At 68.4% G+C, this 53,548-nt stretch carries 54 protein-coding genes and 1 pseudogene (1 of these 55 cut by a window edge); 31 read left to right on the top strand and 24 right to left on the bottom strand.

All coding sequences use genetic code 11. The features are described 5' to 3' along the window. Positions 1–152 precede the first annotated feature (152 nt). The gene (locus DTS01S_RS09420; protein WP_012204699.1) at positions 153–1,655 is read left to right on the top strand and encodes an ATP-binding protein; all 1,503 of its coding nucleotides are present in this window, start codon (positions 153–155) and stop codon (positions 1,653–1,655) included. 102 nt (positions 1,656–1,757) lie between these two features. Here DTS01S_RS09420 and ispF read toward each other — a convergent pair whose 3' ends face one another. Continuing rightward, the gene (gene ispF, locus DTS01S_RS09425) at positions 1,758–2,237 is read right to left on the bottom strand and encodes a 2-C-methyl-D-erythritol 2,4-cyclodiphosphate synthase (RefSeq protein ID WP_013803157.1); all 480 of its coding nucleotides are present in this window, start codon (positions 2,235–2,237) and stop codon (positions 1,758–1,760) included. Between the two features lie 16 nt (positions 2,238–2,253). Then, complete coding sequence (gene ispD, locus DTS01S_RS09430) at positions 2,254–3,084, bottom strand: 2-C-methyl-D-erythritol 4-phosphate cytidylyltransferase (RefSeq protein ID WP_046238331.1); 831 nt, start codon at positions 3,082–3,084, stop codon at positions 2,254–2,256. A gap of 161 nt (positions 3,085–3,245) precedes the next feature. Here ispD and mfd point away from each other — a divergent pair, with 161 nt between their 5' ends. The 4 genes from mfd (at position 3,246) to DTS01S_RS09450 (ending at position 9,114) form a co-directional block, all read left to right on the top strand. Then, positions 3,246–6,740: a transcription-repair coupling factor gene (gene mfd / locus DTS01S_RS09435; RefSeq protein ID WP_016445269.1), complete on the top strand. Its 3,495-nt coding sequence runs from the start codon at positions 3,246–3,248 to the stop codon at positions 6,738–6,740. A gap of 16 nt (positions 6,741–6,756) precedes the next feature. Beyond that, entirely contained in the window at positions 6,757–7,422 is a 666-nt protein-coding gene (locus tag DTS01S_RS09440) for a hypothetical protein (protein WP_034363124.1), read from the top strand. Between the two features lie 135 nt (positions 7,423–7,557). After that, positions 7,558–8,271, top strand: a complete 714-nt coding sequence (gene serB, locus DTS01S_RS09445) for a phosphoserine phosphatase SerB (RefSeq protein ID WP_016445267.1) — start codon at positions 7,558–7,560, stop codon at positions 8,269–8,271. Between the two features lie 306 nt (positions 8,272–8,577). Next, entirely contained in the window at positions 8,578–9,114 is a 537-nt protein-coding gene (locus DTS01S_RS09450; RefSeq protein WP_017404426.1) for a hypothetical protein, read from the top strand. Positions 9,115–9,178: 64 nt separating this feature from the next. On the opposite strand, the gene DTS01S_RS09455 is transcribed toward DTS01S_RS09450, so the two are convergent. Next, positions 9,179–9,664, bottom strand: coding sequence for a PaaI family thioesterase (locus DTS01S_RS09455; RefSeq protein ID WP_026062137.1), 486 nt, complete (start codon positions 9,662–9,664; stop codon positions 9,179–9,181). 102 nt (positions 9,665–9,766) lie between these two features. On the opposite strand from DTS01S_RS09455, the gene DTS01S_RS09460 reads away from it, so the two are divergent. Continuing rightward, a complete protein-coding gene (locus tag DTS01S_RS09460) occupies positions 9,767–11,107 on the top strand; it encodes an aminotransferase-like domain-containing protein (protein ID WP_017404428.1) in 1,341 nt (446 codons plus the stop codon). A gap of 40 nt (positions 11,108–11,147) precedes the next feature. Here DTS01S_RS09460 and DTS01S_RS09465 read toward each other — a convergent pair whose 3' ends face one another. Beyond that, a complete protein-coding gene (locus DTS01S_RS09465) occupies positions 11,148–11,366 on the bottom strand; it encodes a DUF3820 family protein (protein WP_017404429.1) in 219 nt (72 codons plus the stop codon). Between the two features lie 198 nt (positions 11,367–11,564). Between DTS01S_RS09465 and DTS01S_RS09470 the strand changes: the two genes are divergently transcribed. After that, positions 11,565–12,350, top strand: a complete 786-nt coding sequence (locus DTS01S_RS09470; RefSeq protein ID WP_017404430.1) for a MetQ/NlpA family ABC transporter substrate-binding protein — start codon at positions 11,565–11,567, stop codon at positions 12,348–12,350. Between the two features lie 93 nt (positions 12,351–12,443). On the opposite strand, the gene DTS01S_RS09475 is transcribed toward DTS01S_RS09470, so the two are convergent. Then, a complete protein-coding gene (locus DTS01S_RS09475) occupies positions 12,444–13,352 on the bottom strand; it encodes an EamA family transporter (protein WP_026062138.1) in 909 nt (302 codons plus the stop codon). 97 nt (positions 13,353–13,449) lie between these two features. Between DTS01S_RS09475 and DTS01S_RS09480 the strand changes: the two genes are divergently transcribed. Together DTS01S_RS09480 and DTS01S_RS09485 are read left to right on the top strand one after the other, a co-directional pair. Next, positions 13,450–13,938: an Lrp/AsnC family transcriptional regulator gene (locus tag DTS01S_RS09480; RefSeq protein ID WP_017404432.1), complete on the top strand. Its 489-nt coding sequence runs from the start codon at positions 13,450–13,452 to the stop codon at positions 13,936–13,938. Positions 13,939–13,994: 56 nt separating this feature from the next. After that, the gene (locus DTS01S_RS09485; RefSeq protein WP_016445259.1) at positions 13,995–14,303 is read left to right on the top strand and encodes a hypothetical protein; all 309 of its coding nucleotides are present in this window, start codon (positions 13,995–13,997) and stop codon (positions 14,301–14,303) included. 44 nt (positions 14,304–14,347) lie between these two features. Here the strand turns inward: DTS01S_RS09485 and DTS01S_RS09490 are convergent. Then, positions 14,348–14,974: pseudogene (locus DTS01S_RS09490) on the bottom strand (LysE/ArgO family amino acid transporter); the annotation flags it as partial. Between the two features lie 71 nt (positions 14,975–15,045). Between DTS01S_RS09490 and DTS01S_RS09495 the strand changes: the two are divergent. Continuing rightward, on the top strand, positions 15,046–15,951 hold the full coding sequence (locus tag DTS01S_RS09495; protein ID WP_017404434.1) for an HTH-type transcriptional regulator ArgP: 906 nt from the start codon (positions 15,046–15,048) through the stop codon (positions 15,949–15,951). A 43-nt stretch (positions 15,952–15,994) separates the two neighbouring features. On the opposite strand, the gene DTS01S_RS09500 is transcribed toward DTS01S_RS09495, so the two are convergent. Further along, positions 15,995–16,543, bottom strand: coding sequence for a DUF2721 domain-containing protein (locus tag DTS01S_RS09500; RefSeq protein WP_016445256.1), 549 nt, complete (start codon positions 16,541–16,543; stop codon positions 15,995–15,997). A 109-nt stretch (positions 16,544–16,652) separates the two neighbouring features. Then, complete coding sequence (locus tag DTS01S_RS09505) at positions 16,653–17,642, bottom strand: LysR family transcriptional regulator (RefSeq protein ID WP_016453034.1); 990 nt, start codon at positions 17,640–17,642, stop codon at positions 16,653–16,655. A gap of 189 nt (positions 17,643–17,831) precedes the next feature. Between DTS01S_RS09505 and DTS01S_RS09510 the strand changes: the two genes are divergently transcribed. The 5 genes from DTS01S_RS09510 to DTS01S_RS29475 all read left to right on the top strand — a co-directional run bounded on the left by DTS01S_RS09510 (position 17,832) and on the right by DTS01S_RS29475 (position 21,415). Next, on the top strand, positions 17,832–18,860 hold the full coding sequence (locus DTS01S_RS09510) for a tripartite tricarboxylate transporter substrate binding protein BugE (protein WP_017404435.1): 1,029 nt from the start codon (positions 17,832–17,834) through the stop codon (positions 18,858–18,860). Next, positions 18,857–20,284 (top strand): M20 family metallopeptidase, encoded by a 1,428-nt coding sequence (locus DTS01S_RS09515; protein ID WP_016453036.1) that lies wholly within the window; start codon positions 18,857–18,859, stop codon positions 20,282–20,284. The genes DTS01S_RS09510 and DTS01S_RS09515 overlap by 4 nt, the downstream gene beginning before the upstream one ends. A gap of 73 nt (positions 20,285–20,357) precedes the next feature. Beyond that, a complete protein-coding gene (locus DTS01S_RS09520; protein WP_017404436.1) occupies positions 20,358–20,678 on the top strand; it encodes a type II toxin-antitoxin system PrlF family antitoxin in 321 nt (106 codons plus the stop codon). Beyond that, entirely contained in the window at positions 20,678–21,139 is a 462-nt protein-coding gene (locus tag DTS01S_RS09525; RefSeq protein WP_043789674.1) for a type II toxin-antitoxin system YhaV family toxin, read from the top strand. The genes DTS01S_RS09520 and DTS01S_RS09525 overlap by 1 nt, the downstream gene beginning before the upstream one ends. Positions 21,140–21,280: 141 nt before the next feature. Beyond that, positions 21,281–21,415 (top strand): DUF3149 domain-containing protein, encoded by a 135-nt coding sequence (locus DTS01S_RS29475; RefSeq protein WP_016445252.1) that lies wholly within the window; start codon positions 21,281–21,283, stop codon positions 21,413–21,415. A 52-nt stretch (positions 21,416–21,467) separates the two neighbouring features. Here the strand turns inward: DTS01S_RS29475 and DTS01S_RS09530 are convergent, their stop codons facing one another. From DTS01S_RS09530 to DTS01S_RS09545, 4 genes are all read right to left on the bottom strand, one after another. Then, complete coding sequence (locus DTS01S_RS09530) at positions 21,468–21,725, bottom strand: SlyX family protein (RefSeq protein ID WP_016445251.1); 258 nt, start codon at positions 21,723–21,725, stop codon at positions 21,468–21,470. After that, positions 21,722–22,918, bottom strand: a complete 1,197-nt coding sequence (locus DTS01S_RS09535) for an aminotransferase-like domain-containing protein (RefSeq protein WP_016445250.1) — start codon at positions 22,916–22,918, stop codon at positions 21,722–21,724. The genes DTS01S_RS09530 and DTS01S_RS09535 overlap by 4 nt, the downstream gene beginning before the upstream one ends. A 180-nt stretch (positions 22,919–23,098) precedes the next feature. Continuing rightward, positions 23,099–24,085 carry a Bug family tripartite tricarboxylate transporter substrate binding protein gene (locus DTS01S_RS09540; RefSeq protein ID WP_061287644.1) on the bottom strand — a complete coding sequence of 329 codons (987 nt, stop codon included), beginning with the start codon at positions 24,083–24,085 and terminating at the stop codon, positions 23,099–23,101. Between the two features lie 102 nt (positions 24,086–24,187). Next, positions 24,188–25,675 carry an amidase gene (locus tag DTS01S_RS09545; RefSeq protein ID WP_061287645.1) on the bottom strand — a complete coding sequence of 496 codons (1,488 nt, stop codon included), beginning with the start codon at positions 25,673–25,675 and terminating at the stop codon, positions 24,188–24,190. A gap of 116 nt (positions 25,676–25,791) precedes the next feature. On the opposite strand from DTS01S_RS09545, the gene DTS01S_RS09550 reads away from it, so the two are divergent. Then, positions 25,792–26,700 (top strand): LysR family transcriptional regulator, encoded by a 909-nt coding sequence (locus tag DTS01S_RS09550; RefSeq protein ID WP_016445247.1) that lies wholly within the window; start codon positions 25,792–25,794, stop codon positions 26,698–26,700. Between the two features lie 62 nt (positions 26,701–26,762). Here the strand turns inward: DTS01S_RS09550 and DTS01S_RS09555 are convergent, their stop codons facing one another. Next, positions 26,763–27,833 (bottom strand): PDDEXK nuclease domain-containing protein, encoded by a 1,071-nt coding sequence (locus tag DTS01S_RS09555; RefSeq protein WP_016445246.1) that lies wholly within the window; start codon positions 27,831–27,833, stop codon positions 26,763–26,765. Between the two features lie 210 nt (positions 27,834–28,043). Between DTS01S_RS09555 and nth the strand changes: the two genes are divergently transcribed. Next, a complete protein-coding gene (gene nth, locus DTS01S_RS09560; protein WP_016445245.1) occupies positions 28,044–28,697 on the top strand; it encodes an endonuclease III in 654 nt (217 codons plus the stop codon). 3 nt (positions 28,698–28,700) lie between these two features. Here the strand turns inward: nth and DTS01S_RS09565 are convergent, their stop codons facing one another. Both DTS01S_RS09565 and DTS01S_RS09570 read right to left on the bottom strand, forming a co-directional pair. Next, complete coding sequence (locus DTS01S_RS09565; protein ID WP_043789667.1) at positions 28,701–29,708, bottom strand: Bug family tripartite tricarboxylate transporter substrate binding protein; 1,008 nt, start codon at positions 29,706–29,708, stop codon at positions 28,701–28,703. 46 nt (positions 29,709–29,754) lie between these two features. Further along, positions 29,755–30,243, bottom strand: coding sequence for a DUF3237 domain-containing protein (locus DTS01S_RS09570; protein ID WP_016453040.1), 489 nt, complete (start codon positions 30,241–30,243; stop codon positions 29,755–29,757). A 187-nt stretch (positions 30,244–30,430) separates the two neighbouring features. Here DTS01S_RS09570 and DTS01S_RS09575 point away from each other — a divergent pair, with 187 nt between their 5' ends. After that, entirely contained in the window at positions 30,431–31,201 is a 771-nt protein-coding gene (locus DTS01S_RS09575; protein WP_061287679.1) for a helix-turn-helix transcriptional regulator, read from the top strand. A gap of 12 nt (positions 31,202–31,213) precedes the next feature. On the opposite strand, the gene DTS01S_RS09580 is transcribed toward DTS01S_RS09575, so the two are convergent. Further along, on the bottom strand, positions 31,214–32,221 hold the full coding sequence (locus tag DTS01S_RS09580) for a tripartite tricarboxylate transporter substrate binding protein (protein WP_061287680.1): 1,008 nt from the start codon (positions 32,219–32,221) through the stop codon (positions 31,214–31,216). Positions 32,222–32,364: 143 nt separating this feature from the next. Between DTS01S_RS09580 and DTS01S_RS09585 the strand changes: the two genes are divergently transcribed. After that, complete coding sequence (locus DTS01S_RS09585; protein WP_174538880.1) at positions 32,365–33,270, top strand: LysR family transcriptional regulator; 906 nt, start codon at positions 32,365–32,367, stop codon at positions 33,268–33,270. On the opposite strand, the gene DTS01S_RS09590 is transcribed toward DTS01S_RS09585, so the two are convergent. Further along, positions 33,246–33,992 (bottom strand): GNAT family N-acetyltransferase, encoded by a 747-nt coding sequence (locus DTS01S_RS09590; RefSeq protein WP_046987989.1) that lies wholly within the window; start codon positions 33,990–33,992, stop codon positions 33,246–33,248. The genes DTS01S_RS09585 and DTS01S_RS09590 overlap by 25 nt on opposite strands. A gap of 105 nt (positions 33,993–34,097) precedes the next feature. Here DTS01S_RS09590 and pdxR point away from each other — a divergent pair, with 105 nt between their 5' ends. Then, the gene (pdxR, locus tag DTS01S_RS09595) at positions 34,098–35,561 is read left to right on the top strand and encodes a MocR-like pyridoxine biosynthesis transcription factor PdxR (protein WP_061287646.1); all 1,464 of its coding nucleotides are present in this window, start codon (positions 34,098–34,100) and stop codon (positions 35,559–35,561) included. Between the two features lie 20 nt (positions 35,562–35,581). Here the strand turns inward: pdxR and cobT are convergent, their stop codons facing one another. Further along, positions 35,582–36,835 carry a nicotinate-nucleotide--dimethylbenzimidazole phosphoribosyltransferase gene (gene cobT / locus DTS01S_RS09600; protein WP_074931891.1) on the bottom strand — a complete coding sequence of 418 codons (1,254 nt, stop codon included), beginning with the start codon at positions 36,833–36,835 and terminating at the stop codon, positions 35,582–35,584. Between cobT and otnK the strand changes: the two genes are divergently transcribed. Together otnK and otnI are read left to right on the top strand one after the other, a co-directional pair. Further along, on the top strand, positions 36,805–38,148 hold the full coding sequence (otnK, locus tag DTS01S_RS09605; protein ID WP_254787982.1) for a 3-oxo-tetronate kinase: 1,344 nt from the start codon (positions 36,805–36,807) through the stop codon (positions 38,146–38,148). The two genes, cobT and otnK, sit on opposite strands and share 31 nt — an antisense overlap. Before the next feature lie 35 nt (positions 38,149–38,183). Continuing rightward, positions 38,184–38,981: a 2-oxo-tetronate isomerase gene (otnI, locus tag DTS01S_RS09610; protein ID WP_061287647.1), complete on the top strand. Its 798-nt coding sequence runs from the start codon at positions 38,184–38,186 to the stop codon at positions 38,979–38,981. 15 nt (positions 38,982–38,996) lie between these two features. Here the strand turns inward: otnI and DTS01S_RS09615 are convergent, their stop codons facing one another. Both DTS01S_RS09615 and DTS01S_RS09620 read right to left on the bottom strand, forming a co-directional pair. Further along, the gene (locus DTS01S_RS09615) at positions 38,997–40,523 is read right to left on the bottom strand and encodes a WD40/YVTN/BNR-like repeat-containing protein (protein WP_061287648.1); all 1,527 of its coding nucleotides are present in this window, start codon (positions 40,521–40,523) and stop codon (positions 38,997–38,999) included. A gap of 149 nt (positions 40,524–40,672) precedes the next feature. Further along, positions 40,673–41,575: a LysR family transcriptional regulator gene (locus DTS01S_RS09620; RefSeq protein WP_061287649.1), complete on the bottom strand. Its 903-nt coding sequence runs from the start codon at positions 41,573–41,575 to the stop codon at positions 40,673–40,675. A gap of 143 nt (positions 41,576–41,718) precedes the next feature. Between DTS01S_RS09620 and DTS01S_RS09625 the strand changes: the two genes are divergently transcribed. The 7 genes from DTS01S_RS09625 (at position 41,719) to DTS01S_RS09655 (ending at position 49,356) form a co-directional block, all read left to right on the top strand. Next, entirely contained in the window at positions 41,719–42,273 is a 555-nt protein-coding gene (locus DTS01S_RS09625; protein ID WP_016453055.1) for a PCC domain-containing protein, read from the top strand. Further along, a complete protein-coding gene (locus DTS01S_RS09630) occupies positions 42,266–42,694 on the top strand; it encodes a PPC domain-containing DNA-binding protein (protein ID WP_047327143.1) in 429 nt (142 codons plus the stop codon). The genes DTS01S_RS09625 and DTS01S_RS09630 overlap by 8 nt, the downstream gene beginning before the upstream one ends. Next, positions 42,691–43,536: an SDR family NAD(P)-dependent oxidoreductase gene (locus DTS01S_RS09635; RefSeq protein WP_061287650.1), complete on the top strand. Its 846-nt coding sequence runs from the start codon at positions 42,691–42,693 to the stop codon at positions 43,534–43,536. The genes DTS01S_RS09630 and DTS01S_RS09635 overlap by 4 nt, the downstream gene beginning before the upstream one ends. Before the next feature lie 28 nt (positions 43,537–43,564). Further along, the gene (locus DTS01S_RS09640; protein WP_016453058.1) at positions 43,565–44,731 is read left to right on the top strand and encodes an acetyl-CoA acetyltransferase; all 1,167 of its coding nucleotides are present in this window, start codon (positions 43,565–43,567) and stop codon (positions 44,729–44,731) included. Continuing rightward, the gene (locus DTS01S_RS09645; RefSeq protein WP_061287651.1) at positions 44,728–46,404 is read left to right on the top strand and encodes an acyl-CoA synthetase; all 1,677 of its coding nucleotides are present in this window, start codon (positions 44,728–44,730) and stop codon (positions 46,402–46,404) included. Before DTS01S_RS09640 ends, DTS01S_RS09645 begins: the two co-directional genes overlap by 4 nt. 61 nt (positions 46,405–46,465) lie before the next feature. Beyond that, complete coding sequence (locus DTS01S_RS09650; protein ID WP_061287652.1) at positions 46,466–47,482, top strand: TRAP transporter substrate-binding protein; 1,017 nt, start codon at positions 46,466–46,468, stop codon at positions 47,480–47,482. Then, positions 47,479–49,356, top strand: a complete 1,878-nt coding sequence (locus DTS01S_RS09655; RefSeq protein ID WP_061287653.1) for a TRAP transporter large permease — start codon at positions 47,479–47,481, stop codon at positions 49,354–49,356. Before DTS01S_RS09650 ends, DTS01S_RS09655 begins: the two co-directional genes overlap by 4 nt. An 18-nt stretch (positions 49,357–49,374) precedes the next feature. Here DTS01S_RS09655 and DTS01S_RS09660 read toward each other — a convergent pair whose 3' ends face one another. Continuing rightward, positions 49,375–49,746, bottom strand: coding sequence for an oxidoreductase (locus DTS01S_RS09660; RefSeq protein WP_017406562.1), 372 nt, complete (start codon positions 49,744–49,746; stop codon positions 49,375–49,377). A 230-nt stretch (positions 49,747–49,976) separates the two neighbouring features. Here DTS01S_RS09660 and DTS01S_RS30345 point away from each other — a divergent pair, with 230 nt between their 5' ends. Next, positions 49,977–50,246 (top strand): hypothetical protein, encoded by a 270-nt coding sequence (locus tag DTS01S_RS30345; protein WP_017406563.1) that lies wholly within the window; start codon positions 49,977–49,979, stop codon positions 50,244–50,246. Continuing rightward, positions 50,243–50,653 carry a type II toxin-antitoxin system VapC family toxin gene (locus tag DTS01S_RS09670; RefSeq protein ID WP_017406564.1) on the top strand — a complete coding sequence of 137 codons (411 nt, stop codon included), beginning with the start codon at positions 50,243–50,245 and terminating at the stop codon, positions 50,651–50,653. Before DTS01S_RS30345 ends, DTS01S_RS09670 begins: the two co-directional genes overlap by 4 nt. A gap of 94 nt (positions 50,654–50,747) precedes the next feature. On the opposite strand, the gene DTS01S_RS09675 is transcribed toward DTS01S_RS09670, so the two are convergent. The 3 genes from DTS01S_RS09675 to DTS01S_RS09685 all read right to left on the bottom strand — a co-directional run. Next, positions 50,748–51,179, bottom strand: a complete 432-nt coding sequence (locus DTS01S_RS09675; protein WP_016445226.1) for a hypothetical protein — start codon at positions 51,177–51,179, stop codon at positions 50,748–50,750. 142 nt (positions 51,180–51,321) lie between these two features. Continuing rightward, on the bottom strand, positions 51,322–52,827 hold the full coding sequence (locus DTS01S_RS09680; RefSeq protein WP_061287654.1) for a cobyric acid synthase: 1,506 nt from the start codon (positions 52,825–52,827) through the stop codon (positions 51,322–51,324). Next, positions 52,814–53,548, bottom strand: the 3' portion of a protein-coding gene (locus DTS01S_RS09685; protein ID WP_061287655.1) for an aminotransferase class I/II-fold pyridoxal phosphate-dependent enzyme. The gene runs 309 nt beyond the window's last position; only the last 735 of its 1,044 coding nucleotides appear in the window; its start codon lies off the right edge, out of view — the gene reads right to left on this strand; the stop codon is at positions 52,814–52,816. The genes DTS01S_RS09680 and DTS01S_RS09685 overlap by 14 nt, the downstream gene beginning before the upstream one ends.

A 53,548-nucleotide genomic window follows, 5' to 3' on the forward strand; every position in this document is an offset into this window, starting at 1 on the left:
CGGCGTCCCTGGGTTGGGGCCGTAACGTTTTATGTGCCGTTGACAATGCGCAGCGCCAAAACCTCACCCTGTCGACCGAGACAACCGGTAACGCAGGCTGGCCGGCACAGGCGTAATCTCGCAGCCGGCCCCTAGAATGACGAACCGCTTCCATGAGTTCCTTCACCGTCCCGCCCCATGACGCCACCAGCCCTGCGCCGCTCGACTACGAGCGGCGCATGACTGCGCGCTCTCCGCTGGGACTCAATCTTTTCTGGCGTACCTTCTGCCTGCTGGCCCTGCTGCTGGTGGGCAGCATCCTGGCGTGGCTGCAGACGCTGCGCGCCTTCGAATTCGAGCCGCGCACGCTGCACACCGCCCAGCAGATCGCCTCGCTGGTCAACCTCAGCCGCGCGGCCCTGGTGCATTCGGATGCCATCAACCGCGTCTCGCTGATCAAGACCATGGCCGACCAGGAAGGCGTGCGCATTCTGCCGCGCGAGCCTGGCGACAGCTTCGAGCTGCTGGACCAGAGCACGCTGGGCAAGCGCCTGACCGAGGAGCTCACGCGCCGCCTGGGCTACGGCACCATCGTGGCGCGCAGCGTCAATGGCGAACCGGGGCTGTGGGTGGGCTTCACCATCAATGGCGACCGCACCTGGCTGCTGATGGACCGCTCGCGCTTCACGCCAGCCAGCGGGCGCACCTGGCTGATCTGGCTGATCACGGCCGGCCTGCTGTCCCTGGCGGGGGCGGCAGCCATCGCGCGCCTGATCAACCGGCCACTCAAGCAGTTGAGCTATGCGGCCAACCGCGTGCGAGATGGCGACTTCGACGCCAGCCAGCTGGACGAGGAAGCCGTCACCAGCGAGATCCGCGAGGTCAACATCGGCTTCAACCGCATGGCGCAGAAACTCGCCCAGCTGGAGCAGGACCGTGCGGTGATGCTGGCTGGCATCTCCCACGACCTGCGCACGCCGCTCGCCCGCCTGCGGCTGGAGACCGAGATGAGCGTGGTGGACGACGTGGCGCGCGAGCACATGGTGGCCGACATCGTGCAGCTGGACGCCACCATCGACAAATTCCTGGACTACGCCCGCCCCGACCATGTCACCCTCAACCCGGTGAACCTGCATGCCGTGGTGTCCTCCTGCGTCTATGCGGTGCAGGACCACCGCGAGCTGCAGATCAGCATGGCCGTGCCCGAAGGCGTCTATGTGCTGGCCGACGAGGTGGAACTGGCGCGCGTGATCTCCAACCTGTTCGAGAACGCACGCCGCTACGGCAAGACGCCCGAGACCGAAACCACCCACGTGGATGTGACGGCATCGGAACGCGAAAGCTGGGTGGTGATCCGCATCCGCGACCATGGCCGTGGCGTGCCGCCCGAGCAGCTCGCCAGCCTGACCCAGCCCTTCTTCCGTGGCGACTCCGCGCGCACGGCCGCAGCGGGCGCGGGCCTGGGCCTGTCCATCGTGGACAAGACGGTGCAGCGCATGGGCGGCGTGTTTGCGCTGTCCAACTCCTCCACGGGCGGGCTGGTTGCCCATGTGCAGTTGCAGCGTGCCTCGGGCGTGGCCAAGGGTGCCGAGCCCGAGCAGCGTCTGCAGCGCCCGCAGATCAAGCGCCAGCTGCCCCCGCGTGCGCAGGACGGCGCCCTGGACGGCGAGGACTGAGCCCGCAGCGCGCGTTCGGCAGATACGTTCGGCAGATACAAAGGCCCCGGCGATCGTTGACCGATCGCCGGGGCCTTTTGCATGGGGATGGCACCCCGCTGGTCAGGCGCGGAACAGCAAGGCGGCGGCGCGCGCCTCCATGGCCTGCTGCTGGCCCACGGGTCCGAGCTTTTCGGCCGTCTTGGCCTTGACGTTGACCTGGTCCAGCGCCAGCCCCAGCGCCGTGGCGATGCGCTCGCGCATGGCGGGAATGTGCGGCGCCAGCTTGGGGGCCTGGGCAATGATGGTGCTGTCGATGTTGCCAATCTCCAGCCCCGTGGCGCGCACGCGGCGCGCCGCTTCCACCAGCAGCACCAGCGAATCGGCGCCACGGAATTCGGGGTCGGTGTCGGGGAAATGCCGGCCGATGTCGCCCAGCGCCGCGCCGCCCAGCAGCGCGTCGGTGATGGCGTGCAGCAGCACGTCGGCATCGGAATGGCCCAGCAGCCCCAGTTCGTGCGGCACCTCGATGCCGCCCAGGATCAGCTTGCGCCCGGGCACCAGGGCATGCACGTCCCAGCCCTCGCCAATACGAAAATTCATGTGAAACATTCCAGGTTCAGAAAAATGGATTGCCCGACGCCTGCGGATGGTCGCGCTGGCCCCGGTATCGCTCCAGCGTGGTGCTGCGCTCGCGCTGCGACAGCACGGCGGCGGCCAGCGCGAAATCGTCCGGATAGGTGACCTTGAAGTTCTGCGCGCCGCCGGGCACCAGGCGCGGGCGCTGGCCCACGGCCTCCATGGCGCTGGCCTCGTCGGTCACGGCCGAGCCGGCGTGCTGCAGCGCATCGAGCAGCGGCGCGATGCGGAACATCTGCGGCGTCTGCGCCAGCCATTTGTCGCTGCGGTCCACCGTGCCCGCCACGCGCACCCCGCTGGGCCCGGCCACGGCCGTCTTGAGCGTGTCGGGCAGCTTGTGCGCCAGCAGGCCGCCCACGGCATCGTGCTCGCAGGCGTCGATCAGGGCATCGATGAGCGCGGGCGTCACCAGGCAGCGCGCGGCGTCGTGCACCAGCACCCAGTCGTGCGCGCCCGCACCGCGCGCCAGCAGCTCCTTCAGGCCGTTGGTCACGGATTCGGCCCGCGTGGCGCCTCCGCATGCCGCCGTGGAGTAGCGCGTGGGCGACGGGCCCGGCAGGCCCTGGCGCCAGAAGTCGTCGCCAGGCGCGATCACCACCAGCGTGTGGTGTACGCGCGTTGCACCCGCAAAGGCGGCCAGCGTGTGCGCCACCATGGGCGCACCGGCCACCAGGTGGTATTGCTTGGGCAATTCAGGCGCAGGCGCATCGGGTGCGATGGCGCGCGAGCCCGTGCCCGCGCAGGGGATCAAGGCCCACAGGCGGGCCGGCTCCAGGGACGCGGGCGCAGCCGCCGCAAGCAGATCTGTCATGGTGGCGCATTGTAGTGACGGCCATGCGCCACCATGGACATGCGGGCATGCCTGCATGGCCGCCATGCGTGCTGGCTAAAATGGTTCGATACCCCTCTGCGCGTGCCGAGGGGTTTTGTCGTTACTTCGCCCAGGCGCTGCGGCGCCCACGTCCAAGCACCATGGAACTGCCCAAGCTCACTCCCGGAAAACGCTTCACCCTGCCCCGCCCCGTGGGCAGCGCCGACGCCCTGCTGCTGGCCCGCCTGGGCGAGCGCGAGAAGGCGGCAGGCCGGGTGACGGCCATCGTCACGGCCGACGCCTCGGATGCCCAGCGGCTGATCGACGAGATGGCCTTCTTCGCCCCGGGCCTGCGCTGCGCGCTGTTCCCCGACTGGGAGACCCTGCCCTACGACAGCTTCTCTCCCCACCAGGACCTGATCAGCGAGCGCCTGGCCACGCTGTGGCGCATCAACCAGCGCGACAAGGAGCATGGCGCCGACGTGGTGCTGGTGCCCGCCACCACCGCGCTGTACCGGCTGGCGCCGCCCTCCTTCCTGGCCGGCTACACCTTCGAGTTCAAGAGCGGCCAGAAGCTGGACGAGGCCAAACTCAAGGCCCAGCTGACCCTGGCCGGCTACCAGCATGTCTCCCAGGTGGTCAGCCATGGAGAGTACGCGGTGCGGGGCGGCCTGATCGACCTGTTTCCCATGGGCTCGCTGCAGCCCTACCGGGTGGACCTGTTCGACGACGAGATCGACTCCATCCGCACCTTCGACCCCGACACCCAGCGCAGCCTCTACCCCGTGCCCGAGGTGCGCCTGCTGCCCGGCCGCGAGTTCCCCATGGACGAGGACGCGCGCGCCAAGTTCCGCCAGCGCTGGCGCGAGCTGCTGGAGGGCGATCCCACGCGCAGCCGCATCTACAAGGACATGGGCCAGGGCATTGCCACGGCCGGCATCGAGTACTACCTGCCGCTGTTCTTCGACGAAACGGCCACCGTCTTCGACTACCTGGGCGCCGATGCCACCGTGGTGATGCATGGCGACCTGGAGCCGGCCTTCCAGCGCTTTTGGCAGGACACCAAGGAGCGCTTCCGCCTGGTGCAGGGCGACCCCGAGCGCCCGGCCCTGCCGCCCGAGGTGCTGTTCCTGTCCGCCGACCAGTTCTACACGCGCGCCAAGGAGCACGCCCAGCTCGCGCTGCGCCCAGGCACCGAGGACGTGGCAGACAGCGCCATCTTCCAGAAGCTGGAGGACCTGTCCGTGGTGCGCGGCGCCGAGGACCCGCTGGCGCGGCTGCAAAGGCACATTGCCGCCAGCGCCCACCGCATCCTGCTGCTGGCCGAGTCCGATGGCCGCCGAGAAAGCCTGCTGGACTTTTTCCGCGCCTCGGGCGTGAACCCGCCGGTCTTCGACTCGCTGGCCGAGTTCCAGGGCGATGCGGGCGAGAAGGTGGGCATTGCCACGGCCGGGCTGATGAACGGCTTCGCCTGGGTGGAGGAAGGCCTGGACTTCGTCACCGAGACCGAGCTGTTCGCCACCAGCCCCACGGGCCGCAGGCGCCGCCGGCAGGAGCAGGTCAGCGATGTCGAGGCACTGATCAAGGACCTGTCCGAACTCAAGGTGGGCGACCCCGTGGTGCACTCGGACCACGGCATCGGCCGCTACCAGGGCCTGGTCCACATGGACATGGGCCAGAAGAACCCCGACGGCACGCCGGCCGTGCAGGAATTCCTGCACCTGGAGTACGCTGGCAACGCCGTGCTCTACGTGCCCGTCAGCCAGTTGCAGCTGATCAGCCGCTACACGGGCGTCTCACCCGAGGACGCGCCGCTGCACAAGCTCGGCGGCACGCAGTGGGAAAAGGCCAAGCGCAAGGCGGCCGAGCAGGTGCGCGACTCCGCGGCCGAGCTGCTGAACATCTACGCACGCCGCGCCGCACGCCAGGGCCATGCCTTCCGCTACTCGCCCCAGGACTACGAGCAATTCGCCAACGACTTCGGCTTCGAGGAAACGGCGGACCAGCGCGCCGCCATCCACGCCGTGATCCAGGACATGATCAGCCCCCAGCCCATGGACCGCCTGGTCTGCGGCGACGTGGGCTTCGGCAAGACCGAGGTGGCGCTTCGCGCGGCCTTCGTGGCCATCACGGGCGGCAAGCAGGTGGCCTTTCTCGCGCCCACCACGCTGCTGGCCGAGCAGCATTACCAGACCCTGGTGGACCGCTTCTCCAAGTGGCCGATCAAGGTGGCCGAAGTCTCGCGCTTTCGCTCGGGCAAGGAGATCACGGCGGCCGTCAAGGGCATTGCCGACGGCTCGGTGGACATCGTCGTGGGCACGCACAAGCTGCTGTCCGAGTCCACGCAGTTCAAGAACCTGGGCCTGCTGATCATCGACGAGGAGCACCGCTTCGGCGTGCGCCACAAGGAAGCCATGAAGGCCATGCGCGCCGAGGTGGACGTGCTCACGCTGACGGCCACGCCCATCCCGCGCACCATGGGCATGGCGCTGGAAGGCCTGCGCGACCTGTCCGTCATCGCCACCGCGCCCCAGCGGCGCCTGGCCATCAAGACCTTTGTGCGCAACGAGGGCACGGGCGTGATCCGCGAGGCCGTGCTGCGCGAGCTCAAGCGCGGCGGCCAGTGCTACTTCCTGCACAACGAGGTCGAGACCATCGAGAACCGCAAGCAAAAGCTCGAGGAAATCCTGCCCGAGGCCCGCATCGCCGTGGCCCACGGCCAGATGCCCGAGCGCGAGCTCGAGCGCGTCATGCGTGACTTCGTGGCCCAGCGCTACAACATATTGCTGTGCTCGACCATCATCGAGACCGGCATCGACGTGCCCAGCGCCAACACCATCCTCATCAGCCGCGCCGACAAATTCGGCCTGGCCCAGCTGCACCAGTTGCGTGGCCGCGTGGGCCGCAGCCACCACCAAGCCTATGCCTACCTGATGGTGCCCGACCTGGACAGCCTGACCAAGCAGGCCCAGCAGCGGCTGGAGGCCATCCAGCAGATGGAGGAACTGGGCTCGGGCTTCTACCTGGCCATGCACGACCTGGAGATCCGCGGCGCCGGCGAGGTGCTGGGCGAGAACCAGAGCGGCAACATGATGGAGGTGGGCTTCCAGCTCTACAACGAGATGCTGTCCGAGGCCGTGCGCAGCCTCAAGGCCGGCAAGGAGCCCGACCTGCTCAGCCCGCTGTCGGCCTCCACCGACATCAACCTGCACGCGCCGGCCCTGCTGCCGGGCGACTACTGCGGAGATGTGCACCTGCGCCTGTCCTTCTACAAGAAACTGGCGACGGCCCGCACCAGCGACCAGATCGACACCCTGCTCGAAGAAATCGTGGACCGCTTCGGCAAGCTGCCGCCCCAGGCGCAGACGCTGATCGACGTGCACCGCCTGCGCGTGCTGTCCCAGCCCTACGGCGTGGTCAAGGTCGATGCGGCGCCCGGCGTGATCAACATCACCTTCAAGCCCCAGCCGCCGGTGGACCCGATGGCCATCATCCACCTCATCCAGAAGAACAAGCACATCAAGCTGGCCGGCAACGAGAAGCTGCGCATAGAGCGCGCCCTGGACAACCCCAAGGACCGCGCCCAGATGGTGCGCGACGTGCTGCGCAGCCTGGGCCAGCCGCTGGTGGAGGCAAAGGCGGCCCAGCCCGCATAGAAGGGTTGTCCTAGCCATGTTCCTCGAAGCGAGCATCGCCCTGCTGGCCCTGGCCGCCGCGCTGTGGCTGCGCCCCTGGCGCATGCTGGCCGGCCGCCCGGGCCCGGGCGGGCCGCTGGACCGCATGGCCTCGCCCCTGGTCACGCCGCTGCTGGGCGTGCTCGTGCTGCTGCCCTGGATCTGGGCCCTGCCCACGCTGCACCGCATGCCGCTGCAACTGCAGTGGTCCTCGGCGCCGCTGGTGGTGCTCATGCTGGGCTGGCCGCTGTCCGTGCCGCTGCTGCTCGTCGTGGGCGGGCTGGCGGCCCTGCTGTCGCCGGCCCTGGGCTGGGGAGATGCGCTGGGCATCTCGGTCTGGCAGGGCATCGTGCCCGCCACGCTGGCCATGCTCTGGGGTGCGGCGCTGCGGCGCTGGCTGCCGCACCAGATCTTTGTCTACATCCTCGCGCGCGGCTTTGCGGGCACGGTGCTGTGCGTCTTCATCTCGGCCCTGCTGGCGCAGGCCGCAGGCCACTCGCTTCCCGGTGTCAACGAGGACCTGTCGCGCATTGCGCGCTGGCTCATGGCCTGGGGCGATGCCGTGGTCACCGGCATGGTGACGGCCATCTTCGTGGTGTTCCGTCCCCAATGGCTGGCCACCTGGTCGGACGCCATCTACCTGCGCCGCCCGCCCGCGCCCTGAGGGCGCATCCAGGCACAAGCCGTGGCGCGCCGCAGTGCCAAGGCCAGTGACTGCGCCGCGCGGCCCTGGCTCTGGATATGATTCGCGCCTGATACCCGCCAGCCCGGCGGCCCGTCCCTTTTTGCTGCCCCACCCATGACCGATGTCACCGAATTCGCGCCCGGACTGCTGATCCGCGGCATCCAGCCGCCACTGAAGCTGGCCGACTACAAGCTCATCGCGTTCGACATGGACTCGACGCTGATCACCATCGAATGCATCGACGAGATCGCCGACGCCACCGGCAAGAAGGCCGAGGTCGCGGCCATCACCGAAGCCACCATGCGCGGCGAGATCACCGACTTCAAGGACAGCCTGCGCCAGCGCGTGGGCAAGCTCGTCGGCGTGACCGAGGCCGACATGGCCCGCGTGCTGGCCGAGCGCCTGAAGCTCTCCCCGGGCGCCGAAACCCTGGTGCGCGCAGCCCAGGCTGCGGGCCTGAAGGTGCTGCTGGTCTCGGGCGGCTTCACCTACTTTGCCGAGCACGTGCGCGGCATGCTGGGCATCGACTTCGTGCGTGCCAACGTGCTGGAGATGCGCGATGGCGCGCTGACCGGCGGCCTGATCGAGCAGCCCTGGGGCGACATCTGCGACGGCGCCGAAAAGCGCCGCACGCTGCTGGAAGTCGCCTCGCTGCTGGGCATTCGCCCCGACCAGTGCATCGCCGTGGGCGACGGCAGCAACGACATTCCCATGATGCAGGTCGCAGGCCTGTCCGTGGCCTACCACGCCAAGCCGCGCGTGCGCAACGAGGCCAAGGTCTCCATCACCGAAGGCGGCCTGGACCGCCTGCTGGAAGTGCTGCGCTGAAAACCGGCGGCGGGGGCTGGCGCAGGCCGCTGCACTGCTCCGCAATCAATAGCTGAGAATGTTTTGTGGGCTTGCTTTTCCGGCAGGCCCCGGTCTTTTCTACAATGCTTGATGCAGCCCCATAGGCCACCGCCTCAGCGCCGGTGGCTCTCCTACAACAGCAGGCTGCACACCGGCGTATCCGCATGCCGGTGCTTGGAATCTCCTGCCCCATCCCCATGTGACACCCAAGGCCGCAGGCCTGCCCGCAGACGGGCGGCCTGTGGCGCTCCGACCGGCGCAGGCCCGCCTGCGCCGACCGTGCACATGACCACCATGATTGGAAAAACCTTCGTGAAGACTTCGTTCCGCACCACTGCCTCCGTGATCGCCCTGGCCATTGCCTCGCTGACCGTGCCCACGCTGGCCCAGGCCAAGCGCATGGGCAGCGGCGGCAAGTCCGTGCGCCCGGCGTCGATCGGCAAGGCCCCTGCCCAGCCCGCAGCGCCTGCGGCGCCCACCGCCAGCAAGGCGGCAACGCCTGCCAGCCCGGCAGCTCCTGCCACGCCAGCAACGCCGGCCGCGCCCGCCGCAGCCGCCGCTCCGGCAGCGGCACCTGCCACTGCAGGTGCAGGTGCTGCAGGCCCGGGCATGATGGGCACGCTGGGCGCCGCCGCCGTGGGCGCCGTTGCCGGCTCCATGGCCGGCAATGCGCTGGCCGGCGCCATGACCCCTGAAAAGGACGCTGCCGCCAAGGAGGCCGAAGCCAAGGCCAAGGCCGCCGAAACCGAGGCAGCCGAGCTGCAGCGCAAGGCCGATGAAGCCAAGGCCAAGGCAGAAGCCGCCCGCGCCGCCGCCAAGTAAACCGCCTGCTCCTTGCAAAAGGCCGCGCCTGTCGCGGCCTTTCTGTTTTGTCCAGCGGCCTGCTTCAACGGCCTTGCGCATGCTCTCCACGCAGCGTCATCACGGCGCTGGCGATGCTCGCAACGGTCTTGCCATCATCACGCTCGATTTCACAGCGGTAGTGGCTGATCGTGCGCCCACGGTGCTCGGCCCACGCCCGCGCGCACAGCCTGGAGCGCCAGACCGGGCGCAGGAAGGCCGCCTTCAGGTCGATGCTGGTGAAACTCTGGCCTGGCTCCATCAAAGTGGAATGCGCCGTGCCTATGGCAGCATCGGCCAGTTCGCACAGCATCCCGCCATGGACCGTGCCCTGCTGGTTGCCATGGCGCTGCGCATCGGCGTCGAACTCCACGACGGCCATGGCTTCGCCGACGGCCACTATGCGAAACCCCAGCATCTGCGAGATCGCGGTCGGATAGCGCATGTGCGTGGCCTCGTCTGCGGCAAGCCGCCCTTCGATCTGCCGCTGCAGATAGTCGAGCACGGGGAGATAAGTGCGGGGAAGATGCATGGATTTCCTGTCTGGAGCGGGAGGGCAAGGCCCGGGAATGCCCGTCTCGCCAGTGTGATGACCTAGACTGGAACAATCAAAAAATTGTCCTAACTACACTCCATGGCTGCCTCTCGCGTTGCTCTGCTGACTGAACGGCTGGCCGAAGACATCCGCGCCGGCCGGCTCGCCCCCGGCACGCTGATGCCCACGCACCGCGACCTCGCGGCCCGCCATGGCATGGCCGTGGCGTCCGCCAGCAAGGTGTATGCGCGGCTGGCCTCCCTCGGCCTGGTCATCGGCGAAACCGGGCGCGGCACCTTTGTGCGGGATCGGCCGCAGCAGCGCGAATGGGATGGCGGCGACGAATCCCGCCTGAGTTCGGATACGGCCGACCTGTCCTTCAACCATCCCACCTGGCCGGGGCAGGCCGGGCTGTTGCGCTCCATGCTGCGCGAGCTGGCTGCTTCGGGCGACCTGGCTGCGCTCATGCACCAGCAGCCGCCCGGCGGCCGGCTGCACGAGCGGCGCATCGTGGCCGACTTCCTTGCCCGCGAACGCGGCCTGGCTGCCGAGCCGGAACGCATCTTCCTGGTCAACGGCGCGCAGCAAGGACTGGACATTGCCGTGCGTGCGCTGCTGCGGCCCGGCGATGCGGTGGCCGTGGACGCGCTGACCTACCCGGGCTTCAGGATGCTGGCCGAGCTCCAGGACCTGGACCTCCAGCCGGTCCCTGCCCTTGACGAGGGTCCCGACCTCGATGCATTGGAGCGGCTGTGCGCACGCCGGCGCATACGCGCCATCCATGCCATGCCCACGCTGCACAACCCCCTGGGATGGGTGATGCCGCTGGCGCAGCGCCAGCGCCTGGTGGAGATCGCAAGGCGCCACGATTGCCTGCTGATCGAGGATGCTGCCTATGCCTTTCTGGCAGGCAAGGCGCCCGCAGCCCTCGCAACGCTGGCGCCAGAGCGCTGCATTCACGTCTCCAGCCTCTCGAAAAGCGTGGCCAGCGGGTTGCGCTTCGGCTTCATGGTGGTGCCCCAGGCATGGGCAGGCCGCGTCAAGGCCGTGGTGCGCGCCAGCCACTGGAGCATGCCGGGCCTGGTCACGGCCATGGCCACGCGCTGGATGGCCAGCGGCTCCGTGCGGCAGCAGGAACAACGCATGCGGCAGGAGGCACGGCGCCGGCAGGCGATTGCGCGCAAGGCGCTGGCAGGAATGCAGATGCTGGCCCACCCCTGCTCGCTCTTCCTCTGGCTGCGCCTGCCCGGGGAGCTGCGGATGGACCGGGTGGCCACGGCGCTGGCCCAGTGCGGCATCGCCGTATCGCAGGCCCACGCCTACGCAACGACTCCCCATGCCCCGCATGCGCTGCGCCTGGGACTGGGTTCGGTGCCTCTGCCGCAACTGGAGGCCGTACTCGTTCAGTTGCGGGATACCGTGGAAGGCTTTCCGCCCTGAGCCTGTGCCGGGCCAGGGCCCGGTTCAGCGGCCTTGCGCTTCAGCGCCGCCCGTCGCGCAGCGGCTGCAGCAGGTGCGACAGGCCGTTGTGGTCCAGCTCCTGCATCAGCGCCAGCAGTTGGCCCAGCTCTCCCTTGGGAAAGCCCTCGCGTGCGAACCAGTTCAGATAGTTGCCGGGAAGATCGGCGATCAGCCGGCCCTTGTACTTGCCATAGGGCATTTGCACCTGCACCAGCTTTTGCAGCATTTCGGAGTCCATGGCGGCGATGGTACGCGCTGCGCCATCGCAAGAATCCGCATAAAAAACCACAGCCTTATAACCAAATATCAAAAATGTTCAACGCGGCCCCTGGCGCAGCACTAGACTATGCGCCTGCCTGCCGCCAAGCCCGACGCGGAGCCGTTCTCCCGGGCCGGCGGCGTTTTATCGCAACCCGTTGAAGAAAGTCCTCCGGTCATGTTGAAGAAAGCCCTCTCCGCAATCGCGATTGCCACGCTGGCACTGACAGCCCAGGCCGCCGACGTGCTCAAGGTCGGTGCCACGGCCGTGCCGCATGCAGAAATCCTCAATCACATCAAGCCCGCGCTGAAGGCCCAGGGCATCGATCTGCAGATCAAGGAATTCAGCGACTACGTGCAGCCCAATGCGGCCGTCGAGGACAAGCAGCTGGACGTGAACTTCTTCCAGCACCAGCCCTACCTGGACAGCTACAACAAGGACCGCAAGACCTCGCTGGTGGCCGTGCCCAATGGCAAGGTCCATGTGGAGCCCTTCGGCGGCTACTCGCAGAAGATCAAGAACGTCAAGGACCTGAAGGACGGCGCCACCATTGCCATCCCCAACGACCCCTCCAACGGCGGCCGCGCCCTGATCCTGCTGGCCAAGCAGGGCCTGATCGAGCTCAAGGACCCCAAGAGCCTGACGCCCACGCCGCTGGATGTGGCCAAGAACCCCAAGAAGCTCAAGTTCAAGGAACTCGAAGCCCCGCTGCTGCCGCGCGCACTGGGCGATGTGGACCTGGCGCTGATCAACACCAACTACGCCATCGAGGCCAAGCTCAATCCCACCAAGGATGCGCTGTTCATCGAAGGTGCCGACTCGCCCTACACCAACATCGTGGTGTCGCGCCAGGACCGCGCCAACGATCCCAACATCGCCAAGCTGATGAACGCACTGCACACGCCTGATGTGAAGAAGTTCATCGTCGAGAAGTACAAGGGCGCCGTCGTTCCCGCGTTCTGAATGCGAGGTGGCCGCAGCCTTGCCGGCTGCGACCGTTGCGAAAAAAAAAGCGCTGCCGGGGCAGCGCTTTTTTTGTGGCTGGCATTCCTTGCCTCAGCCTGCGGAGGCCACCTCCGCCGGCGCCTTGGCCGCAGCAGCCGGCCGCGTGATGGCGCTGCCCATGGCCGCGCCCATGATGCAGGCAATGGCCAGCCACTGCGTTCCCACCAGTTGCTCATGCAGCAGCAGCATGCCCATGAGGGCGGCTATCGCGGGCTCCGTTGCCAGCGCGATGCCGAAGGTGGCGGGCGGCAGGCGGCGCAGCGCCATCATCTCCAGCGTGTAGGGCAAGGCGCTGGAGATGGCCGCAACCATCAACCCGAAAAGAAGTATGGATGGCTGCAGCAGCTTGGCCCCCGCCTCGGCCACGCCGAAGGGCACCACCACCATGGCGGCGAACACCAGGCCCAGCGACACGGCCTGGCCGCTGGGAATGCTGCCCAGCCGCTGGCCCAGCAGGATGTACAGCGCCCAGCAGATGGCGGCGCCCACGGCGCAGGCAATGCCCACGGGCTCCAGCACCAGGGCGCCGGCGCTGGCGCTGGCACCGCCTATGGGCAGGATCAGTGCCAGCCCCGCCACCGCCAGCGCAAGCCAGACAAAATCCACGGGCCGGCGCGAGTGGTAGATGGCCACGGCCAGCGGCCCCGAGAACTCGATGGCCACGGCCAGGCCGAAGGGAATGGTGCGCAGCGCCATGTAGAACAGCAGGTTCATGGCGCCCAGCGCCACGCCGAAACGCAGCAGCGCCCAGGCCTGAGGCCGCGCCAGCGTCCAGCGCCAGGGCCGCCAGATGGCCACCAGGATCAGCGCGGCAAAGCCCACGCGCAATGCCGAGGTGCCTTGGGCACCCAGCACCGGAAAAAGCTGCTTGGCCAGTGACGTTCCCACGCCCAGCGCCGTCACCGAGCCCAGCACGGCCAGCAGCGGCCAGGCGCGGTTCCATGTGATGTTTGTTGTCATGGCGCGTACGATATTGCAAGCGCACCGCGCAAACAGCTCGTTTTTGAGCCGCTTCACGCAATATTCGCTCTTTTCCTCTTCTCGCCGCCAGCCGCCCATGCCCGCCATCGCCCTGGACTCCTTCGACCGCGCCATTCTCGACGTGCTGCAGCGCGACAACCTCACGCCACAGCGCCTCATCGCCGAGCGCGTGCACCTTTCCGCGCCGGCCGTGCAGCGGCGCATCAAGCGGCTGCAGGAGCTGGGCGTGATCGCGGCCAACGTGGCCGTGGTCGATCCGGCGCGCATAGGCCGGCCGCTGACCGTGCTCATCAACGTGCAGCTGGTCAACGAGCGCCCCGATCTGTCGCAGGCCTTTCGCGCACGCGTGGATCGGGAGGACGCGGTACAGCAGTGTTATTACGTGACCGGTGAAGCCGACTATTCATTGATCGTCACGGCTGCCGATATGGAGGAGTACCAGGCGCTGGCGGCTCGGCTGTTTGCGGGGGACGACAACATCCGGCGCTACACCACCTCGATAGCGCTGGAACGCGTCAAGACCGGGCTGCAGCTACCGCTGCAGCCGCAAGCCACGGATGCCTGACCACCGTCATCAGATCGTTTTGAACATAGAACGCCATCACAGGCAGGGAGACTTCAATGAGCGCACCGCATCCGGACAGCATGGCCAATCTGGTGGCCATCCGCACCCTCGACAAGTACGAGAACGACTATTTCCCCAAGCGCGACCGCATCACCATCGCCTTTCGCGGCGATCTGGCAGAGCAGTTCAAGTACGACAAGATCCGTCCGCTGTCGCCGGCCCAGCGCCATGGTCACCGCGTGGTGATCGAGGCCGAGAGCCAGAAGACCGGCACCACCGGCCACTACTGCATCGAGTGCAACAGCTGGAACCTCATCGAGGCCGTGGGCACCTGGGCACCGGAGCCGGAGCAGGCGGCGGGCTGAGCCTGCCGCTTCTGGCCGGCCCAGGCCCCGGCCGGCGCCCAGACGCTGCCGGCCACCCACCAGGCCAGCGCCAGCATCATCACCCCCGTCAGGCCATCGAGAATCCGCCAGGCACGCGGCTTCTCGAACAGGCGCCTGAGGCGGCGGCCCGCAAAGGCCAGCAGCACGAACCATGACAGGCTGGCCGAAGCGGCGCCAATCACATACACCCATTTGAGCGCGCCTTCCTGGCGCGCGCCGATGGAGCCCATCAGCAGCACCGTGTCCAGATAGACATGGGGGTTGAACAAGGTGATAACGGCCAGCGTGGAGACCACGCCCAGCAGGCCGCGCGGCGCCAGCTGCCCGCCCGAGGCGGCCAGCTGCGCATCGGGCGCCATGGCCATGCGCCACAGCGCCATCAGGCCGTAGGCCAGCAGGAACAGGGCGCCGCCCAGGGTCAGGTAGCGGGCCAGATCGGGGTTGTCGCCCAGCAGCCGGGCCATGCCCGCCACGCCCAGGCCGATGAGCACCACGTCGCTGACCACGCACCATGCCACGCAGGCGCGTACATGCTGGCCGTGCACGGCCTGGCGCAGCACATACAGGTTCTGGGCTCCGATGGAGACGATGAGCGACAGGCAGACCGTGAAGCCCGCCAGCCAGGAAGAAGAAACATTTGCAGTCCACATGGGCAGGGATTGTCTGGCTCGCAAATGGTTAAGTAAAATTACATTTACTCAATCAAATGAAGAATATCTAAATGCTCGACTACGCCGGACTCGAAGCCCTGGCAGCCGTGGTGCGCGAAGGCAGCTTCGAACGCGCGGCGCGCAAGCTGCACGTCACGCCCTCGGCCGTCTCCCAGCGCATCAAGCTGCTGGAAGAGCGCGTGGGCCAGGTGCTGGTGCTGCGCGGCCAGCCCTGTTCAGGCACGGAGGCAGGCCGCCGCCTGTGCCTGCATGTGGAGCAGGTCGCCCTGCTGGAAAACGACCTGCGCCGCAAGAACCCCGAACTGGTGCCCGAGGGCCAGACGGCCCTGCCCACGCTCAAGCTGGCCGTCAATGCCGACTCGCTGTCCACCTGGTTCATGGACGCCATGTCCGCCTTCACGCGCGACGGCAACGAGCTGCTGGACATCAGCATCGACGACCAGGACCACACGGCCAAGCGCATCCGCGAGGGCGAGGTGCTGGCCGCCGTCACGGCCACGTCCTCGGCCATTCCGGGCTGCAACACCTGGCCGCTGGGACGCATGCGCTACGTGGCGGCCGCCAGTCCCGATTTCATCCGCCGCTACCTGAAGGACGGCATCACGCCCGAGGCCATGGCGCGCACGCCCATGATGAGCTACGGCCGCAAGGACAGCCTGCAGGACCAGTGGCTGCAGCGCCTGGGCGCGGAAGGCCGGCGCAGCACGCCGCGCCACTTTCTGCCGTCCAACCAGGGCTATACGCGGGCCTGCGAGCTGGGCATGGGCTGGGGCATGCACCCGCCGCTGATGATCGGCGCGCAACTGGCCGAAGGCAGCCTGGTGGAGCTGCTGCCCGGCAACGATCTGGACATTCCCATGTACTGGGCCCATGCGCGCAATGCGCAGGCCAGCCTGCAGCGCCTGACGGACTGCGTGATCCAGGCCGCGGCGGCCTGCCTGGATCCGATGGAGTGAATGGGCGACGGCGATGGCGACGGCGGCGCCGTCCGCGCCCGGCTCAGGGCTGGCGGCCGGTGTCGTCTGCCGGGGTGGACGGCTCAGCCTGGGCCTGGTCGTTGCGTTCCGGCCGCTGTATGGTGCGCACGGCCGCGCGCACGCGGGTCAGGGTGTGGAAGTCCAGCAGGCTGGTGGCCATGATGGTTTCCCAGAGAAAGCAGGCCAGGGCCGAGAGAAACATCAGCACGCCGAACAGAAAGCCCAGCACCGCATAGCCATGGCCGTTGATGCCGTAGGCCTCGCCCAGGAACAGCAGGGCAATGGTCAGGCCGATGCAAAAGCCGCAGACGGTCAGCAGCCCTATGCAGACATTGGCCAGCCGGCCGCGCTTGCGCAGAAAGTGCAGCTCGGTCAGGCTGCGCGCGATGAATTCCTCCTCCTGCGGCGTGCGCAGCAGTTCCTCCAGCTTGCGCGCGCGGTCGATGATGCGGGCCAGCCGCCCGGCCACGGCGCCTATCATGCCGGCCACGGCCGTCAGGAAGAACACCGGCGCCAGCGCCAGCTGGATGCTGTGGGTGACGGTATCGGCGTCTAGCGACCAATTGATCATGCGGTCCTCTGCGTGCTTTCTGTTGTCTGGTCCGGCCGTGCTGCCGTGTTTTCGCGCGGACAGTATTGTGGCCGCAACCGGGGGCCGCAAGAAGCCATGTCGCCCGCTTTCAGCGCGCCGGGGGTGCCGGCAGAACCTGCGCGCACAGCGAAAGCATCTGGTCCAGCAGGGCGGGCGCCCGGTCGCGGCGGCGGACCACGCCCAGCGGCGCCAGCCGGCCCGTCAGCTGCACGTCGAGCCGGCACACGCGCGCATGGGTCTGCAGGCCCGGCGCGATGCTCAGCGGCACCAGGGCCACGGCGCCGGGCTGGCTCAACAGGCCTTCCAGTATCGGCAGGGAAACGGTGGAGACGGGAAACCAGGGCGCATCGGGCAGTGCCTGGAGCACCTCGGCCTCGAAAATCCCGCGCACGGCGATGTTGGCCGTGGGCAGTACCCAGCGCGCGCCGGTCAAGGCCTGCAGCGGCACGCCACGGCGCCCGGCCAGTGCATGCGAGCGTGCGGCCACCACCACGGCCGTGTCGGCCAGCAGCGGCTCGAAGACGAAGGGGCCGGGCAGCAGCGCCGGCTCGCGGCAGAACACCGCGTCCAGCCCGCCGCCCAGCAGCTGGGACAGCAGCCGGGTGCTGGCGTCTTCGTGCACATCGACATGCACCTCGGGGTGTTCGGCATAGAACCGCGCCAGCAGGGGCGAAAGAATGGCCAGGGCCGCCGCCGGAATGGCGCCCAGGCGCAGCGCGGCCGCGGCGCCCCGGCGAATGGCGGCCAGCGATTCCGCCACCTCCTCCAGCGCGGCCAGCACGCCGCGCACCGTGTCCACCAGGGTCTGGCCGGCCAGCGTGGGGCGTATGCCGCGCGCATGCCGCTCGAACAGGCGGATGTCGAGCACGCGCTCCATCTCGGCCAGCGCCTGGGTGGCGGCCGACTGGCTCATGTGCAGCGTGGCGGCGGCCTGCACCACCGAGCCGCATTGCTGCAGCGCCACCAGCAGCTGCAGCTGGCGCAGGCGCACATGCTTGGTCAGGCGCGAGAACAGCAGCCGGCCCTGGGGCGTGGCCGCATCGTCCAGGCCTTCGCGGTCGTCAAAATCGTGGCTCATGGGAATCTCGGTGTTTTCCCCAGGCAGGCCCTGGCACGCCACAGGCGGCGAAGGGCAAGCTATCGGAACGGCTTATAGCTTGGCACAAATACCGTGGCCCACGCGGGCGGCAGTATTTCTATAGTCGCCTGCATCGGGAGCCGGCACGGCCCAGGCTGCGGCTCCCTCCCCGTCGATGGAGTCCATGCCATGCAAGCCAAGCCCCTCTTACAGCCTCTCTCTCACCTGCCGCGCCGCACCCTGCTTTCCCTGGGCGCGGGCCTTTGCGCCGCGCTGTGCGGCCTCACCCTGGCCCGCACGGCCCATGCGGCCGACGCCTATCCGAGCAAGCCCGTCAAGCTCATCGTGCCCTTTGCGGCCGGCGGCTCCACCGACATCGTCGCGCGCGTGATCGCCGAAGGCCTGCGCAGCACGCTGGGCCAGCCCGTGGTGGTGGACAACAAGGCCGGCGCGGGCGGCCTGATCGGTACCGAAAGCATTGCCCAGGCCGCGCCAGACGGATACACCATCGGCATGGCCACGGTGAGCACGGCCACCATCAACCCCTCGCTGTACACGCGCGCCGCCAGGCTGGAAGGCAGGCTCCTGCCCGTGGCCAACCTGGTGACCATGCCATCGGTCTACATGGTCCATCCCAAGATGGGCGTCAAGGATTTCGCGGGGTTCCTGGCCAGGCTGCGCGCCCAGCCCGGCGCCTACAGTGCGGGCGTGCCGGGCCTGGGCACGCTGGGCCATCTGATGGTGGCGTCCTTCAACGAGACCATGAAGACCCAGATCCAGATCGTGCCCTATCGCGGCAACGGCCCGGCCCTCAACGACGCCCTGGCGGGCATGGTGCAGGTGATGACCGATCAGCTGCCTTCGGCCATGCCCCAGATCAAGGGTGGCAAGCTCATCCCCGTGGCACTGTCGGGCGACAGCCGCTCGCCCGATCTGCCCGATGTACCCACCTTCAAGGAGCTGGGCTATGCGCAGCTCAACGAGCTGGGCATCAGCTGGTTCGGCCTGGTCGTGCCGGCCGGCACGCCGCCTGCCATCGTCCGGCAGTTGCAGGAAGCGTCCACGAAGGCCGTGCGCCTGCCCGAGGTGCAAAAGCACCTGAAGCTGCTGGGCGCATCGGTCACCGAGATGGACCAGGGCCGCTTCCCTGCCCAGATCGCCAGCGAACTGCAGCGCAACAAGGCGCTGCTGGACAAGGCAGGAGTGAAGCCGGAATGAGCGCGGTCGATCATCTCCAGGATTTCTTCCAGCAGCAGTCCGCGCGCATGGCGGCCCTGGCCGACAGCATCTGGTCGCTGGCCGAGCTGCGCTATGCCGAGACGGCTTCGGCCCAGCTGCACATCGATGCGCTGGAGCAGGCCGGGTTTCGCATCACACGCGCCCTGGCCGGCATTCCCACCGCCTTTCTGGCCGAATGGGGCGACGAGGGCCCGGTGCTGGCGTTCCTGGGCGAGTACGACGCACTGTCGGGCCTGAACCAGCAAAGCGGCGCCCTGGTCTGCACGCCGTCCACCGACAGCCCGGGCCTGGCTGGCCACGGCTGCGGCCACCACCTGCTGGGCACCTCGGCGCATTTCGCGGCCATCGCGCTGCAGGAGCACCTGCGCCGCAGCGGCGCCAAGGCGCGCGTGCGCTACTACGGCTGCCCGGCCGAAGAAGGCGGATCGGGCAAGACCTTCATGGCGCGCGCCGGGGTCTTCGACGATGTGGACACGGCGCTGACCTGGCACCCGGCCAGCTTCTCCGGCGTGTTCAGCCAGAGCACGCTGGCCAATATCCAGGCGAAGTTCGTCTTCCACGGCAAGGCCTCGCATGCCGCGCACTCCCCCCACCTGGGCCGCAGCGCGCTCGACGCCGTGGAGCTGATGAACGTGGGCGTGAACTACCTGCGCGAACACATGCCCACCGATGCGCGCGTGCACTACGCCATCACCGACTCGGGCGGCCTGTCGCCCAACGTGGTGCAGGCGCGCGCCGAGGTGCTGTACCTGGTGAGGGCCGCGCGCAACCACGAGGCGGCCGCACTGTACGAGCGCGTGCAGAACGTGGCGCGCGGCGCAGCGCTGATGACGGATTGCCGGCTGGAGATCGTCTTCGACAAGGCCTGCTCCAACCTGCTGCAGAACCGCACGCTGAACCAGGTCATGTACGAACAGATGCAGGCCCTGGGCCCGCTGCGCGTGGACCCCGGACTGCACAGCCTGGCCGGAGACTTCCAGGCTACGCTGGACAGCAATGACGTAGACCAGGTCAGCCGCCCGCTGGCCAGCGTGCTGCGCGGCAAGGTGCCGGCCGTGTTCGAGGGCCTGGCGCCCTACGACCCCGCTGTGGAGGGCACCCTGTTCGGCTCCACCGACGTGGCCGATGTGAGCTGGATCACGCCCACCGTCCAGGCCTGGGTGGCCTGCTACGCCTTCGGCACGCCGCTGCACTCCTGGCAGATGGTCTCGCAGGGCCAGTCCGGCCTGGCCCACGCCGGCATGGTGCGCGCCGCCCAGGTGATGGCCGCCACCGCCATCGCCCTGCTGCAGCGGCCCGAGCGCATGGCCGAGGCAAAGGCGGAGCTGCTCGAGCGCCGCGGCGGCAGGCCCTATGCCTGCCCGATTCCTGCGGAGGTGCCCTTGCCGTTCATGCGAGGGTGATGTCCTTGGCATCGACGAATGTAAGGAAAATTCCTTACACTCATCTCCCAAGTCATTTGTGAAGGATTGCGCCATGCCCGACATCCATGAACTGGCCACCCTCACCTCCAAGGGCCAGGTCACGCTGCCCAAGCCCATACGCCAGGCCTTGGGCGTCGATGCGGGCGGCAAGATTGCATTCCGACTGCGCGAGGATGGCCTGGTCGTTGTCAGCCGCGCCGAAGAAGGGCATCAGGACCCCGCCATAGCGGCCTTCCTCGATCTGCTGGCTGCCGATATCCAGTCCGGCCAAAGGCTCCAGAGCCTGCCCGACGACCTGGCCCGCGACATGCTTGCGCTCGCAGGTCGTACGGTGGACCTGGATGACGATATCCAGGGCGATGTGGTGATCTGATGCAGCGCCACGGCTGGACCCTGCTGTTCCATGACTGCGTGGTGGAACAGTTGCGCAAATTGCACCAGGCCGCCCGACGCGCAGAGCACAACAGTCCGCAAGACTTCGGCTCCAATGCCAACGTCAAACTGTTCAGGGCTCTGAGCCAGTTGATGCTGGAAGTGATTCCCGGCGATCCCTCACGCGACGAATACCGCCAGGGCAATACGCTGGGAGCCAGCCACCGCCACTGGCGGCGGGCCAAGATCGGCAGAAGGTTCAGGCTGTTCTTCCGGTACGACTCCCGCTCCAGGGTGATCGTCTTCGCATGGGTCAACGACGAGCAGACCCTTCGCTCGTCGGGCAGCGCGTCCGACCCCTATGCAGTTTTCGAAAAAATGCTCGGACGCGGCCATCCGCCCGACGATTGGGAAGATCTGAAAGCGGCCAGCACGGAACATTGGCACGCTGGCCCGCGGTAGCCGGGCACCCGGCCTTTGCGCTGCCGCAAACCCGCCCCGCCGCCGCGTTGACCCATCACAAGCCCTCCACGCCATGCCACGGCGATAGTCGGATCGGGACCCCACCGATACCTACAAACCACAGGAGGACTTGTGAAGCTGATGATCGATCTCTTTTCCACCGACTACGGGCTGATGAGCCTGGGCGTCATCGTCTTCATCCTGATCATGGCGGGCTTTTTCCTGCGCCTGTTCCTGGGCAAGATGAAGCACGTGGCCAACAAGCCGCTTGAATGAAAAGATGCCCAGGCAGGGCCTGGCCTGGGCATTCGCATGCAGCCCTGCGCACTCAATAGTGCGGGGGCAGCTCGTCGCGCAGATGGGTCGCACCGCCAGCAGGCCCGCCCTCCGGCACCCGTCGGCGCAGGTCGCGCAGCTCGTCCAGGAGCCGGTCGATCTGCTGCTGCTGGCGGTAGATGGTCAGGTTCAGTTGCTCCAGCAGGTCGTCGGTGTAGCTGGCCTTGATCTCCAGCTCCATCACGCGCGCCTGCAGGGCCTGGGCCTCGTCGCGTTCGCCGCTGCGCTCGTTGTCCCCAGCCACGCTCACGCCTTGAGCGCCTGGGCCAGGCGGGCGATGCCTTCGCGGATCTTGTCCTCGTCGGCCGTGGCGAACGAGAGGCGGAAGCTGGTGGCATCGGGGTTTTGCGCGAAGAACGGCGCGCCCGGCACAAAGGCCACGCCCTGGGCGATGGCCCGCTTGGCCAGCTCGCCGGCATCGGCCAGCGCGCCGCCCTTGCCGGTCAGGCGCACCCACAGGAACAGGCCGCCCTGGGGCTGCAGGAATTCCACGGCATCGCCGAGGTGCTCGCGCAGCGCATCGCCCATGGCCTTGGCGCGGCGCGCATAGACCTCGCGCACATGGGCCAGCGTGGCGGGCATGGCGCCGGACTTCAGGTACTGCGCGGCCGTGGCCTGGGCAAAGGTGCTGGTGTGGGCGTCGCTGAACTGCTTGCACATCACGGCGCGGGCCAGCAGCTCGGGCGGGGCCACCAGCCAGCCGATGCGCAGGCCGGGGCTGAGCACCTTGCTCAGCGAGCCGCAGTGCGCCAGCCAATCGCGGCTGCCGGGCACCTGGCTGGACAGGGCCAGCAGGCTGGGAGGTGGCGCCTCGCCAAAATACAGGTCGCCGTAGGGATCGTCTTCCACCACCAGGGTCTGGTACTTGACGGCCAGCTCCAGCACCTTCTTGCGGCGCTCCAGGCTCAGCATGGCGCCGCTGGGATTGCCGAAGGTGGGGATCAGGTAGACCAGCTTGGGGCGGTGCTCGGCAATGAGCTTTTCCAGCGCATCGACCTGGGCGCCTTCGGCATCGATGGGCGCGCTGATGACTTGCGCGCCGTACAGGCGAAAGCACTGGATGGTGGCCAGGAAGGTCGGGCCTTCCACGATGACCTTGTCGCCGGGGTTGATCATGGTCTTGCCCAGCAGGTCCAGCGCCTGCTGGCTGCCCGTGGTGACCACCAGCTGCTCGGGGGCCAGCTCACGCACGCCCTTGCCGGCCATGAAGGCGGCGATCTGCTCGCGCAGCGGCTGGTAGCCCTCGGTGGCGCCGTACTGCAGCGCCGCGCCCGGCTCCTGCTGCAGCGCTGCCTGGGAGGCGGCGCTGATGCCGGCCACGTCGAACATGGCGCTGTCCGGGAAACCACCCGCGAAGCTGATGATGCCGGGCTTGCCCAGCAGCTTGAACAGCTCGCGGATGGCGGAGGTTTCTACGTTGTTCAGACGGTCGGCGAATTGCATGGGCAGGATTCTCGTTGTCGATGCGATGAAAAGGCGAAGCCTGCATTGTCGCCAATCCTGCCGCAGCTTTCCTGCACGATTAGAAGTCCCCTGAGTCGCTTCGCGCCTTCCCGTTGCACGGCGCCCCCCCAAGGGGGACGACGCCATCTCTGCCCCCTCTCTCCCGGAAGGCAGCTGCGTTCAATCCACCTTGATGTCGGCCCTGGCGGCCACGGCGCGCATCTGCGGCAGTTCGCGCTCTATGCGCTCCTGCAGCGCGCTGCCCGGACCCCATGCGGGCGACAGGCCGATGTCCACCAGCTTCTTCTTCATGGCCGGCTCGGCCATGGTGTCAGCCAGCGCCTTTTCCAGCTTCTTCTGGATGGGAGCGGGCAGGCCGGCCGGTGCAAGGAAGGCAAACCAGGTGTCCATGGCAAAGCCGGGGTAGCCGCTTTCGGCCACGGTGGGCACCTGGGGCAGCAGGGGCAGGCGCTGCGGGCCCAGCGCTGCGATGGGACGGATCTTGCCGGCCTTGATCAGCGGCGTGGTGGCCACCACCGTGTCCACGGCCACCTGCACCTGGCCGCCCATCAGCGCGGTCAGGCTGGGCGAGCTGCCGTTGAAGGGCACGTGCACCATGCGCATGCCCGTGGCGGTCTTGAGCATTTCGCCACCGAAGTGCACCGACGACCCCGTGCCGAAGGAGCAGTAGGACAGCTTGTCCGGATCGGTCTTGGCCAGGGCCACGAGTTCAGGCAGGGTGCGTGCAGGCGTTTCGTTGTGCGCCACCAGCACCAGCCCCATGTCGGCCACCAGGCCCAGCGGCGTGAAGCTGCGCAGCGGATCGTAGGGCAGCGGGTTGCGGATCACGGGGTTCAGCGTCAGCGTGGTGCTGGCGCCCAGCAGCAGCGTGTAGCCATCGGGCGGCGCCTTGGCCACCAGCGCGCCAGCCACCACGGTGCCCGCGCCGGGACGGTTTTCCACCACCACGGGCTGGCCCAGGCGCTCTCCCAGCGATGTGGCCAGCAGGCGGCCCAGGATGTCGGTGGCGCCGCCGGGCGCAAAGGGCACGACCAGCTTGATCGGGCGATCCGGGTAGGACTGGGCCTGGGCATGCGCCAAGGGCAAGGCAAGCGCAGCGGCGCCGGCCATCAGGCACGACAGAAAACGGGAACGGGACAAGGCCATGGCACGGATCTCCTGGGGAACGAGGGAACGGGAACCTGGGAACAAGCTCAATGCGGCAATTCAGTCGTCAGTCGTCAGTCGTCAGTCGTCAGTCGTCAGTCTTCAGTCGAGCAGCGGGCTGCGCACGCGCGACAAGCCGCTGGCCTGGTCATAGGCATGGCCGATCTGCAGCACGGCCAGGTCGGCCTGCGCCGGGCCGATGATCTGCAGCCCGGCAGGCAAGCCCTGCGGCCCGAAGCCCGCAGGCGCGGCCAGGGCCGGAAGGCCGGCCATGGTGGCAGGCACCACGGTCTGCATCCAGCGGTGGTAGGTGTCCATCTCGCGGCCGTCCACGGCGTGAGGCCAGTCCAGCGCTGCGTCGAAGGGAAAGACCTGGGCGGAAGGCAGCACCAGAAAGTCGTAGCTGTCGAACAGGCGGCGCAATGTTTCATACCAGGCCGAGCGCACGCGCGCCGCGTCATAGACGGCCATGGCCGGCAGCGCCAGGCCGCGCTCGATTTCCCAGACGGCCTCGGGCTTGAGCAGGGCATGCGTGACCGGGTCGCGGTACAGGGCGGCGTTGGCACCGGCCACGCTGAAGCTGCGCAGGTCGATCCAGGCGCGCCACAGGCGTTCGAAGTCGAAGGCCGGCACGGCCTCTTCCACCGTGCAGCCGATGGTCTTGAAATGCTGCAGCGCCGCGCGGCAGGTCTCCAGCAGGCCAGGCTCGGTGGGCAGGTGCCCGCCCAGGTCCCCCAGCCAGCCGATACGCAGGCCCTTGCAGTCGCGCTGCAGCTGCGCGGTCCAGTCCTGGGGCGGCTCGCTGCGGCGGGTCAGTGGCAGGCGCGCATCAAAGCCTGCCTGCACGGACAGCAGCAGGGCCAGGTCGGGGATGTCGCGCGCCATGGGGCCGGCGACGCTGAACTGCTGGAAGAACACCTCTTCCGAGGGGCCATGCGGCACGCAGCCCACCGAGGTGCGCAGTCCGTAGACATGGTTGAAGGCGGCCGGCGTGCGCAGCGAGCCCATCATGTCCGAGCCATCGGCCACGGGCAGCATGCGCAGCGCCACGGCCACGCCCGCCCCGCCGCTGCTGCCGCCTGCCGATCGCGAAGGATCGAAGGCATTGCGCGTGGTCCCGTAGACCGGGTTGTAGGTATGCCCGCCCAGGCCGAACTCGGGCGAATTGCTGCGTGCCACGAAGAGCGCACCGCCTGCGCGCATGCGCTCGAACACCACGCAATCGGCCTGCGACAGCTGGTTCGCGAAGATCGGCGATCCCTTGGTCGTGACCATGCCTGCGGCCGGCATGATGTCCTTGGGCGCCTGCGGAAAGCCGTGCAGCGGCCCCAGGCTCTGGCCGCGCGCCAGCAGCGTATCCAGCTCGCGGGAGCGGCCGCGCAGCCAGTCCCGGTCCAGCGGAGCCACCAGCGCGTTGACCACGGGGTTGAGCCGGTCGATCTGGGCGCAGTAGGCATCCAGCACTTCCAGGCAGGACAGCTCGCGGCCGTGGATGGCCTTGGACAGCGCGACGGCCGACATCTCCACCACGGCACCGCCCCCGGTGGCCAGACCCGGCTGCAGCGCAGCGGCGCTTGTGCTTGACTCCATGGATTTCCTCGTTTTCGTGACAGAACGAAGTCAGCATAAGCAGGCGCAAATATTTCGACAATCGCCATTTTCTCGGCTTATCGTTGCGTTTTCCGCAAACCATAAATGGGAGCCACATGCTTTCCAACCGCCTTCAGGACACGGCCCTGCGCTACTTTCTCGAAGTGGTGCGCAGCGGCTCGGTCAGCGATGCCGCCGCGCGGCTCAACGTCTCGCCCTCGGCCGTGAGCCGCCAGGTCGCCGGTCTGGAAGAGATGCTGGGCGTGCCGCTGTTCGAGCGCCGCCCGCGCGGCATGGCGCCCAGCCCGGCAGGCGAGCTGCTGGCCGCCCACGCGCGCCGCGGTGCGCTGGAGGCCGACCGCGTGGTCTCGGACATCGAGGCCCTGCAGGGCCTGCGCCGGGGCGTGGTGCGCGTGTGCAGCTCGGGCGGCTTTGCCATCGAATTCCTGCCGCGCGCCATGGCGCTGTTTCGTGAACAGTACCCGGGCATGCAGTTCCACCTGCGCGTGGAAGCACCTGCCGCCGTGACCCAGGCCGTGCTGGGCGGCGAGGCCGATGTCGGCCTGACCTACAGCCGTGCGGCGGCACGCGATATCGAGGTCTGGCACCGCCAGGTCTCGCCCGTGGTCGCCATCATGCGGCCCGACCACGCACTGGCCCGGCATGCCAGCATCACCCTGGCCCAGATGCATCCCCATGCCATTGCCCTGCCCGAGGACGCCAACACCGCGCGCCAGCTGTTCGACATTGCCTGCAGCCACCGGCGCCTGGTGTTCGAGCCTGCCCTGGTCAGCGGCCAGTTCGAGACCCTGGTGCACTTCGTGCTGCATGGCGGCGGCCTGTCATTGGGTGGTGAGGTCACCATGCGCGAGCGTGTGCGCCGTGGCGAACTGCATGCGGTGCCCATACGCGAACGCGGCATGAATGCACGCGCCATCGAGCTGCAGACGCTGGCAGGCCGCACGCTGTCCAAGGGAGTGCGGGCCTTCGTGGAGCATCTGCGGGAGCTGCTGCCTCCCGGGTAAGAAGACGAAGTAGAAGAAGCAGAGAAAGACGGAAGGGATGGACTGCAGGCCGGCGCCCGTGCTCAGCCCTGCCCGACTTCCAGGTGGCACTGTGCCCAGTGCCACTGCGCCCGGCGCGTGGCCTCCCGCAGCCGCTGGGCCAGCACATGGCGAGCAGGCAGGCCGGGCAGATACTCGGCCATCTGGACGCCGCCGCGGCCCAGCTCCAGCAGTTCGATCTGCTCCGAGCTGTTGCCCGAGCACAGCATGATGCCCAGCGGCGCATCCTCGCCCGGCTCATGCTCATGCCGATCCAGCCAGCGCAGGTAGTGCTCCATCCGATCCTTGTCCTCAGCCGCGAATTCGCCCACCTTCAGCTCCACCGCCACCAGCCGCCGCAGCCTGCGGTGGTAGAACAGCAGGTCAAGCTGGAAATCCTGGTCATCCATCTGCATGTGCCTTTGCCGCGCCACCAGGCTGAAGCCCATGCCCGACTTCAGGAAAAAGGCTTCCATCTCGCGGATGACGGCCGCCTGCAGGTCGCCCTCCTGCCAGGCATCGTGCAGCCCCAGGAAGTCGAGGATGTAGGGGTCTCGCATGAACAGCGCTGGCGACATGCGCTCGGTGGCTCGCTGCGTGGGCTCCTGCGCGACCAGCGTGTCCGCATCGAAGGACAGCACGGTGCGCTCGTACAGCCGGGAATCGATGCGGCTGCGCAGCGTGCGGGCGCTCCAGCGCTCAATGCTCGCCATGCTGGCGTAGTACTCGCGCTGCAGGGCGTCCTTGAGCGGAATCAGCGCGATGAAATGCGCCCAGCTCAACTGCCGCGTGGGCGAGATGACCAGGGGCTCATCAGGAAAGGTGGTGGAGAACTGCACCATGCGCCACAGGTTCTTTTCCGAGAAACTGCCGCCATAGCCCTGGACCAGATGCCCGGCCAGGGAGGGCAGGACCTTGTCGCTGCAGCCGGCCTGCCGCACCTCGGATTCGCAGTCATGGATGTGCTGGCCGATATGCCAGTACAGCAGGGTCATTTCGCTGTTGATGGTGGAAGCCACCCGAAGCCGCGCGGCCTCGATCAGGTCGCGGACATCACCCAGCAGGGTCTGCGCCGCCGCGATCGCGGGAGAAACGGATATCTTGCGAGTGGCCATGCGGTCGCCCCCTCCTGGTGGCGTGTTGTCTGTATGTGTGGTGTCGGCGGAATCGATCCGGCCCACTATTGCCATGCGGCCCCAGCACGTCAACGCCGCAACGGCATAACCAGACGATCTGGCCCTCGCAGACATCAAAAACCAGAACAGTCCTAGAAATCACACTTGCACGACAATGCTCGCCACATCGATGGACACGCGCTTCCCACAATGAAAACCACCAGCATCGAACCCTTCTTCGCCACACTCAAGGCCGCCAACCCCTCGCCCCAGACCGAGCTGGAATACACCAACGTGTTCGAGCTGCTGTCTGCCGTGCTGCTCTCGGCCCAGGCCACGGACGTGGGCGTGAACAAGGCCACGCGCAAGCTGTTTCCCGTGGCCAATACGCCCCAGGCCATCCTGGACCTGGGACTTGAAGGGCTGGAGGGCTACATCAAGACCATCGGCCTGTACCGCAGCAAGGCCAAACACCTGATGCAGACCTGCCAGATCCTGGTCGAGCGCCACGGCGGCCAGGTGCCGCGCACGCGCGAGGAACTGGAAGCCCTGCCCGGGGTGGGCCGCAAGACGGCCAACGTGGTGCTGAACGTCGCCTTTGGCCAGCCCACCATGGCCGTGGACACGCACATCTTCCGCGTGGGCAACCGCACGGGCCTGGCGCCAGGCAAGACGCCGCTGGCCGTGGAAATGCAGCTCATGAAGCGCGTGCCGCCGGCCTATGCCGTGGACTCGCACCACTGGCTCATCCTGCTGGGCCGCTACGTCTGCCAGGCCCGCAAGCCACGCTGCTGGGAGTGCGTGGTGGCGCCGTACTGCGACTACTCGCCCAAGACGCCTGCGCCGGCTGCGGGCAAGCGCTGAGCTTCAATCGGCCTTGAAGCCCGTGGCCGCCACGGCCTTGCCCCAGGTGACCGTGTCGGCGCGCATGATGCGGGCGAGTTCGTCGCCCGTGGTGCCCGTCACGCGGAAACCGGCCTCTTCCAGCCGGCTGCGGCTGTCGGGCTGCTGCAGGGCGCGCACGATGTCGGCCTGCAGCCTGGCCACGATCTCGGGCGGTGTCTTGGCGGGCGCGACCACGCCGAACCAGGAATTGAACTCCAGCGACGGATAGCCCTGCTCCCGGATGGTCGGCAGATCGGGCATGGACTGGGTGCGAGTGGCGCCCGTGCTGCCCAGGGCTGCGAGCTTGCCGGCCTTGACCTGGGGCGCGGCCAGGGCTGCCGTGGCAAAGACGGCCTGCACGTCGCCGCTGAACAGGCCGCCCAGGGCATCGTTGGTGTTCTTGTAGTGCACGGGCTCGGGCCTGAGCTGCACGGCATTGCCGAACATGAAGGCGCCGAAGTGGCCTGGCGTGCCGGCGCCGAAGGTGGCGATGAACAGCTCCTTGCGCTGGCGCGCCCAGGCCACGAAATCGAGCACATTGCGGGCCGGCACTTTCTGCGGATTGACCAGCAGCACGAAGTCGGAGGTGACGACCTGGCTGACGGGCACAAAGTCCTTTTGCGGATCGTAGGGCAGGCGCTGGTAGGTGTTGGGGGCAATGCTGAGCTGGCCGGTCTCGCCCAGCATCAGCGTGTAGCCGTCAGGCACGGCGCGTGCCGCCTCGCTGGCGGCGATGAGGCCGCCAGCGCCCGGCTTGTTGTCCACGACCACGCCCAGGTTGCCCCATTGCTCGGACAGCTTTTGCGCAAGCAGGCGTGCCACGATGTCCGGCCCCGTTCCCGCAGGAAAGCCGACGAGCAGGCGCACGGGCTTGCTCGGAAAAGCAGGCTGGGCGCTGGCCGCGGCCCAGGGAGCCAGGCCGGTGGCCAGCACGGCGGCAAGAGTGCAGGCCACGGCGGCGCGGCGCGCCTTGGATGCAGGGTTGTTCATGTGTTGTGTCTCCTGTGTTGTAGGTATCGAAGCGGGGAAGGCCCCCTCAGAGCAGCTCGTGAAAGCGCATCTGCACGCGATCGGGATGGCGCGCGCCGGTGCCGAAGAACAGGCGCTCGTTGATCCAGGCCAGCGCACGGCTGGCCGTCTCCATGCGGGGCGCGCAGCGGAAGTAGATATGTGCAGGGTCCACGGGCTCGCCACGTGCCAGCTTGGCCATGTGCGCCGGGTCGCCGCTGCGCAGGGCCTGGTTGCAGACATAGATCAGGTCGCCGGCATCGGTCTCCAGCACATAGCGCGCGTCGAGTTCGGCCAGCCCGCCGTGCACGATGCGCTGGAAGTCCGCGCCTCCGGGCAGCACGCGCGCGCTCCAGCCGTCGCCCCGGGCCGTGCCGCCCAGGATGGGGATCAGCCGGCGCCCGCCGTGCGCCGTGGCACCGACCTCCTGCGGCGGGCCCACCTGCACGCTCAGGTCGGCGAAGAAGCGAAAGCGCGGATCGGGCAAGGCCGCAAGCTGCGGCACGTCATCTGGCATGGTTCTGGGGCTCCGGTGAATGGGATCGGGACCTAGCATAAGCACCATTGCCCGGGCAGGCCGTCATCCCGGAAGATGACAGCGCCCTGCCCGCCCCTGCCATCCCTTGAGACACTGGACCTGCCCCTCCCCCGCCCTTGACGCCAGCGCCTTGCCCGGCCAGGCGTCCAGCCATGCGCTGGGCCAGATGGTGTCCAGCCTGGGTGGGCCGGGCTTCGCCCTGCAGGTGCTGCAGGCCATGAACGCGCTGCTGCCTGTCGCCTCCTGGTCGGTCTACCGCACGGGGCAGCGCAGCCGGCCGCAGCTGTTCCTGTCGGCCAGCAGCGAGGCGCGTGACACCACGCGCGAGTGCTGGCGCGCCTATCTCTCAGGCCCCCATCTGCGCGACAGCACGTGGAAGCACGGCGGCACAGCGCCGGCACGCAGCACGGCGCTGTGCCACATCACGGCCCAGGAGGTGGAAGGCGAGCACCGCGCCCTGGTCTACGACGCGCACGGCATGGCCGAGCGCGTATCCATCGTCGAGCACCAGGACGACGGCGGTGTGTTTGCCGTCAACTTCTACCGCCACCAGCACCAGAGGGCGCTGGGCGATGCGCAGATCGGCTGCTTCGAGAGCATGGCGCCCGTGCTGCTGGCCCTGGCGCACAAGCACATCGCGCTGACGCAGGCGCAGCCTGCCGTGGCTGCGGCATCGGCGTCCCCAGCCCCCCAGCCCAGACAGCGCCAGACATTGCCCGCCCTGCGCATGCGCCTGCTGCAGGCACAGCCCGGCCTCACGCCGCGCGAACTCGATGTCTGCGCCCGGCTGCTGCAGGGCATGAAGCACGAGGGCATTGCCTGCGACCTGTCCCTCAGCCTGCCCACCGTCAAGACCTACCGTAACCGCGCATTTGCACGGCTGGGCATCCACTTTCGCAGCGAGCTGTTCGCGCTGGCCATGGAGCCGCAGGGCTGAAGGGGCCGGGGCTCAGTCCAGCGAGGCGCCGGAGTCCTTCACAATGCGCGCCCACTTGGCGATGTCCTCGCGCAGCAGGGCCGCCATCCGGTCCGGTGACACGGGCTTGTCGGCCGGGCCGGCCAGCTCCACGCCCGAGGCTTCGAGCTTGCCGCGCAGATCGCCGGCCGCCAGCGCGCGGGCCATGCCGTCCTGCAACTGCGCCAGCACCGGCGCGGGCACGCCTTCAGGAGCAAACAGCCCTACCCACAGCGTGCCGTTGTAGCCGGGCACCGTTTCGCCAATGGTGGGTACATCAGGCAGCAGCGGCGATCGCGCCGCGCCGCTCACGGCCAGCGCGCGCAGCCGGCCGGCCTGGATATGGGGCAGCGTTGACGGCAGGCTGCCGAACAGCAGCGGTACCTGCCCGCCCAGCACATCGTTGAGCGCGGGCGCCACGCCCTTGTAGGGCACGTGCTGCAGCTGGATGCCCGCCATGCTGTTGAGCATCTCGCCCAGCAGATGGTTGAGCGTGCCGTTGCCGGCCGAGGCATAGCGGAACTCGTCGGGCCGGCCCCGGGCCATGGCGATCAGCTCGGGCACGGATTTGGCCGCAACGCCGGGATGGGCCAGCAGCACATTGGGCACGGAGCCGATCAGGCCGATGGGCCGGAAGTCCTTCACCGGATCGAAGCCCGGCTTGCGGTACAGCGCGGGGTTGATGGCCTGGCTGCTGCTGATGGTCATCAGCAGCGTATGCCCGTCGCGCGGCGCCTTGGCCACGGCCTGGGTGCCGATGTTGCCGCCCGCGCCGGGCCGGTTCTCGACCACCACGCTGGCGCCCAGCACCTCGGCCAGCTTCTGGCTGACCAGCCGGCCCACGATGTCGTTGGTGCCGCCCGGCGCCTGCGGGACGATCATCACGATGGGCCGCGCAGGCCAGGCCTGGGCATGGCCCAGCAGGGGCAATGCGAGTGCGGCGGCCACCAGGCTTCGGCGGCGCAAAAGGCTCGACGGCAGGGGAAAGGAAGAATCCGGCATGGTCATGTCTCCATTTGTTCTTGTCGCAAGCCCGCATGGTTGCCCGTGCCGGGCCAGCGCACAATCGCGCATTTCCTGACCCGGCCTTCGGAATTGACAAAGCCTTGACCCCGCCCATGCCCTCTTCGCCCTTCATGCCCCTCATGCATTTCGACCTGACGGACCTGCGCCTGTTCGTGCATGCCGCCGAACTGGGCAGCCTCACGCGCGCCTCGCAAAGGCAGCACCTGTCCCTGGCCGCAGCCAGCCTGCGTATCAAGGCGCTGGAGGAGCAGGCGGGCATGCCCCTGCTGTACCGCGAGGCGCGCGGCGTGCGGCCCACGCCGGCCGGCGAAGCCTTCCTGCACCATGCGCGCGGCATGCTGCTGCAGTCCGAGCAGTTGCGCCACGACCTGCAGGAGTACGGCGCCGGCCTGCGCGGCCATGTGCGGGTGTTTGCCAACACCACGGCCGTGACCGATTTCCTGCCCGAGATACTGCCGGCCTTTCTTGCCGACCACCCGCGCGTGAACGTGGACCTGCAGGAGCGGCCCAACGCCGAGATCGCGCGCGGCGTGCTCGACGGCCGGGCCGACCTGGGCATCGTGGCCGGCCAGGTGGACACGCTGGGCCTGCAGACCATCCACTTCAGCACCGACCGGCTGGTGCTGGCCACGCCGCGCGGCCACCGCTTTGCGCGGCGCAAGCGCATTGCGTTTGCCGAGACGCTGGACGAGGACGCCATCGGCATGCAGCAGGGCAGCACGCTGCAGACCTTTCTGGCGGGTGTGACCGAGCGCCTGGGCAAGCCCATGAAGCTGCGCATACAGCTGTCCAGCTTCGACGCCATGTGCCGCATGATCGGCGCGGGCGTGGGAATCGGCATCGTTCCCGAGAGCGCCGCACGGCGCAACAGCGACAGCATGCGGCTGGCACTGATCGAGCTGACCGATGCCTGGAGCGTGCGCGAGCGCCGCATCCTCGTGCGCGACCAGGGCCGGCTGCCGCGCCATGCGCAGGCCCTGATCGAGGTGCTGCAGGCCTACTACGCCACGCCGGCAGGCTCCTGAGCCGGCTGCGCTCCCGGCTCCATCAGGCTGGACAGCGAACGCAGCTGCCCGCCCTGCGCATCGAAGTTGCCGGGCTCCAGCCAGCGCTGGTAGGCCGCGCGCAGCGCCGGCCATTCGCTGTCGATGATGGAGAACCAGGCCGTGTCGCGGCTGCGGCCCTTGTAGACCACGGCCTGGCGGAACACCCCCTCGAACCGGAAGCCCAGGCGCGCCGCTGCGGCACGCGACGGCGCATTCAGGCTGTCGCACTTCCACTCGTAGCGGCGGTAGCCCAGCTCGTCGAAGGCGCGCTGCATCAGCAGGAACTGCGCCTCGGTGGCCGCACGCGTGCGCTTGAGCTGGCGCGAGTAGCAGACAAAGCCCACTTCCATCACGCCGCTGGCCGTGTCCACGCGCATCAGCGCCAGCGAGCCGATGGCACGGCCCGTGGCCAGGTCGATGACGGCGTGGTGCAGCGGGTCATCGCTGGCCTGGGCGGCCTCGGCAAAGCGCAGATAGGCCTGGGCGTCCGCGAAGGGGCCTACCGACATGTATGTCCAGTCGCTGGCGTCCGGCGCCTGGCTGAAGGCATCGAACAGATCGGCTGCATGGCGCGCGGCGGACAGCGGCTCCAGCCGGCAGTAGCGGCCTTGCATGGGCGTGCGCGGCGGGCGCTGGCGCGGGGTCCAGTTGGGAAGGTCGTGGCCTACGGGTTGGGAGTGGGCGTTGAGCGCGGGGGGCATGGGAGATTCCTGGTCAGGTCATTTGGCAGGGCCACGATAACGCCCGCGTGGCATCATTGAAAGCGCCATATCCCTCTTATTTCATGGTGCCACGCCGTCCATTGCATGCACGCTTCCGACCTGCTGACCAGTCCCTTGCAATCCGGCCCTGGAGCGGCTCCCCGCCAGCGCCAGCTGATCCAGCGCCTGAAGCAGGCCATCCTGGCGGGCCGGCTGCCGGCCGGCGACCGCCTGCCGGCCTCGCGCTCGCTGGCGGAGGATCTGGGAGTCTCGCGCAACACCGTGCTCATCGCCTACGAGCAACTGGCGGCCGAAGGCTATGTGGTCGCCGACCGGCAGGGCACGCGCGTGGCGGCTGTGTCCACCCATTCCATGGCAGCCGCCGAGGCCGCCGCCCCGCCCCCCTGCGCACCCCGCACGGCACGGCGCCTGGACCGCATCGCGCCCACACGCCACGCCTTGGACCGCAGCCTGCCGCTGACACCGGGCACGCCCGCCCTGGACAGGTTCCCCCTGCCCGCCTGGCGCCGATCGCAGGACCGCGCATTGCGCCTTCCCGCCAGCGCCACGCTGGACTATGGCGATCCTGCGGGCGAGCCCGCACTGCGCCAGGCCATTGCGCAGCACCTGCGCATCTCGCGCGGCGTGCGCTGCGATGCCTCGCGCATCATCGTCACCGAAGGCGCCCAGGGCGCGCTGGACCTGTGCGTGCAACTGCTCACCAACCCGGGCGACCATGCCTGGCTGGAGGAGCCCGGCTACCGGGGCGCCAAGTCGGCCTTTGCGGGGGGAGACCTGTGCGTCAGCACACTGCGCGTGGATGCGGATGGCGCAGCCATTGCCCCCGGCCTGTGGGACAGCCATCCTCCACGGCTGATCCAGATCACGCCGTCGCACCAATATCCCACGGGCGCCGTGCTGTCGGTGGCGCGCCGGCTGGACCTGCTGGAGCGCGCGCGCCGCGCGGGGGCCTGGATCATCGAGGACGACTACGACAGCGAATTCCGCCACCAGGGCACGCCCATCGCCGCCATGCAGGGCCAGGTGCCGGACGCGCCCGTGCTCTATGTGGGCACCTTCAGCAAGACCATGTTCCCGGCACTGCGCCTGGGCTTTGTGGTGCTGCCGCAGGCCCTGGCCACCAGCGCGGCATCCGCCGTGCAGGAGATGCTGCGCGGCGGCCATCGACTGGAGCAGCTGGCCATGGCGGACTTCATGGAAAGCGGCCAGTTCTCGCGCCACCTGGGCCGCATGCGGCGCCTGTACCGCGAGCGCCAGGCAGCCCTGCGCGAGGCGCTGGCCACGCAACTGGGCGTGGAGCATGAGGTACTGGGCGGCCACGGCGGCCTGCACCTGACGGTGCGGCTGCCGCCGGACCTGTCCGACCGTGCCATCGTGGAGCAGGCACGGCGCGCCGGCATGAACCCGGGCGCCCTGTCGTCCTTCGCCCTGGCATCGCTGCCCCAGGACAACGGCCTGGTGATCGGCTATGGCAACACCGATGCCGCGCGCTTTGGCGCGCTGGTCAGGCGGCTGGGCAAGCTGGCAGCGGCTGCATTGCAGCGCTAGCCGCAGCGCAGCCCCAGCGGCTATGCCTGTTCCGAGCGCGTGCTCACCCCGGCCTGCGCAAAGCTGGCCATCTCGCCCAGCATGGCGCAGGCCGACACCAGCAGCGGCCAGGCCAGGGCCGCGCCCGAGCCTTCGCCCAGGCGCAGTTGCCAGTCCAGCAGCGGCTCGGCACCCAGGTGGGCCAGCATGCGCACATGGCCGGGCTCGCCCGAGCGGTGCGAGAAAACGCAGCGCTCCAGCACGGCCGGCTGCAGGCGGCTGGCCACCAGCACGGCGGCCGTGGTGATGAAGCCATCGACCACGATGACGCGCCGCTCGGCAGCGGCCTGCAGCACGGCGCCCACCATGGTGGCAACCTCGAAGCCGCCCATGGCCGCCAGCGCGTCCAGCGGTTCCGTGGCATGCGCGTGCAGTTGCAGCACCTCCTGCAGCACCCCGATCTTGCGCGCCAGCCCGGCTGCATCCAGGCCGGTGCCCGCACCCGTGACCTCGGCCAAGGGCTCGCCGCACAGCCGCGCCAGCAGCAAGGATGCGCTGGAGGTATTGCCAATGCCCATCTCGCCCAGCAGCAGCGCATTGCCCGGCAACTGGCGCACCAGGGCCGCGCCGTTGCGCAGGGCCATGGCGCATTCGGTGGCCGTCATGGCCGGGCCCTGGCTGCAGTCGCGCGTGCCGTAGCCCAGCTTGCGGCGCCACAGGCGCGGCTGGCCGGGCTGGGGAAGCTTGTCGTCAGGGTCCTGCTCGCGCGCGGGAAAGTCGCGTGCCACGCCGCAGTCCACCACGTTCAGCGCCAGCCCATGCTGGCGCGCCAGCACGCTGACGGCGGCGCCGCCGGCCATGAAGTTCTCGACCATCTGCCAGGTCACATCCACCGGATAGGCCGACACGCCACGCGCCGCCAGCCCGTGGTCGGCCGCAAACACCAGCATCTGCGGCTGCTGCAGCACCGGCCTGTCCTGACCCAGGATGCAGGCAATGCGCAGCGCCAGCTGCTCCAGCCGCCCCAGCGCGCCCAAAGGCTTGGTCTTGTGGTCTATGGCGTGCTGCACGCGCTGGGTGAAGGCGGCATCGGCCAGCGAGGCGATGGCGGGAATAGCGGCTATAGCGGTAGTGGCGGCAATAGCGGAAATGGCGCCATCGTGCGAGTGTTCTGTGGGTGCAGCGGAATGCGGGGTGGGCGTTGACATGGCGAAGCGGCCTTGGCCCGGGGCGGGCGTGGCGGGCGGATTGCAAAGGCGCAAGTATGGCGCGCCGCGCAACTCCGGCAGAACCATCGGTCTCTTTCCTGCCGCCATGGACGGTCTGGGCGTCGATTGCCGCAGCAGGCCGTACAGGCCGCACCGTTCTGAGACAATCGCTGCCACACCTGGTGCGCGCAGGCATGCGCGTGGTGCAAAGCATTGGCGTGCCCGCCGGCCCGGTGGACGAGGGCGTGGACGCCGTCGTGGTCGCGCTCAAGTCGCGCACCATCGCGCCGGCCGATGCCATTGCGCAATCGCTGCAGGCCCTCCAATGGCTGCAGGCCCAGGGCGCCAATGGCCGCGCGCCGCAGATCTACTTCAAGTACTGCTCCACCTTCGACAGCACGCCGCAGGGCAATATCGGCCCCGTGGCCGATGCGCTGATGGACGCGCTGGGCTGCGAATTCGCCATTGCCACGCCTGCCTTTCCCGACAACCAGCGCACCGTCTTCAAGGGCCACCTGTTCGTGGGCGATGTGCTGCTCAGCGACAGCGGCATGCGCAACCACCCTCTCACGCCCATGACCGATGCCAACCTGGTGCGCGTGCTGCAGGCGCAGACAGGGCGCAAGGTGGGGCTGATCGACCATGTGGCCGTCGCGCAGGGCGAGGCCGCCATCCGCGCGCGCATCGCCGCACTCCAGGCCGAGGGCACGGGCATGGCCGTGGTCGATGCCGTCTCCAACGACGACCTGCTGCGCCTGGGCCCGGCGCTGGCCGGCATGCCCCTGGTCACGGCCGGCTCGGGCGTGGCCATCGGCCTGCCCGCGAACTTCGGCATACAGCCCTCGGCCCAGGCCGCTGCCCTGCCCACCGCCACCGGCCTGCAGGCGGTCGTCTCGGGCAGTTGCTCGGTGGCCACCAATGCGCAGGTGGCGCACTTCATCGCCTCGGGGCGCCCTGCCCTGGCGCTGGAGCCGCTGCGCATCGCCGCCGGCGAGGACGAAGCCGGCAAGGCCCTGGCCTGGGCCCGCCAGCACATCGCCAGCGGCCCCGTGCTGATCTACTCCACCGCAGAATCCGCCGCCGTCAAGGCCGTGCAGGGCCGCCTGGGCGTGGAGCAGGCCGGCGCACTGGTCGAACAGACCATCGCCGCCATCGCCCGGGGACTGGTCGAGATGGGCGTGCGCCAGCTCGTCGTGGCCGGTGGCGAAACCTCGGGCGCCTGCGTGCAGGCGCTGGGCATCGAGCAAATGCGCATAGGGCCGCAGATCGACCCTGGCGTGCCCTGGTGCCATGCCGCCTCGCCCCTGGCGCCGCAGGGGCTGCACCTCACGCTCAAGTCCGGCAACTTCGGCACCACGGACTTCTTCACCAAGGCCTTCGGCGCGTTGCAGCGCGCCTGATGCCACACTCAGCCTCCGTTTTCAGGAAAGCCTTCATGCCCCGCTTCGCCGCCAACCTGTCCATGCTCTACAACGACCTGGATTTTCTTGACCGCTTCGAGGCCGCCGCGCGCGACGGCTTCCAGGCTGTCGAATACCTGTTTCCCTACGACTTCGCGTCCGAGCAACTGGCCCGCCGCCTGCAGGACAACGGCCTGCAGCAGGTGCTGTTCAACGCCCCGCCCGGCGACTGGAACGCGGGCGAGCGCGGCCTGGCCTGCATCCCCGGGCGCGAGGCGGAATTCGCCCAGGGCATGGAACGCGCCATTGCCTATGCCCGCGCGCTGGGCTGCCCACGCATCCACGTGATGGCCGGCCTCAAGCCCGAAGGCGCCAGCGACGATGCCCTGCGCGCCACCTACATCGCCAACGTGCGCCACGCCGCACGGCTGGCCGCGCCCCACGGCATCGCCATCCTGCTGGAGCCCATCAATGGCCGCGACATGCCCGGCTTCTTCCTGAGCCGCCAGGACCAGGCCCACGCCCTGCTGACCGACATTGCCGAGCCCAATGTCCAGGTCCAGATGGACCTCTACCACTGCCAGATCGTCGAGGGAGACCTCGCCATGAAGATCCGCCAGTACCTGCCCACGGGCCGCGTGGGCCACCTGCAGATCGCAGGCGTGCCCGAACGCCACGAACCCGACGTGGGAGAGGTCAACTACCCCTACCTGTTCCGCCTGCTGGACCAGCTGGGCTACGACGGCTGGATAGGCTGCGAATACCGCCCCGCGCGCGGCGCGGCCGCGCACGCTACCAGCGAGGGGCTGGGGTGGATGAAGGAGTGGCTGTAGGCCAAGCCCCCGCCTTCAACGCAAGTCCTTGACAATGCGCCAGGTCGCGCCCTCGTCCGTGCTGCGCACGATGGCATTGTCTGGAAGAAAAGCCAGCAGGGAGCCGTCCTTCCGGTCCACAGCCATCTCCAGGACGGCCAGCTTTCCGGCCAGACCGGGCGACTCGCCGGTATGCACCCAGGTCTTGCCGCCATCACGGGTCGTCATCAAGCCATAAGGGCCTGGGAACAGGCCGGGATTGATGGCAGTGAGCGCATAGCCGGTCGTCGCATCCTTGAAGGCCTGGGTCAGGGCGAAGCGGCCCAGGCCGGTATCGCTCCAGGTGGTGCCCCCATCGCGCGAGATGAGCGTGCTGGTGGCCACGGTGGCGACACGGGCCACGATGGAGCCATCGGGCTGTCCTTGAATGGCAAGAGTCGACTGGCCGGTGGCCCGCCGGTGCAGGCTCTGGCCGTCGTAGAGATGCATCTCCCCGTTGGGAAGAACAATGCCAGCACGGTCCGGCAAAGCGATGGCCATGGATCGCTTCCAGCCGATGTTGAGCGACATGCTGTCGTCAAAACTCCCAAGCTTCTGCCACACAATCGTGTCGGTACCGCTGCCCGCATAGGCCGTCCACACCCGGTCGCGGCGGACAAAGGCCGCAATGCGGCCATCCGGCAGCGGCTGTGCCACTGCGATGAAGGCGTTGTCGGGCGGGTTCAGCATCTTCCAGTTCTGCCCCTGCCCATCTGACAGCGCCAACAGCCCTTCCTCTCCTGCGGCAAGCAGGCCGCCCTGCCAACGGCGCACAAAGGCCACCTCCCGCAGCGTTCCTATTTCAAGCTCCTGCCAACGGCTGGAGTCTGCCTTGCGCCAAAGCACCTTGCCCAATTTGGAGCCCGCCAGGAATTCTCCATCCGCCGACTGGTTGAGACCATTCCATGTCGAGGCAAGCATCTTGATCCTGGGCATGAGGCCAGCCTGGGCTGCCAGACGCGAATCAGGGTCGAAGCCCAGGGCGGGTCGCCCCTGAGTCTGCCGTGCCAGCGCGGGATAGAGCTCCTTGACCGTGGCCATCATGTCGGCCTCTGGAGCCACATAGCCCGTCACGAAACCGCGACCCGTGGTCGGGTGCATCACCAGGGTGCCCAGCAAGGTGACTTCCCCCTGCCGCACCTCAAACGTGCCGAATCGCTGGCTGAGCGGATAGTAGTACGACATGTTGCCGCGGCCACCGGACAACTGAACGAGCGTATAGCGCCCGGGACGCACCATGCCGCTGAAGACTGCGGTGGAAAGCGTTGTGGTTCTTCTGCGCAGCAACACCGCAGAGTCCTGTCCGGTAGCCTCCTCCCCGGGATTGAGCACACGCCGGATAGCGAGATCGCTCAGCGTATCCGCAGGGTCCAACTCGCCGGTGCCGGCAGTGATCAGCTTCAGGACAACAGCCCCTTCGGTGCCATTGAGCGTTTGTGTGGGCTCGATGGGTCGCGTGGCGCAGCCGGAAAGCAGCAGAGCGGCAAGGACAAAGCTTGTCGCGAGAAAGGCACGTTTCTTCATTGTGGTGGAGCGCAGACTGGCGCAAGTGATGGCTGAATAGCGGCGCGGATTCTACAAAATGTCATTTGCCTTCCACGCAAAGACGGCCGTGCATCGCAAGCGATGAGGGCAGGCTCAACGGAAACCCTTTGAAGCAGGTGGCGTGCACGCTATGCGGCCAGCCCGGCCTTCTTTGCCGCAGGCCGTGGCAACAACGCCCGCAAAGCCCGCACCAGCGGCGAATCATCGGCACGCCGCCAGACGGCGACCGTCTCCACGGCCGTCCTTTCCCCCAGCAAGGGCCGGTAGACCACGCCTTCACGGTGCAGGGCCTGCACACAGGCGGGCACCAGCGCCACGCCCAAACCGCCAGAGACCAGGCTGACGATGGTGTGCATCTGCCGCGCCGCGAACAGCCGGGGGCTGAAGCCGTGGCGCATGCAGGTGGAGACGATGGCATCGAACATCAACGGCCCCTGGTGGCGCTCGAAGCCCAGGAAACGCTCCTGGGCCAGTTTCTCCAGCGCGATGCGCCGGTTGCGGGCCAGCGGGTGGGACTCGGGCAAGGCCACCACCAGCGGCTCGCTGCGCACCAGCACAGAGTCCAGTGACGCGGGCAGGTCCGGCGTGCGAAATACCAGGCCGATATCCAGCCGCCCGCTCTCGATGTCATGTGCAATCTGGTCGGTCGTGCCCTCCTGCAGCGATAGCCGGACCTGCGGATAGTCCTCGCCAAAGCGCCTCAGCGTTTCCGGCAGGAAGGAGTAGGCCGGCAGGCTGATGAACCCGATGGACATGGAGCCCATGAGCCCGTGCGAGGTCTCGCGTGCGCGGCGCCGCATGGTGTCGGCAGCGGCCAGCACGGCACGGGCGTCGCGCAACGCATCCTCCCCGGCTTTCGTAAGCACGATGCGCCGCGACGTGCGCTCCAGCAGCGTCACGCCCAGCTCCTCCTCCAGCTCCTTGATGGCCAGGCTCACGGGGGGCTGGGTCAGGTGCAGGCGCTCGGCCGCGCGACCGAAGTGCATCTCCTCGACCACGGCCACGAAGCACCGCAGATGTCGCATGTCCATTCATAGCCTCCGCAAATCGATCCATATGAATTGCAAATTTCCTTGCATTGAACCAGATCCCTAGACTGCGCTGCAGGCCTGTACGCACCATCCCGCGCCCAGGACAACACAAGCTGAATACAAAGCAGCAGCAGGAGACAAACATGCCAGAGCGCCTCGCGGGCCTGCCCAGGCCACGCACCCTCATACATCCCGGCCCCTGCAGCGCCGTGCGACTGGATCACCGGCAAGCGCCCGCTGCGCGCCACATGCGGCTGGCCCTGGCGCCCGGGCTGACGCTGTTCGACGCCATCGTCGGCGCACTGTCATCGGCCAGCGTCGAGAGTGCCTCGCTGACCTTGCTGGAAGGCGATCTCGAAGACCTGGATTTCTGCGTGGCGCCACCCGATCGCAGCGGCCATGTCGTGGCCACCTACGGCCCGCCCGCGACACTGCAGTCCGCCAGGCTGCTGTTCGGCAATGCCACGCTCGGCTGCGCCGAAACAGGGCATCCGGCTGTGCACTGCCATGCCGTCTTCTCCAGCGCACAGGGCCACCTGCTCGGCGGCCATGTGCTCACGCAGCGCTGCCGCATCGTCAATGCGCCCGTCAGCGCCCTGGCGACCTCGCTGGACGGGTTCGGACTGCGCATCGCCTACGACCCTGAAACGCGCATGTCCCTGATGCGTCCGGCCGCCGCGCAGGTCTGCCATGGCTGAGGCCCGCATGGTCGAGTCAGGCCGCATGGGCCGCGTCGCCTACGCACGCATTGCCCCCAACGAAGATCTGGTGCTGAGCGTGGAAAAGCTCTGCGCGCTGCAGGGCTTTCGCAACGCCTTCGTGCGCGGCGCCCTGGGCAGCCTGGTCGATGCCTGCCTGGCGCGCGCCGACGGCAGTTGCCTGTTGCTGCGCGGGCCGGCCATCGAGGTGGTCAGCCTCGCCGGCGAGGTGCGCTGCCAGGACGACGGCTCGCTGCGTGCCTGCCTGAGCGGCGTGGTCGCCGACACCACCGGCCAGGTGCATGGCGGCCCCTTCGTGGCCGGAGCCAACCCCGTCTGCATCACCTTCGAGCTGACCCTCGAAGAGTGGCTTCCAAAAACCCCTTCTGCCTTGACCCCGGATCCAGGAGCCTGTCCATGAACCAACGAGATTCCCATCCATCCCCCGCACGCGTCGCCGTGGTCACTGGAGGGGCGCGCGGCATAGGCCGGTCCATCGGCGAATGGTTTCTACAGCGGGGCTGGCGCGTAGCGCTGCTGGACATCGACAGTGAAACGCTGGAGCGCACGGCGCAGGACATGGACTGCCCGGCCCGGCTGCTGTGCCAGCATTGCGACGTCTCGGACCCGCAGCAGGTGGACGAGGCCGCCACCGCCGTCATGGCGCGCTGGGGCCGCGTGGATGCGCTGGTCAACAACGCCGGCGTGGCGGTCTTCAAGCCCGTGCTGGAGACATCGTTCGAGGAATGGCGCACGGTCATGGCCACCAACCTCGACGGCGCCTTTCTCTGCACGCAGGCCTTCGGTGCCCGGATGGCTCGCAACGAAGGCCACGGCGGCAGCGGCGGAGCCATCGTCAACATCGCCTCCATCTCGGGCCTGCGGGCCAGCACGCTGCGCGTGGCCTATGGCACGAGCAAGGCCGCCCTCATCCACATGACGCGCCAGCATGCGGTGGAACTGGGCAATCTGGGCGTGCGCGTCAACGTGATCGCACCGGGGCCGGTGGAGACCGAGATGGCCAAGCTCGTGCACAGCGTCGCCATACGCTCCGACTACCACGACGCCATCCCGCTGGGCCGCTATGGCACACCACAGGAAATGGCAGAGGCCGTGGGCTTTCTGTGCAGCGATACGGCCAGCTTCATCAACGGCCAGGTGCTGGCCGTCGACGGCGGCTTCGATGCCGCAGGCGTGGGTCTGCCCACGCTGCGCCGCCGGCTGGCCGAGGCACCGGCAACCGTGCAGTCCGCGCAGTCCTGAACACCGCCCGCACCACAGGAGCCACGCCATGAACCCACCCCGCATCATCGGCTGGGGCCACACGCCCTTCGGAAAGCATGCCGCAGCCGATGCCGAGCAACTGCTGCGTGACGCCATCGACCCGGCACTGCAAACCGCCGGCCTGGAGCCCCGGGACATCGACGGCATCTTCGTCGGCCACTTCAATGGCGGCCTTCTGCCCCAGGATTTCAGCGCCAGCCTGGTGGCCCTGGCCGTGCCTGAACTGCGCCATGTGCCCGCCACGCGCAGCGAGAACGCCTGCGCCACCGGCTCGGCTGCCATCTGGGCTGCGCTCGACGCCGTGCAGTCCGGCCGCATACGTTGCGCGCTGGTGGTGGGCTTCGAGATCATGAACGCCCAGCCTGGGCAGAAAATTGCCGAGATCCTGCTGCGCTGCTCCTACGTGAAGGAGGAAGCTGCCACACCGGCGGGCTTCGCAGGCGTGTTCGGGCAGATCGCCACCCGCTATTTCGAACGCTTCGGCGACCAGAGCGATGCACTGGCAGCCATCGCGGCCAAGAACCATGCCAACGGCGTGCACAACCCCTTCGCCCACATGCGGCGTGACCTGGGCCTGGACTTCTGCCGCCACGCCTCGGACAGGAACCCCTTCGTCGCAGGCCCGCTCAAGCGCTCGGACTGCTCGCTGGTCTCCGACGGCGCGGCCGCCCTGGTCATCTCGCGCCAGGCCTGCGGCAATGCCAGCGTGGCGCCCGTGCGCTGGCGCTCGCGCACCCAGGTCAACGACCTCCTGCCCCTGTCGCGGCGGGACCCCACGCGCTTCGAAGGCGCCGCCCTGGCGTGGCAGCGCGGGCTGGCCGACGCAGGCGCCACGCTGGCCGACCTGGGCTTCGTGGAAACACATGACTGCTTCACCATGGCCGAACTGCTGGAATACGAGGCCATGGGCCTGGCGCCACATGGCCAAGGCGCGCGCGCCATCCTCGACGGCAGCACATGCCGCGACGGGTGGCTGCCGGTCAACCCGTCGGGAGGACTCAAGTCGCGCGGCCATCCCATAGGCGCGACAGGCGTTTCCCAGCATGTGATGGCGGCCATGCAGCTGTCAGGCTCGGCCGGGGCCATGCAACTGCCCGCGCCCCGGCTGGGCGCCGTCTTCAACATGGGTGGTGCGGCCGTGGCCAACTACCTGAGCGTGCTGGAGGCCGCATGAACAGGCTTGCACCTGCGGACATCGCTGCAGCCCCCGCGCCCCAGGCAGCCAACCTGTCGCTGCTGCTGTCGCAGACGGCCGCCCTGTTTCCCGACAGGCCCGGCCTGATCCAGGGCGACCGCCGCTGGACCTGGGTGCAGATCGATGCGCGCGTCAATGCGCTGGTCCAAGGCCTGCGCGCGCTGGGCATGCAGGCCGGTGACCGCCTGCTGGTGCAGTCTCGCAACGGCATTGCCCTGTTTGAAAGCTGCTGGGCCGCCTTCCGGCTCGGCGCCGTCTGGGTGCCGGTCAACTTCCGGCTTACACCATCCGAAGTGGCTTGGCTGGGCCACGCCAGCGGCGCCACCGCCATGCTGGCCGAAGAGGGCTTCGCCGGCCATGTGGACGCCGTGCGCGCCGCCTCGCCACGGCTGCGGCATGTGATCACCATCGGCCGGCCTCGCGAAAGCCAGGGCGAGCAGGACTACGAGCAATTGCTGCATGACAACGCAGGCGCTCCCGCATCTACAGCCCATGTGCATGCCGATACGCCGCTGTGGTTCTTCTACACCTCCGGCACCACAGGCCGGCCCAAGGCCGCGATGCTCACCCATGGACAGATGGCCTTCGTGGTGACCAACCACCTTGCCGACCTGATCCCGGGCACGGACGAGCGCGACTGCTCCATTGCCGTGGCACCGCTGTCGCACGGCGCAGGCATACATGCCCTGCTCAACGTGGCGCGCGGTGCGGCCACAGTGCTGCCCACCGCCGACCGGCTGGACCCTGCCGAGGTCTGGGAGCTGGTGCAGCGGCACCGGGTCACCAATCTCTTCACCGTGCCCACCATCGTCAAGCTGCTGGTGGAAGACCCCGCGGTGGACCGCTTCGACCACGGATCGCTGCGCTACGTGGTCTATGCGGGCGCGCCCATGTACCACGCCGACCAGCAGCGCGCATTGCACAAGCTGGGCCCGGTGCTGGTGCAGTACTTCGGCCTGGGCGAGGTGACGGGCTGCATCACCGTGCTGACGCCCTCCATGCACGCACTGGACGACGGGCACAGCGACGGCAGCACCGGCACCGCCGACACATTGATCGGAACCTGCGGGCGCCCGCGCACGGGCATGGAGGTCGCCATCCTCGACCACCGGTTGCAGCCCGTTCCCACGGGCGCCATCGGCGAGATATGCTGCCGCGGCCCCGCCGTCTTTGCGGGCTACCACGACAACCCCGAGGCCACGGCCCAGGCCTTTCGGGGCGGCTGGTTCCACACGGGCGATCTCGGGCGGCTGGACGAGCGGGGCCTGCTCTACATCACGGGGCGCGAATCGGACATGTACATCTCGGGCGGCTCCAACGTCTATCCGCGCGAAATCGAGGAGGCGCTGCTGACCCATCCCGCCGTGGCCGAGGTCGCCGTGCTCGGCATGCCCGACGCCACCTGGGGCGAGATCGGCGTGGCCGTGGTGGTCGCGCAGGAGGGTGCCGATGCCACCGCTGGAGACCTCACGGCCGAGGCGCTGCTGGCGCACCTGGAGGGCCGCTGCGCGCGCTACCGCTGGCCGCGCCAGTTCCACTTCTGGGACGCCCTGCCCCGCTCGGGCTACGGCAAGGTGGTCAAGAAGGACATACGCGAACGCCTGCTGCAGAACATGACGCAGGGAAAGGAGCAGGCCGCCCCGACCCCGTGATGCGCCCCCCGCGCGCCGCTTGCGCCCGAACGACACAAAGACAACACTCAGGAGACAAGCCATGACCCTTTCCCGACGCCACGTGCTGCACGGTGCCGCAGCCTGCGCCCTTCCACTGGCCCTTTCACAGCGCAGCGCCTTCGCCAGCAAGGCCGAATTCCGCTACAAGTACGCCAACAACCTGCCCGCCACGCATCCCATGAACATCCGGGCCCTGCAGATGTCGCAGGCCATCCTGGCCGAGACCGGTGGACGGGTGGACATCCAGGTCTTCTCCAATGGGCAGCTCGGCTCGGACACCGATGTGCTGGGCCAGTTGCGCTCGGGCGGCGTGGAGTTCTTCACGCTGTCGGGCCTGATCCTGTCCACCCTGGTGCCGGCAGCCTCCATCAGCGGCGTGGGCTTTGCATTCGACGGCTATGACAGTGTCTGGAAGGCCATGGACGGCGAGCTGGGCGCCCATATCCGCGCACGCATCGCCCAGGCCAACCTGGTGGCCATGGAGCGCATCTGGGACAACGGTTTCCGGCAGATCACCTCCTCCACGCGCCCCATCGCGGGTCCCGCCGACCTGCAGGGCTTCAAGATCCGCGTGCCCGTCTCTCCGCTGTGGACCTCGATGTTCAAGGCGCTGGACAGCGCGCCCGCGTCCATCAACTTTGCCGAGGTCTATTCCTCGCTGCAGACGAAGATCGTGGACGGGCAGGAGAACCCGCTGGCCATCATCTCCACGGCCAAGCTCTACGAGGTGCAGAAGTACTGCTCGCTCACCAACCACATGTGGGACGGTTTCTGGTTCCTGGCCAACCGCCGCGCCTGGGAAAGACTGCCCCCAGACCTGCGCGACATCGTGGCGCGACACATCAATGCCGCAGGCCTGCGCGAACGCGACGATGTCGCCGAGCTCAACGCCGGCCTGCAAAAGGAGCTGGCCGCCAAGGGCCTGGCCTTCAACACTGCCGACACCGCCGCCTTCCGTGAGCGGTTGCGCAAGGTCGGCTTCTACGCCGAATGGAAGCGCAAGCACGGTGACCAGGCCTGGGCCATCCTCGAGCGCAGCGTCGGGGCGCTGGCATGACTGCGCCCCAGGACAAGCCCCCCCATACCCCGCACGATGCCTGGACCGCGTGGGACCGCATCGACCGCTGGATGGGCGCGGCCGTGGCTTGCGCGGCGGGCCTGCTGGTGCTGGCCGATATCGGCGTGCTGTTTGCGGGAGTGGTGGCACGCTTTGTCTTCCACCAGCCACTGGTCTGGGCGGATGAACTGGCCTCCATGCTCTTCATCTGGCTGGCCATGCTGGGTGCCGTGATCGCACTGCGGCGCGCCGAGCACATGCGCATGACGGCCCTGCTCTCACGCCTGTCGCCTGCGCGCCGGGCCCTGTTCGATGCCATCGGCACCTGTGCCACGCTGGCCTTTCTCGCCCTGGTGGCCTGGCCCGCCTGGGAATGGGCAGCGGACGAGCGCTTCATCACCACGCCCGCGCTGGAAATCTCCAACATCTGGCGCGCTGCGGCACTGCCCGCCGGCATCGTGCTGATGGCTGTTTTCTCAGTGCTGCGCCTGGTGCGCAGCGGCGAAAAGGCGGCGGCCTGGAAGGCACTGGCCGTGGTGGCCGCCATCATGGCGGCGTTCGTGCTGGCAAACGGCATCTTCGGCCTCTTCGAGGACCTGGGGCGCCTGAACCTGCTGGTCTTCTTCGTCGGCGTGGTCGCGGCCTGCGTGTTCGGCGGCGTGCCCATTGCCTTTGCCTTCGGCCTGGGCACGCTCGGCTATCTGGCCCTGGCCACGGACACCGCCCTGCCCGTGATCGTCGGGCGCATGGACGAAGGCATGTCCCACCTCATCCTGCTGGCCGTTCCGCTGTTCGTCTTCCTGGGGCTGCTGATCGAGATGACGGGCATGGCGCGCGCCATGGTGGCTTTTCTCGCGGGCCTGCTCGGCCATGTGCGCGGCGGCCTGTCCTATGTGCTTGTGGGGGCCATGTACCTGGTCTCGGGCATCTCGGGCTCCAAGGCGGCCGACATGGCGGCCGTGGCTCCGGCCCTGTTCCCCGAAATGCGCAAGCGCGGCGCGGACGAAGGCGATCTGGTGGCCCTGCTGTCAGCCACGGGCGCGCAGACGGAAACCGTGCCGCCCAGCCTGGTGCTGATCACCATCGGCTCGGTCACGGGCGTGTCCATTGCAGCGCTGTTCACGGGCGGACTGCTGCCGGCGCTGGCCCTGGGCCTGTCGCTGTGTGTGGTCGTCTGGTGGCGCTCGCGCCATGACCAGCCGCCGCAGACACAGCGCCAGCCCTGGTCGCAGATCGCGCGGCTAGGCTTCATCGCCCTGCCGGCACTGGCGCTGCCCTTCGTGATCCGCGCGGCCGTGGTCGAGGGCGTGGCCACGGCCACCGAAGTCTCGACCCTGGGCATTGCCTACGCGGCCATTGCGGGTCTGCTGATCTACCGCCAGTTCGACTGGCGCCGCCTGGGGCCCATGCTCGTGGCCACGGCATCGCTGTCGGGCGCCATCCTGCTCATCATCGGCACTGCCACGGCCATGGCCTGGGGCCTGACCCAATCGGGCTTCTCGCGCTCGCTGGCGGAGGCGATGGCCGCCCTGCCCGGCGGGGCACCCGCGTTTCTCGCGGTCTCGCTACTGATCTTCGTCATCCTCGGATCGGTGTTGGAAGGCATACCCGCCATCGTGCTGTTCGGCCCGCTGCTGTTTCCCATCGCACGCGACCTGGGCATCCATGAAGTGCACTACGCCATCGTCGTCGTGCTCGCCATGGGCCTGGGCCTGTTCGCCCCGCCACTGGGCGTGGGCTACTACGCAGCCTGCGCCATAGGCCAGATCCACCCGGACAAGGGCTTGCGGCCCATCGTGGGCTACCTGCTGGCGCTGTTGCTGGGTACGGTGGCGGTGGCGGCCGTGCCCTGGCTGTCGATCGGATTCCTGTAGAGGCGCGGCCGCCTGCGTTCAGGAATACTCCAGATCGCTGTGCTTGCTGGTCACCAGCCGGCGGGCCGACAGCGACATCATCAGCAGCGCAATCGCCTCATGCATGATCAGCGTGTGCGTGTTGCCGGTCTCCACCATCTTGCTGCGCAACGACTCGCGCACCTGGGGGGAGCCGGTCACGTCGATGATGATGTCCACCGCTGCATCCACCAGATCCATGAACCGTGTGGTGACCGGCACGCCACGCGCGCGTGCCAGTGCGATGCCGGGCTGGTCCAGGTCCAGGTCGGCCACCCCGAGCAACTGCACGAAGGGCGCGTCCAGCAACTGCTGCAGCAAGGGAGTGCCGGTCTGCCCCGCACCAATGACCACGATCCGGAAGGCTTGCATGGGATGAATCCTTTTTCCATACGGGAAGTACGGCGCCATCATAGAAATGCCTTGCCGGTGCGCGCCGGTCCGGGGCGGGTGGAATGGGTTTGTATGACCCAGGTCAAATCCGGTGGACAGGGGCGTGGTGGCGGACCCTCCATGCCCCTCGTACATCACCGGTATCCGCGTTTGAGATTCGATACTGAATTCAGTACCATTCAACACATCGATGCCGATAAGGAGCCACCGTGCACAACACCTTGACTGCCGCAGAACTCAAGCGCCGCGGCATGGCTGCCATTGAGGATGGACTTCGGCATGGCCCTGTTCACCTGATCAAGCGCAACCAGGCAACCGCGGTGGTGCTGTCCGAGCAGGAGTACCGGAAGCTGCTGGAGCAGGGTCCACAGCCGCACCACGGCATGACAGCGGTGCAATGGCTGCTGTCGCAACCCACCACAGGCGCCCGCGAGAAGGCGGAGATCGATGCATTCCTGTCAGGGGAGCGCGACTGGTGATCGCCTTTTTTGATGCCAGCGCACTGATCTACCTGCTGCAGGCCCGAGAGCCTTTTGCCAGCCGTGCCCGGGCCGGGCTCCAGGCGCTGCATACGGCCTATCCGGGCATGGCATCCGCTGTGAGCCGGCTATCCTGGCTGGAATGCCGCACCGGCCCCTTGAAGTCGAATGACTCGGCCGCGTTGGCGGTCTTCGACACCTTCTTTGCCCGGGCAGACCTGATCTGGGTGGAACTGAGCCGCGAGGTGGTGGAGTTGGCCACCGCGATCCGCGCGCGTCATGGACTGCGGACCCCCGATGCCCTGCACGCCGCCAGTTGCCTGCAACTGGGACCACACCACAGGCTCTTGACGGGGGACGCTGCCTTCCAGAGGGTTCATGGCCTGAACGTGGTGCTTCTGGCCTGAATGCAGCCGCCGCTGCCGCCTGCATTCGCCCACAAAAAAACCCGCCGGCTTCGTGGCCCGGCGGGTTTTCTCAGGTGAATAACAGCAGACGCTGTTATTGCCTTACAGGAACCTGCTCCGTGTACTCGCGCAGCACGCCGCCGCCTTCGACGGAGCCGCTGACCTGGCCGTCCTTGACGCGCTCCACGCAGGAGCGGCGGTCGCCTTCGTTCTTGAAGACATCGCAGCGGGCCACGGCATTGCGCTGGAAGTTGTCGCCCGACTGGACGCCGCCTCGGCGCGATTGCTCCTGGACGGCGGCGGCCTCGTGCTGGGCAGGGTCGCGGCGGTCATAGCCGCGCTTGGCGGGCCCCTTGTGCTCGGCGTGCTTCTTGTGGTGGTGATGGGGCTTGGCCTTTTCCGCGGCGGGGGGCGGAGGCGGCGTGCCATCAGGCCCGGGGCCGGGCTGGGCGGTGGCCAGGCCGGCCATGCCCAGGACGGCAGCGCCAATACACAGCTGCAGGGGACGGATCCATGGATTCTTCATAGCTTCACTCCATTCCTCGTGAAAAAGTCAAGGCCCAAGCATGCGTGTTTTCCAGCTCCCCATTTATCGGTACAGCACGGCTGCGCATGCAGTCCATGGCCTACATGTTGCCGCGCAACGCGCAAGCGGTGGCCGACCTGGGTCAAGCCTGGGTGGCAAACCAGCGCTGAACGCCATCGGCCATGCGCGCGAAGACGCTGTCCAGCGTGGGTACCTCGGCACCCCACAGGGCGCGCAGCACGTCCGCGTTCTCGAACAGGCCGTGCCAATAGCAGCCGGCGATGCGGCCGTCAGGGCTGTGCCACAGCAGGCCCGGCACAGGCTCGGCCACGGCGCTGCCGGCAGCCACCATGTCGGGGCGCACGCTGGTCTGGCCATGGTGGATTTCATAGACCCGGGCCTGCACGCCGGACAGCGCCGCCCAAGCCCCTGGCAGCGGCGGCAGCTGCACGCTGGCGGGCAGCACGGTCTTGTCGGGCGCGAACAGGGTCGTCAGCGGCAGAAGGCCCAGGCCGGCTGCGTTGCCGTCCACGCCGTGCAGGTCGATCAGCGCCTCGCCCAGCATTTGCAGGCCGCCGCAGATGCCCAGCACCTGCCGGCCTGCCGCCGCATGGGCGGCGACGGCAGCATCCAGGCCCTGGGACCGCATCCAGGCCAGATCGGCAGCCGTGGCCTTGGAGCCCGGCAGGATGATCCAGTCCGCGCCGGCCAGCTGGGCCGGCGTGCGCGCCCAGACCACGCGCAGGCCCGGCACCTGCAGCAGGGGCTGGAATTCGTCGAGGTTGCTGATGCGCGGGTAGGCGACGATGGCGATGGTGGTGTGCACGGCGCGTACCGCCCCGCCTCCAGAGCCACGGTCGTCAAAGACGCCATCCTCCTCCGGCAGGCCATGCTGGAACTGCATGGGGATGGTGGCCACGGTGGGCACGCCGGTGCGCTCCTGCAGCATCTGCGGGGCGGGCGCCAACAGGCTGGCGTCGCCCCGGAATTTGTTGAGCACGAAGCCGCGGATCAGCGCCTGTTCTTCCGGAGGCAGCAGCGCCCAGGTGCCGTAGAGGTGGGCGAAGGCGCCGCCGCGGTCGATGTCGGATACCAGCAGGCAATGCGCGCCGCAGTGGCGCGCCACGCGCATGTTGACGACGTCGCTGGCATGCAGGTTGATCTCGGCCGGCGAGCCTGCGCCCTCGATGACGACCACGTCGTTGTCGGCACGCAGGCTGTCCAGCGCCTCGGCGATCTGCGGCCACACGCGGGCGCTGCGGCCGCGCCAGGGCAAGGCCGAGAGTTCCTCGCTGACCCGGCCCAGCAGCACGACCTGGCTGCGCATGTCGGCCTCGGGCTTGAGCAGCAGCGGGTTCATGCGCACATCGGGCGCGCAGCCTGCGGCCAGGGCCTGCAGATACTGTGCCGTGCCGATCTCGCCCCAGGCACCGCCCGGCGCGCAGACCACGCGCGCGTTGTTGCTCATGTTCTGCGCCTTGAAGGGCGCCACCTTGTAGCCCTGGGCGCGGTACCAGGCGCACAGCGCGGTGGCCACCCAGCTCTTGCCGGCACCGCTGCTGGTGCCCAGCACCATCACGCACAGCGCGGGGCGCTGGCCGGGCTCGGGCAAGGGCAGGTTCACGGCGGCGGGTTCACTCGATTGCATGGTGTTTCTCCATTGGCTGCCAGGCAGCCAGCAAGGCGTTCTGGGATGCAGGCGCCAGCACGCCCATGCGCACGCAGCCGGGCAGGCCGAAGCTGTCGCAGTCGCGCAGCTTGATGCCCTGCGCGCGCAGTTGGGCCAGACGCGTCTGCATGGCGTCGCCCTGCCGTGCCTGCGGCCAGCGCGCCACAAAGTAATTGGCCTGCGAGCCGGGCAGCACCTGCCAGCCCAGGCGCTGCACCAGATCGATCTGTTGCGCCTTCCAATCGCGCAGCCGTTGCAGGCTTTGCGCCAGCCATTGCCGGGTGGCCGGTGCGGTCCAGGCCGTGAGCATGGCCTCGCCATGGGCGCCCACGGGCCAGGAGGGTGACAGGGCACGCAAGGCCTCGATCTCGTCGTGCGGCACGGCTTCGGGCGCAATGGCGTAGGCCGCGCGCACGCCGGTCATGCCAAGGGCCTTGTTGGGAGTCCACATCTGCCAGGCATCGCGCACCAGGGAGGGCACGGCGGGTTCCATGCCCGGCTCCAGTCTGAGGGGCGCATAGGCGCAGTCGATCACGCGCCAGGTGCCGGGCGGTGCGGGCTCGCTCCACAGGGGCCAGACATCTTCGGGCTGGCCCAGCGGGCTCGATGGCGCGCAGGCCCAGTGCAGGCCGGGGCCGGCCTCGGTGATGCCGTCGCGCGCGGCCTGGCGCAGGCGCCAGACCTGGGCCGCGTGGGCGTA

This window comes from Delftia tsuruhatensis NBRC 16741, from assembly GCF_001571325.1.
Lineage (GTDB): Bacteria > Pseudomonadota > Gammaproteobacteria > Burkholderiales > Burkholderiaceae_C > Comamonas > Comamonas tsuruhatensis.

Bases quoted from the DNA above. Each gene is read 5' to 3' on its own strand.
- DTS01S_RS09420 (WP_012204699.1), top strand. From the start codon at position 153: ATGAGTTCCTTCACCGTCCCGCCCCATGACGCCACCAGCCCTGCGCCG.
- ispF (WP_013803157.1), bottom strand. From the start codon at position 2,237: ATGAATTTTCGTATTGGCGAGGGCTGGGACGTGCATGCCCTGGTGCCC.
- ispD (WP_046238331.1), bottom strand. From the start codon at position 3,084: ATGACAGATCTGCTTGCGGCGGCTGCGCCCGCGTCCCTGGAGCCGGCC.
- mfd (WP_016445269.1), top strand. From the start codon at position 3,246: ATGGAACTGCCCAAGCTCACTCCCGGAAAACGCTTCACCCTGCCCCGC.
- DTS01S_RS09440 (WP_034363124.1), top strand. From the start codon at position 6,757: ATGTTCCTCGAAGCGAGCATCGCCCTGCTGGCCCTGGCCGCCGCGCTG.
- serB (WP_016445267.1), top strand. From the start codon at position 7,558: ATGACCGATGTCACCGAATTCGCGCCCGGACTGCTGATCCGCGGCATC.
- DTS01S_RS09450 (WP_017404426.1), top strand. From the start codon at position 8,578: ATGACCACCATGATTGGAAAAACCTTCGTGAAGACTTCGTTCCGCACC.
- DTS01S_RS09455 (WP_026062137.1), bottom strand. From the start codon at position 9,664: ATGCATCTTCCCCGCACTTATCTCCCCGTGCTCGACTATCTGCAGCGG.
- DTS01S_RS09460 (WP_017404428.1), top strand. From the start codon at position 9,767: ATGGCTGCCTCTCGCGTTGCTCTGCTGACTGAACGGCTGGCCGAAGAC.
- DTS01S_RS09465 (WP_017404429.1), bottom strand. From the start codon at position 11,366: ATGGACTCCGAAATGCTGCAAAAGCTGGTGCAGGTGCAAATGCCCTAT.
- DTS01S_RS09470 (WP_017404430.1), top strand. From the start codon at position 11,565: ATGTTGAAGAAAGCCCTCTCCGCAATCGCGATTGCCACGCTGGCACTG.
- DTS01S_RS09475 (WP_026062138.1), bottom strand. From the start codon at position 13,352: ATGACAACAAACATCACATGGAACCGCGCCTGGCCGCTGCTGGCCGTG.
- DTS01S_RS09480 (WP_017404432.1), top strand. From the start codon at position 13,450: ATGCCCGCCATCGCCCTGGACTCCTTCGACCGCGCCATTCTCGACGTG.
- DTS01S_RS09485 (WP_016445259.1), top strand. From the start codon at position 13,995: ATGAGCGCACCGCATCCGGACAGCATGGCCAATCTGGTGGCCATCCGC.
- DTS01S_RS09495 (WP_017404434.1), top strand. From the start codon at position 15,046: ATGCTCGACTACGCCGGACTCGAAGCCCTGGCAGCCGTGGTGCGCGAA.
- DTS01S_RS09500 (WP_016445256.1), bottom strand. From the start codon at position 16,543: ATGATCAATTGGTCGCTAGACGCCGATACCGTCACCCACAGCATCCAG.
- DTS01S_RS09505 (WP_016453034.1), bottom strand. From the start codon at position 17,642: ATGAGCCACGATTTTGACGACCGCGAAGGCCTGGACGATGCGGCCACG.
- DTS01S_RS09510 (WP_017404435.1), top strand. From the start codon at position 17,832: ATGCAAGCCAAGCCCCTCTTACAGCCTCTCTCTCACCTGCCGCGCCGC.
- DTS01S_RS09515 (WP_016453036.1), top strand. From the start codon at position 18,857: ATGAGCGCGGTCGATCATCTCCAGGATTTCTTCCAGCAGCAGTCCGCG.
- DTS01S_RS09520 (WP_017404436.1), top strand. From the start codon at position 20,358: ATGCCCGACATCCATGAACTGGCCACCCTCACCTCCAAGGGCCAGGTC.
- DTS01S_RS09525 (WP_043789674.1), top strand. From the start codon at position 20,678: ATGCAGCGCCACGGCTGGACCCTGCTGTTCCATGACTGCGTGGTGGAA.
- DTS01S_RS29475 (WP_016445252.1), top strand. From the start codon at position 21,281: ATGATCGATCTCTTTTCCACCGACTACGGGCTGATGAGCCTGGGCGTC.
- DTS01S_RS09535 (WP_016445250.1), bottom strand. From the start codon at position 22,918: ATGCAATTCGCCGACCGTCTGAACAACGTAGAAACCTCCGCCATCCGC.
- DTS01S_RS09540 (WP_061287644.1), bottom strand. From the start codon at position 24,085: ATGGCCTTGTCCCGTTCCCGTTTTCTGTCGTGCCTGATGGCCGGCGCC.
- DTS01S_RS09545 (WP_061287645.1), bottom strand. From the start codon at position 25,675: ATGGAGTCAAGCACAAGCGCCGCTGCGCTGCAGCCGGGTCTGGCCACC.
- DTS01S_RS09550 (WP_016445247.1), top strand. From the start codon at position 25,792: ATGCTTTCCAACCGCCTTCAGGACACGGCCCTGCGCTACTTTCTCGAA.
- DTS01S_RS09555 (WP_016445246.1), bottom strand. From the start codon at position 27,833: ATGGCCACTCGCAAGATATCCGTTTCTCCCGCGATCGCGGCGGCGCAG.
- nth (WP_016445245.1), top strand. From the start codon at position 28,044: ATGAAAACCACCAGCATCGAACCCTTCTTCGCCACACTCAAGGCCGCC.
- DTS01S_RS09565 (WP_043789667.1), bottom strand. From the start codon at position 29,708: ATGAACAACCCTGCATCCAAGGCGCGCCGCGCCGCCGTGGCCTGCACT.
- DTS01S_RS09570 (WP_016453040.1), bottom strand. From the start codon at position 30,243: ATGCCAGATGACGTGCCGCAGCTTGCGGCCTTGCCCGATCCGCGCTTT.
- DTS01S_RS09575 (WP_061287679.1), top strand. From the start codon at position 30,431: ATGGTGTCCAGCCTGGGTGGGCCGGGCTTCGCCCTGCAGGTGCTGCAG.
- DTS01S_RS09580 (WP_061287680.1), bottom strand. From the start codon at position 32,221: ATGCCGGATTCTTCCTTTCCCCTGCCGTCGAGCCTTTTGCGCCGCCGA.
- DTS01S_RS09585 (WP_174538880.1), top strand. From the start codon at position 32,365: ATGCATTTCGACCTGACGGACCTGCGCCTGTTCGTGCATGCCGCCGAA.
- DTS01S_RS09590 (WP_046987989.1), bottom strand. From the start codon at position 33,992: ATGCCCCCCGCGCTCAACGCCCACTCCCAACCCGTAGGCCACGACCTT.
- pdxR (WP_061287646.1), top strand. From the start codon at position 34,098: ATGCACGCTTCCGACCTGCTGACCAGTCCCTTGCAATCCGGCCCTGGA.
- otnK (WP_254787982.1), top strand. From the start codon at position 36,805: ATGGCGCGCCGCGCAACTCCGGCAGAACCATCGGTCTCTTTCCTGCCG.
- cobT (WP_074931891.1), bottom strand. From the start codon at position 36,835: ATGGTTCTGCCGGAGTTGCGCGGCGCGCCATACTTGCGCCTTTGCAAT.
- otnI (WP_061287647.1), top strand. From the start codon at position 38,184: ATGCCCCGCTTCGCCGCCAACCTGTCCATGCTCTACAACGACCTGGAT.
- DTS01S_RS09615 (WP_061287648.1), bottom strand. From the start codon at position 40,523: ATGAAGAAACGTGCCTTTCTCGCGACAAGCTTTGTCCTTGCCGCTCTG.
- DTS01S_RS09620 (WP_061287649.1), bottom strand. From the start codon at position 41,575: ATGGACATGCGACATCTGCGGTGCTTCGTGGCCGTGGTCGAGGAGATG.
- DTS01S_RS09625 (WP_016453055.1), top strand. From the start codon at position 41,719: ATGCCAGAGCGCCTCGCGGGCCTGCCCAGGCCACGCACCCTCATACAT.
- DTS01S_RS09630 (WP_047327143.1), top strand. From the start codon at position 42,266: ATGGCTGAGGCCCGCATGGTCGAGTCAGGCCGCATGGGCCGCGTCGCC.
- DTS01S_RS09635 (WP_061287650.1), top strand. From the start codon at position 42,691: ATGAACCAACGAGATTCCCATCCATCCCCCGCACGCGTCGCCGTGGTC.
- DTS01S_RS09640 (WP_016453058.1), top strand. From the start codon at position 43,565: ATGAACCCACCCCGCATCATCGGCTGGGGCCACACGCCCTTCGGAAAG.
- DTS01S_RS09645 (WP_061287651.1), top strand. From the start codon at position 44,728: ATGAACAGGCTTGCACCTGCGGACATCGCTGCAGCCCCCGCGCCCCAG.
- DTS01S_RS09650 (WP_061287652.1), top strand. From the start codon at position 46,466: ATGACCCTTTCCCGACGCCACGTGCTGCACGGTGCCGCAGCCTGCGCC.
- DTS01S_RS09655 (WP_061287653.1), top strand. From the start codon at position 47,479: ATGACTGCGCCCCAGGACAAGCCCCCCCATACCCCGCACGATGCCTGG.
- DTS01S_RS09660 (WP_017406562.1), bottom strand. From the start codon at position 49,746: ATGCAAGCCTTCCGGATCGTGGTCATTGGTGCGGGGCAGACCGGCACT.
- DTS01S_RS09675 (WP_016445226.1), bottom strand. From the start codon at position 51,179: ATGAAGAATCCATGGATCCGTCCCCTGCAGCTGTGTATTGGCGCTGCC.
- DTS01S_RS09680 (WP_061287654.1), bottom strand. From the start codon at position 52,827: ATGCAATCGAGTGAACCCGCCGCCGTGAACCTGCCCTTGCCCGAGCCC.